Below are 56,572 nucleotides of genomic sequence, written 5' to 3' on the forward strand. Positions count from 1 at the left end.
CGTCGCCGCCGAAGTCTCCGAAGCGGGCGAAGCCGAGGAGCGCGTTGAGGTTCGCGCCGTCCACGTACACCTGTCCGCCGGCCTCGTGGACGAGGCGGCAGATCTCGGCGACCTCGTGCTCGTAGACGCCGTGGGTCGACGGGTAGGTGATCATCAGCGCGGCGAGGGAGCCCGCGTGCTCGGCGATCTTCGCCCGGAGGTCGTCCAGGTCGACGTTGCCGAGCTCGTCGCAGGCCACGACGACGACGCGCATGCCGGCGAGGACCGCGCTCGCGGCGTTGGTGCCGTGGGCGCTCGAGGGGATCAGGCAGACCGTGCGGTCCTCGTCGCCGTTCGACCGGTGCCAGCCGCGGATCGCCAGCAGGCCCGCGAGCTCGCCCTGCGAGCCGGCGTTGGGCTGGAGCGACACGGAGTCGTAGCCGGTGAGGTGGGCGAGCCACCCCTCCAGCTGGTCGATCAGCGCCAGGGAGCCCTGCACGTCCGCCTCGGGGGCGAACGGGTGCAGGTCCGCGAACTCGGGCCAGCTGACCGCCTCCATCTCGGTGGCGGCGTTGAGCTTCATGGTGCAGGAGCCGAGCGGGATCATGCCGCGGTCCAGCGCGTAGTCCGAGTCGGCGAGGCGCTTGAGGTAGCGCATCATCGAGGTCTCGCTGTGGTGGCTGCTGAAGACCGGGTGCACGAGGAAGGGCGTGCGGCGGTCGAGCTCGGCGGGGATGCTCCGCGCGGAGCCGCCGAGGAAGCCGAACGACGAGTCCAGCTGCCCGACGGCGGACGCGACGGCGATCACCTCGAGGTCGGTGACCGTCTCGTCGATCGACACCGAGACCGTGTCGGCGTCGACCAGGCGCACGTCGAAGCCGGCCTCGCGGGCGCGGGCGACCGCCGCCTCCGCACCGCCGGGCACGACGACCGAGACGGTGTCGAAGAAGTCGGCGTGCCGGAGGGAGTGGCCCCGGTCGAGGAGGAGGCGCGCGAGGAGCGCGGCCCGGCCGTGCACGCGCTCGGCGATCGCGGCGAGCCCGTCCGGCCCGTGGTAGACCGCGTACATCGCCGCCATGACGGCCAGGAGGACCTGCGCGGTGCAGATGTTCGAGGTCGCCTTCTCGCGGCGGATGTGCTGCTCGCGGGCCTGGAGGGACAGGCGGTAGGCGGGGTGGCCGTCCGCGTCCTGGCTGACGCCGACGAGGCGGCCGGGCAGCTGGCGCTCGAGTCCCTTGCGGACGGCGAGGTAGCCGGCGTGCGGTCCTCCGAAGCCCAGCGGGACGCCGAAGCGCTGCGTGGTGCCGACCGCGACGTCCGCGCCGAGCTCGCCCGGCGAGCGCACCAGGGTCAGCGCGAGCAGGTCGGCGGCGACGACGGCCAGGCCGCCGTGGGCCTTCACCGCGGCGAGCACCGCCGACGGGTCCCAGAGGTGCCCGGACGCGCCGGGGTACTGCACGAGGGCGCCGAAGCACTCCGGCACCTCCTCCGCGGCGGTGCGCGAGAGAGGGAGCTCGACGATGCGGATGCCGACGGCCTCCGCGCGGCCGCGCAGCAGCGCGAGGGTCTGCGGGAGAGCGTCGGAGTCGACGACGAAGACGTCGGTGCGCGCCTTCGAGGCGCGGCGCGCGAGCAGCATCGCCTCGACGACGGCGGTGCCCTCGTCGAGCATCGACGCGCCGGCCGTGTCGAGGCCGGTGAGGTCGGAGACCATCGTCTGGAAGTTGATCAGCGCCTCCAGGCGCCCCTGCGAGATCTCGGGCTGGTACGGCGTGTAGGCCGTGTACCAGCTGGGGTTCTCGAGCACGTTGCGCTTGATCACGGCGGGGGTGTGCGTGCCGTAGTAGCCGAGGCCGATCATCGGCCGACGCACCGTGTTCTTCGCGGCGAGGGCGCGCAGCTCGGCGAGCGCCTCCGTCTCGGTGGCCGGAGCGGGCAGCACCCGCGGGAGGTCGCGGACCTGGATCGACTCGGGGACGGCGGCGGTGACGAGCTCCTCCACGGAGTCGTAGCCGAGAGCCGCGAGCATGGTGCGCTGCGCGTCGGCGTCGGTCCCGATGTGGCGGGACTCGAAGGCGCCGGGGGTCCTGGTGGCCGCCATCTACTCGCCGACCAGCTCGGTGTAGGCGGCGGAGTCGAGGAGGCCGTCGGGCAGGGCGTCGAAGCGGACCCGGATCAGCCACCCCTCGCCGAACGGATCGGAGTTGACGAGCTCGGGGCTGTCGACGACGGCCGTGTTGGCCTCGAGGACCTCGCCGTCGACGGGGGCGAACAGCTCGCCCACCGACTTGGTCGACTCGATCTCGCCGACGACGCTGCCGCCCTCGACGCGGGCTCCCGCCTCGGGGAGCTCGACGAAGACGACGTCGCCCAGCTTGTCGGCGGCGTAGGCGGTGATGCCGACGGTCGCGACCTCTCCGTCGACCCGGATCCACTCGTGGTCGGAGGTGTACTGCAGCTCGGTGGGCACGGCCATGTCAGTTCTTCTTTCTCGAGTAGAAGGGGAGCTCGGTGACGGTCATCGGGAGGCGCGTGCCGCGGATGTCGACGGCGAGCGCCGTCCCGGGCTGCGCGGAGGCGGGGGCGACGTAGGCCATCGCGATCGGGACGCCCAGGGTCGGCGAGAGGACGCCGCTGGTGACCACTCCGACCTCGTCGTCGCCGGAGAGGACGGTGTAGTCGGCGCGGGCGGCGCGGCGGCCCTCGCCGACGAGCCCGACGAGCACAGGAGCTTCTCCGGAGGGACCCTCCTCGCTGGCCGCGCGGCCGACGAAGTCGATCGGCTTCCCGAAGGCGACGACGCGGCCGAGGCCGGCCTGTGCGGGGAAGACGTCGCGGGAGAGCTCGTGGCCGTAGAGCGGCATGCCCGCCTCGAGGCGGAGGGTGTCGCGGGCGGCGAGGCCGGCGGGGACGAGGCCCGCTCCGGCGCCGGTCTCGGCGAGAGCCTGCCAGAGCGCGGGAGCGGAGTCGGGCGAGACGTAGATCTCGAAGCCGTCCTCGCCTGTGTACCCGGTGCGCGCGATCAGGATCGGGTGCGCCTCGAAGGTCGCGGGCACGGCGCGGTAGTAGCGCAGCTCCGCGAGCAGGCGGGCGGCGTCGTCCGTGTCGAGCACCGACTCCGCTCCCCGCTCGGTCTCGACGGCGAGGCCCTGGACGTTCTGCAGGATCTCGAGCGAGCGCGGGCCCTGCAGCGCGATGAGGGCGACGTCGTCGCTCTCGTCGAACAGCTCGCACTCGAACATCGCGGTGCGGTCGCGGAGCGTCTCGACGACGATGTGCCGGTTGGCCGCGTTCGCGACGACCATGAAGCGGTCCTCGCCCGTGCGGTAGACGACGAGGTCGTCGATCACGCCGCCCGTGCGCTCCAGGAGGAGGGTGTACTTCGCGCGGCCGGCGGCGACGGCCGAGATGTCGCTCGCCAGCGCGTAGTCGAGGGCGTCGACCGCCTCGGGGCCGACGACGAGGATCTCGGCCATGTGCGAGAGGTCGAAGAGGCCGGCGGCGGTGCGCACGGCGTGGTGCTCGGCGAGATCGCCGGAGTAGCGGACCGGCATCTGCCACCCGGCGAAGTCGGTGAAGGACGCGCCGGCGGCGACGTGCACCTCGTGCAGGGGCGAGTAGCGGGCTTCGGGGCTGGTCGTCGGGGTCTCGGACATGAGTTCTCCATTTCGTCGCAGTGCTGGACTCGCGCCGCGTTCGCGGCAGAGCACAGCAGTGCCGTGGGAACTCCCCCTCTGTCGTGGAGCCTGAGAGATTCGCGCCGCCCCGAGGGGTCGAGCGCTTTCACCATGGGCGGATCCGAGCGGATCGCTTTCCAGAGTGGCCAGTTCGACGCGGTACAAGACCTGAGAGATTGGCGGGGAGGCTTGCTCCTTCGGTGCCGACCGGAGTCGGCTCTCCCGCGTCGCGTATTGCGGCCCGGTATTCGGTTGTGCGGTCAGCCTAGCGGGCGGGGCGGGCCCTTAGCGGCGTGTCGCTTCTCCCGCTAGGTGTTCAGGTGTTGGTGACACTAAGGTGATCCCAGCACTTACAGTCGGTGCGACTCTTAGTAGGGGGCATCGGATGCCGGACGTGCAGCTCGCCGTGTCGACGGTGATCTTCGCCCTGCGGCCGCACCCGGAGACCGGAGCGAGCACCGTCTGGATCCCCGTCGTCCGGCGCATCCGCGAGCCGTTCGAGGGACTCTGGGCACTGCCCGGCGGACCGCTGCATCCGGACGAGGATCTCGCCGAGTCGGCCCGCCGCACTCTCCGCGAGACCACGGGCCTGGCTCCGCGCTACCTCGAGCAGCTCTACGCCGTCGGCGGCACCGACCGCTCCCCCGGCGAGGACCGCGTCGTGTCGATCGTCTACTGGGCGCTCGTGCGCTCCGCCGAGGCCGACGAGGCCATCGTGGGAGAGAACGTCGCCTGGCTCTGCACCGATCTGCCGCTCGAGCTCGCCTTCGACCACGGACTGATCGTCGACTACGCCCTCTGGCGCCTGCGCAACAAGATGGAGTACTCCCGCATCGCGCAGGCCTTCCTCGGCGGCGCCTTCACCCTGTCCCAGCTGCGGGAGGTCCACGAGGCCGTCCTGCAGAAGCCCCTCGACCCGGCCAACTTCCGCCGGACGATCGAGAGCTCCGGCACCGTGGTGCCCACCGGGGAGCGCCTGACGGGCACCCGCCACCGTCCCCCGCGCCTCTACCGCTACGACGAGTCGGCGGCGCTCGCCGACAACGGCCCGCTGCCCGTCTGAGCGCGCCGCCCGACTCCCCCACCCGCCTCACGAGGAGAACACCGTGACATCCGTCGACAGCACCATCCGGCTCATCGAGGGCGGCTCCGCGCCCGGCGCCACCTGCGCGCCCGAGCTCGCGGAGGCCCCCTGGTCGTTCGACCTCGGCCTGCCCGCCTACGGGCCCGGCGCCTCCCAGGCCGACCCGATCCCGGCCGACGCCCCGGTCCAGGGACGTCTGCCGGAGGAGTACACGACGGCGAGCGCCGACGAGCTGCACCACCGCATCCTCGCGGCGAAGGAGACGCTCGGCGAGCGGGTCGTCGTGCTCGGGCACTTCTACCAGCGGGACGAGGTGGTGCAGTACGCCGACTACGTGGGCGACTCGTTCCAGCTGGCGAAGGCGGCGACGAGCCGGCCCGACGCCGAGGCCATCGTCTTCTGCGGCGTGCACTTCATGGCGGAGACGGCCGACATCCTCTCCGGACCGGAGCAGGCCGTGATCCTCCCGAACCTGGCGGCCGGCTGCTCGATGGCGGACATGGCCGACATCGACTCCGTCGAGGACGCCTGGGCCGAGCTCACCGAGCTCTACGGCACCGAGCCGGACGCCGACGGCCGCGTGCCGCTCGTCCCGGTCACGTACATGAACTCCTCGGCCGCGCTGAAGGCGTTCTGCGGCCGCAACGGAGGCGTGGTCTGCACCTCCTCGAACGCGGCGACCGTTCTCGAGGACGCGTTCGCGCGCGGGCAGCGGGTGCTGTTCTTCCCCGACCAGCACCTCGGCCGCAACACCGCCAAGGCGATGGGCGTGCCGCTGGAGCGGATGCCGATGTGGAACCCGCGCAAGCCGCAGGGCGGCTCCGACACTGCGACGCTCCTGGACGCGCAGGTGATCCTCTGGCACGGCTTCTGCTCGGTGCACAAGCGCTTCACGACGGCCCAGATCGCGAAGGCGCGCGCCGAGCACCCGGGCGTGCGCGTGATCGTGCACCCGGAGTGCCCGATGGCGGTCGTCGACGCGGCCGACGAGTACGGCTCGACCGACTACATCGTGAAGGCGATCCAGGCGGCACCCGCGGGATCGACCTTCGCGATCGGCACCGAGATCAACCTGGTGCAGCGCCTCGCCGTCCAGTACCCGCAGCACACGATCTTCTGCCTCGACGACGTGGTCTGCCCCTGCTCGACCATGTACCGCATCCACCCCGGCTACCTCGCCTGGGTGCTCGAGGGACTGGTCGCGGGGACGGTGCTCAACCGGATCGAGGTCGCGGAGTCGGTGCAGGCCGAGGCGCGCATCGCCCTCGAGCGGATGCTCGCGGCCGTTCCGCCCGCCGGGCCGGCGGCGGTCTGACATGGCGCGGGTCGTCGTCGTCGGCAGCGGCATCGCCGGGCTGGTCGCCGCGCTGACGGCGCAGCGCCGCCACGAGGTGCTGCTCGTCACCAAGGGCGCGCTGGCGGAGTCGTCGACGCGCGCCGCGCAGGGCGGGATCGCCGCGGTCACGGCGCCGGGCGACTCCGTGGCGCTGCACGTGGAGGACACGCTCACCGCCGGTGCGGGCCTCGCCGTGCGCTCGGCGGTCGAGGTGCTCTGCGCCGAGGGGCCGGAGGCGGTCGCGGTGCTGCAGGAGTGGGGCGTCGGCTTCGACCGCGAGGGCGGCGAGCTGGCGCGGGGACTCGAGGGCGCCCACTCGCGTCCGCGGATCCTGCACGCCGGCGGCGACGCGACGGGCGCCGCGATCGAGGCCGCGCTCGTGGCGGCGGTGCGGGGCTCGTCCGTCGAGGTGCGCGAGCACGCCGCCCTGGTCGACCTGGTGCGGGAGGGCGGCTCGGTCACGGGCGCCGACGTCCTGCACGACGGCGTGCTCGAGCGCCTGGCGGCCGACGCGGTCGTGCTGGCCACCGGAGGCGCCGGGCAGCTCTACCGGCACACCACCAATCCGTCCGTCGCGACCGGGGACGGGCTCGCCGCCGCCCTGCGGGCAGGAGCGGAGACGGCGGACCTGGAGTTCTACCAGTTCCACCCGACCACGCTCGCGCTGCCGGGCGGCTTCCTCGTCTCGGAGGCGGTGCGCGGCGAGGGCGCGGTGCTGCGCGACGCCGCGGGCGAGCGGTTCCTGGCCGGGGTGCACCCCGAGGCCGAGCTGGCGCCGCGTGACGTCGTGGCGCGCGCGATCGCGGAGCGGATGCGGCTGCAGGGCGGACTGCCCGTGCACCTGGACGCCCGGGCGATCGACTCCGAGGTGCTGGCGAAGAGGTTCCCGACGATCTCGGCGGCCTGCCGCGAGAACGGGCTCTCGCTCGCCGACGACCTGCTGCCCGTGACTCCGGCCGCGCACTACTGGATGGGCGGGATCGCGACCGACCTGGACGGGCGCACCAGCCTCCCCGGGCTGCTCGCGGTCGGCGAGGTCGCCCGCACCGGCGTCCACGGCGCGAACCGCCTCGCCTCCAACAGCCTGCTCGAGGGCGTCGTGTTCGCGCGCCGCGCGGCGCTCGCCCTCGACTCCCTCCCGTGGAGCGGGGGCCCGGTCGCCCCTCCCCGCGCCGTCGTCCCGATGACGCTCGACCGCACCGCTCTCCAGGACGCGATGTGGGCGGGAGCCGGCCTCTCCCGGGACGCGGCGGGGCTCACAGCGGCGCGCGACGCACTCGTCGCCTCCGCCACGCCCGCTCCGCTCGGACTGAAGACGCTCGAGGACGCGAACCTGCTGACCTGCGCCCTCGCTCTCATCGACGCCGCGCTCGCGCGCACGCACTCCGTCGGCGCCCACCACCGCACCGACTCCCCCGACCCCGCGACGGCGAGCGCCGCCGCCCCCACCAGAGAGGCGGCCCTTCCGTGCTGACCCGCCAGAGCATCGACCGCGTCGTCACCCTCGCCCTCGAGGAGGACGCGCCCTGGGGCGACCTGACCTCCGACACCCTCCTCCCCGCGGACGCCACCGCGAGCGCCGCCCTCGTGGCCCGCGAGCCCGGCGTCTTCAGCGGCGGCGCCGTCCTCGTCGGCACGATGCGGCAGGTCGACTCCCGGATCCGCTGCTCGGTGCTCGTGGAGGACGGCGCGGTCTTCGAGGCCGGGCAGACCCTCGCCCGGATCGAGGGCCCCGCGGGCGGCGTGCTCCGCGGCGAGCGCGTCGCGCTCAACCTCGTGCAGCGGATGAGCGGCATCGCCACCCTGACGGCGCAGTACGTCGCCGCGGTGGAGGGGACGCGCGCCCGCATCGTCGACACCCGCAAGACCACGCCGGGCCTGCGCGCGCTCGAGAGGCACGCCGTCCGCAGCGGCGGCGGCCGCAACCACCGCTTCTCGCTCTCGGACGCGGTGCTGGCGAAGGACAACCACCTCGCGGTGCTCGCCGCGCGCGGGATCGACCTGACCGCGGCCCTGCGGGCGGCGCGCGCCTCGATCCCGCACACGGCGCACCTCGAGGTCGAGGTCGACCGGCTCGACCAGATCGAGCCCGCGCTGGCGGGAGGCGCGGACACGATCATGCTCGACAACTTCACCCCCGAGCTGCTCCGCCAGGGCGTCGCCCTCATCGGCGGGCGGGCCGTGGTCGAGGCGAGCGGCGGCGTCGACCTCACGACCGTGCGCGCGATCGCGGAGGCGGGAGTCGACGTGATCTCCGTCGGCGCGCTCACCCACAGCGTCCGCTCGCTCGACCTCGGCCTGGACATCGCAGTCGAGTGATCTACCTCGACCACGCCGCGACCTCGCCCGTGCGCCGCGAGGTGCTGGAGGCCATGTGGCCGTTCCTCACCGCCGAGTACGGCAATCCGTCGAGCAGCCACTCGCTCGGCGACGCCGCGGCGCGCGCGCTGGAGGCGGCGCGCGCTCACGTGGCCCGCTTCCTCGGCGGCCGCGCCTCCGAGACGCTCTTCACCTCCGGCGGCACGGAGTCGATCAACACGGCGGTCAAGGGCCTCGCGCTGGGATCGCCGCGCGGACGGCACCTGGTGATCTCGGCGCTCGAGCACGAGGCGACCGTCGAGTCGGCCGACCACCTCCGGCGCCTGCACGGCTTCGAGGTGTCGACGGCCCCCGTCGACGCGACCGGCCTGCTCGACCTCGACGCGCTCGCCGCGCTGGTCCGGCCGGACACCGCGCTGGTCTCGGTGCTCGCGGCGAGCAACGAGATCGGGACGGTGCAGGACGTTCCGGCGATAGCGGCGCTCTGCCGATCGCGCGGCGTGCCGCTGCACGTGGACGCCGTCCAGGCCGCCGGCTGGCTGGACGTCGCGGGCTGGGGCGCCGACGCGGTCTCGGTCTCGGGGCACAAGCTCGGGGCGCCGAAGGGCGTGGGGGCGCTGCTGCTGCGCAGCCGGCTCCCGTTCGAGCCCCTGCTGCACGGCGGCGGCCAGGAGCGGGAGCGGCGCTCGGGCACCGAGAACGTGGCCTTCGCGGTCGCGCTCGGCACCGCGGTGCGCCTGCTCGATCCGGACCGCGCGGCGCGGGTCGGAGCGGTCCGGGACGCGTTCGCCGAGCGGGTCGCGGCCCTGGCGCCCCGGGCCGTGCCGCTGGGCTCCGCGGCGCACCGGCTCCCCTCGATCGCCGCGTACGCCGTCCCCGGGCGCAGCGGCGAGTCGACGCTCCTCGAGCTGGAGGAGCGCGGCGTCGTCGTCTCGAGCGGCTCGGCGTGCGCCGCCGGGCGCGACGAGCCCTCGCCCGCGCTGCTGGCCCTCGGCCTCGACCCCGACGTCGCCCGGACCGCCGTGCGGTTCAGCTTCGGCGAGGGCGCCACGCTCGAGGAGGCCGAGGCCGCGTCCTCCGCGCTCTCCGCGGTCCTCGCCTGAGACCTCTCACAGCGGATCCCCGTCGATCGGGAATGTCCGGGGCGTCCGCCGCTGTTCTCCCTCCCTACCCCGCATCCGCGCCCGCGAGTCGAGCCGTCGATGCGCCCCTCACACCGATCCCCCTCACGACCGGAGAACACCTGTGACCGAGCGCAGCACCCTTCCCGCCGCGCGGCCCGCCGCACCCGCCGCCGCCACGACCCTCGAGCCGCGCAGCCGCCTGGTCATCAGCCTCCTGCTGGTGTCGGCGTTCGTCGTGATCCTCAACGAGACGATCATGAGCGTGGCGCTGCCCGACCTCATGCGCGACTTCGACGTCGAGGCGCACGTGGGCCAGTGGCTCTCGACCGCCTTCATGCTCACGATGGCCGTCGTCATCCCGATCACGGGCTACCTGATCCAGCGGCTGCACACCCGCACGCTCTTCGCCGCCGCAATGATCCTCTTCAGCCTCGGCACCCTCACCGCCGCGCTCGCCCCGACCTTCGCGGTCCTCCTGGCGGCCCGCGTGGTGCAGGCCGGCGGCACGGCCATCATGATGCCGCTGCTGATGACGACCGTGATGACGCTGGTGCCCCCGGCGATCCGCGGCCGGATGATGGGCAACATCTCGATCGTCATCTCGGTGGCTCCGGCCGTCGGACCGACGATCTCGGGCGTCATCCTCAACTTCCTCGGCTGGCGCTGGATGTTCTGGATCGTGCTGACGATCGCGATCGGCGCGCTGCTCCTGGGCCTGCGCAAGGTCGAGAACGTCACCGAGCCCCGCTCCATCCCGATCGACTCGCTCTCGGTCGTCCTCTCGGTCTTCGGCTTCGGCGGCCTCGTCTACGGCCTGTCGAGCCTCGGCGAGGGCGGAGCCGCGGTCGTCGCGCCGTGGATCCCGTTCGTCGTCGCGGGCCTCGGCCTCGCGGGCTTCATCGCGCGCCAGCTCCTGCTGCAGCGCACCGACCGGGCCCTGCTGGACCTCCGGACCTTCTCCTCCGCGAACTTCACCATCGTCATCGCGATGATGGCGGTCAGCATGTCGGCGCTCTTCGGCACGCTGATCCTGCTGCCCCTCTACACGCAGAACGTGCTGGGCCTCACACCGCTGGAGACCGGGCTGCTCCTGCTCCCCGGCGGCCTGCTGATGGGCCTGCTCGCGCCGTTCGTCGGCCGCGGATACGACCGCTTCGGCCCGCGCGTGCTGCTCGTGCCCGGCTCGATCGTCGTCGCCGGCGCACTGTGGGGGTACACCCTGCTCGCGGCGGACTCGTCGCCCTGGTTCGTCCTCTCGCTGCACGTCACCCTCAGCCTGGGCCTCGCCTTCGTCTTCACGCCGCTGTTCACCGCCGGCCTCGGCTCGGTGCGCCCCTCGCTCTACTCGCACGGCAGCGCGATCATCGGCACCGTGCAGCAGCTGGGCGGCGCGGCGGGCACGGCGCTGTTCGTCACCGTCCTCTCGATCCGGTCGGCGGAGCTCGCCCAGGGCGGAGCCGACGAGGTCGCCTCCTACGCCGGCGGCATCCACTCCGCGTTCCTGTGGGGCGCGTCGATCGCGACGGTCGCGATCGTGGCCGCGTTCTTCGTCCGCCGCCCGGCGGAGTCGGACGCGCCGCTCCCGATGGCGCACTGAGCAGGGCGGGCCGACCCCGCCTGTTCACCTCCGCGTCACCCCGCCTCCCTACGGTGTCGCCCCGGCCGCCGCGCTCCCGATCGCGCGGCCGGGACGGAGACGAGACGTGACCGAGACGGCCGGCCCCCAGGACGTGCTCGACGCCGGAGCGGCCACCCCTCCTCCCCGCACGCTGGTCGACGTCCTCCGCGACACCGCGGAGCGCCACCCCGACGCCTCCGCGCTGGAGGACCCGGCCGGAGCGCTCAGCTACCGGGAGCTGCTGGCCCGCACGGTACAGCTCGCGGGCGAGCTCACCGCCGCCGGGGTCCGACGCGGCGACCGCGTCGGGATCCGCATGCCCAGCGGCTCCCGCGAGCTCTACCTCGCGATCCTGGCCGTCCTCGCCGCGGGAGCCGCGTACGTCCCGGTGGACGCGGACGACCCCGAGGAGCGGGCGCGCCTCGTCTTCGGCGAGGCCGCCGTCCGCGGCGTGATCACCGGCTCCGGCCGCTTCGAGCGCACCGGCGCCGACGAGCCGGCCGCGCGCCTGTTCACCGCGAGCGCGCCGCACCCGAGCACGGCGTCGATCCCGCTGCTGCAGCCGCCCTCGCTCGAGGACGACGCCTGGATCATCTTCACCTCCGGCTCCACCGGAACCCCCAAGGGAGTGGCGGTCAGCCACCGCTCCGCCGCCGCCTTCGTCGACGCCGAGGCGCGCCTGTTCCTCCAGGCGGAGCCGCTCGGCCCCGGGGACCGGGTGCTGGCCGGTCTCTCGGTCGCGTTCGACGCGTCCTGCGAGGAGATGTGGCTCGCCTGGCGGCACGGCGCCTGCCTCGTCCCCGCTCCCCGCTCGCTGGTCCGCAGCGGCATGGACCTCGGCCCCTGGCTGACCACGCACGGCATCACCGTGGTCTCGACCGTGCCGACCCTCGCGGCGCTCTGGCCCGCGGAGTCGCTCGAGAACGTCCGCCTGCTGATCTTCGGCGGCGAGGCGTGCCCGCCGGAGCTCGGCGAGCGCCTGGCCGTCGAGGGCCGCGAGGTCTGGAACACCTACGGGCCGACCGAGGCCACCGTCGTCGCCTGCGCCGCGCCCCTCGGCGGGCCTCCCCCGGTGCGCATCGGGCTGCCGCTGGACGGCTGGCGGCTCGCCGTCGTGGACGCGGACGGGCAGCGGGTCGGCGAGGGCGAGGTCGGCGAGCTGGTCATCGGCGGGGTCGGGCTCGCGCGCTACCTCGACCCGGTCAAGGACGCCGAGAAGTACGCGCCGGCACCGCTCCTGGGCTGGGAGCGGGCCTACCGCTCCGGCGACCTGGTGCGCTTCGAGAGCGCCGGCCTGATCTTCCAGGGGCGCGCGGACGACCAGGTGAAGCTCGGCGGTCGGCGGATCGAGCTCGGCGAGGTCGAGGCGGCGCTGCAGGCGCTCCCCGGAGTCTCGGGGGCGGCGGCCGCGGTCCGCACCACGGCGGCCGGCAACCAGGTCCTCGTCGGCTACCTGGCCCTCGCCGGCGGCCGGGAGCTCGACCGCGACGCGGCGCTCGCCCGCCTGCGTGAGGAGCTGCCCGCATCCCTCGTGCCGCTGCTGGCCGTGGTCGAGGAGCTGCCGACCCGCGTCTCCGGCAAGGTCGACCGCGCCGCACTCCCCTGGCCGCTCGCCGTGGGCACGACCGAGGACGCCTCCCTCGACCCCGAGGAGGCGTGGCTCGCCGCCCTCTGGCGCGACGTGCTCGGCGTGCCGGTCGACGAGCGGGCGAACTTCTTCGACCTCGGCGGCGGCTCCCTCGCCGCCGCCCAGCTGGTCGCGCGGATCCGCGAGCGCGACCCCGAGTTCACGGTCGCCGACGTCTACGCCCACCCGCGTCTCGCGGCGATGGCCGCCGAGATCCAGAGCCGCTCGACCGGCACTGCGGAGGTGTCCGCTCACCGCATCGCGCCGGTCCCCCTCAGGATGCGCGTGCTGCAGACCCTCCTCGGCGCACCGCTGCTCGTGGTCGGCAGCGCCCGCTGGGTCACTGCGATCCTCACCGTCACCGCGGTGCTCGACCTGGTGCCGGGGTTCGGCTGGCTGCCCACCGCTCCGCTCGCCGCGCTGATCCCCGCGTTCGCGCTCTTCCTCACGCCGTTCGGGCGGATGGGGCTCACCGTCCTCGCCGCGCGCACCCTGCTGCGCGGGATCCGAGCCGGAGACCACCCGCGCGGCGGGAGCGTGCACCTCCGGCTCTGGCTGGCCGAGCAGATCGCGTTCCAGCTCAAGGCCGTGAGCCTCGCGGGCGCGCCCTGGGTCGCCTATTACGCCCGCGCGCTCGGCGCCCGCATCGCCGACGACGTCGACCTGCACTCCCTCCCTCCGCTGACCGGGATGCTCACGCTCGGGCGCGGCGCCGCGATCGAGCCCGAGGTCGACCTCTCCGGCTACTGGATCGACGGCGACGTCCTGCGCGTCGGTGCCGTCCGGGTCGGCGCCGGCAGCACGGTGGGCGCGCGCAGCACGCTCCTCCCCGGCGCCCGGATCGGCAAGCACGCGCAGATCGAGCCGGGATCGGCCGTCTTCGGGCGGGTGCCGGCCGGGCAGCGCTGGGGAGGATCCCCCGCCCAGCGGCTCGGCAGGGCGAACGCCGGGTTCCCCTCGGAGCGCCCGGCGCGCCGCCCGGGCTGGGTCTGGGCGTACGGAGCGTCCGCGGTCGGCCTCGCGGCGGTCCCGGTCCTCGCCCTCGCGGCCGGGCTCGCCGTCGTGACCGCCGCCGTGCGCGGCTCGGCCGGCCTCGGCGCCGCGCTCGGGCCCGCTCTCGCCGCCCTCGTGCCCGCCGTCGCCGTCTCCGGAGTCGTCCTCGCCGCTCTCGTCGTCGTCCTGGTGCGCCTGCTCGGCCGGGGCGTCGAGCCCGGCACCCACCCCGTGCGCGGTCGGATCGGCTGGCAGGTCTGGTCGACGAAGCGGCTGCTCGACTCCGCGCGGGTCCTGCTCTTCCCGCTCTACTCGGGCCTGTTCACCCCGGTCTGGCTGCGGCTCCTCGGCGCGAAGGTCGGACGCGACGTCGAGGCCTCGACGGTGCTGCTCCTGCCCGCGATGACGACCATCCGCGACGGCGCGTTCCTCGCCGACGACACGCTCGTCGCCTCCTACGCGCTCGGCGGCGGCTGGATGCGGCTCGCCCGCGCCGAGATCGGCGAGCGCGCGTTCCTCGGCAACTCCGGCATGGCCGCGCCCGGCCACACCGTGCCCGCCGGCGGACTCGTCGCCGTCCTCTCCTCCGCGCCCCGCAAGTCGAAGGCGGGCTCGTCGTGGCTGGGCTCACCGCCCGTGCGGCTGCGGCGCACCGTCGTCGAGGCGGAGTCGGCGCGCACCTTCCGCCCGGCCCGCCGACTCCGCGCGGCCCGCATCGCGTGGGAACTCGGCCGCTTCGTCCCGGTGGTCGTCTCGGTCGCGATCGGCCTCGGCGTGGTAGCCGGACTGCTCGCGCTGATCCAGACGCTCGGGGCGGTGCTCGCCGCGCTCGTGGGAGGCGTCGTGCTGCTGGCCGCCGGGGCGGTCGCCGCGGCCGTCTCCACCGCCGCGAAGTGGATCCTGATCCAGCGGGTCGAGCCGAGCGAGCAGCCGCTGTGGTCCTCGTTCGTCTGGCGGAGCGAGCTGGCCGACGCCTTCACCGAGATGGTCGCCGCGCCCTGGTTCGCCCACGCCGCCGCGGGCACTCCGGCGCTGGTCTGGTGGCTGCGGAGCCTCGGCGCCCGGATCGGACGCGGCGTCTGGTGCGAGAGCTACTGGCTCCCCGAGGCCGATCTGATCTCGCTCGGCGACGGAGCGACCGTGAACCGGGGCTGCGTCGTGCAGACGCACCTGTTCCATGATCGAATCATGAGCATGGATCTCGTGAGCCTCGACGCCGGCGCCACCCTGGGCCCGCACAGCGTGATCCTCCCCGCCGCGCGGATCGCCGAGCACGGCACGGTCGGCCCGGCCTCGCTCGTCATGCGGGGGGAGCTCGTGCCCGCGGGCAGCCGCTGGAGCGGCAACCCGATCGGCCCGTGGCGCGAGGTGCGCGTCGCCGACTACCACGCGCCCGTCGCGTGAGCCCCGCGCTGACCGGGCTCGAGACCGCCGGCGACCCCTACGTCCCCGGTATCGGGAACACCGGCTACCGCGTCGAGTCCTACGACCTCGACCTCGACTACCGCGTCGCCTCGAACCGCCTGGCCGGCCGGGCCGTGCTGCGGATCGTCGCGCTGCAGCCGCTCCGGCGGTTCTCCCTCGACCTCTCCCGGCTCCGCGTGGCCCGCGTCCGGATCGACGGACGCCGCGCCCGCCACGAGCAGGCGCCGCACAAGCTGCGGGTGTCCCCCGCCGAGCCGCTGGCCGCCGGCGAGAGCGTCGACGTCGAGATCGAGTACAGCGGCCACCCCGCCCCCCGCGCCAGCCACTGGGGCGAGCTCGGCTGGGAGGAGCTGGAGGACGGGGTGCTCGTCGCCTCGCAGCCCTCCGGATCCTCCACCTGGTTCCCCTGCAACGACGACGTCGCCGAGAAGGCTCCGTACCGCCTGCGCGTCACCGCCGAGGAGGGCTACGCCGTGCTCGCGAACGGGGTGCTCATCGACTCGAGCGCCCGCTCCGGCCGCCGCACCTGGCTCTACGAGCAGCGCGAGCCCAGCGCCGCGTACCTCGCCTCGGTGCAGATCGGCCGCTACGCGATCGAGGAGCGCGTGCTCGCCGGCGTCGCGGTGACCCTCGCCCGCCCCGCCGCCCTGGCCGCTCGGGTCGCGCACGACTTCGCTCCGCTCGAGCGCATGCTCGCCCTGTTCACGCGGCTGTTCGGGCCCTACCCCTTCGCCCGCTACTGCGTCGTCGTCACGGCGGACGAGCTGGAGATCCCGCTCGAGGCGCAGGCGATGGCGGTGTTCGGCGCCAACCACGCCGACGGCCGCGGCGGCTCGGAGCGCCTCATCGCGCACGAGCTCGCGCACCAGTGGTTCGGCAACAGCGTGGGCATCGCCCGGTGGCGCCACATCTGGCTCAACGAGGGGTTCGCCTGCTACGCGGAGTGGCTGTGGTCGGAGGAGTCGGGCCGCGCCACCGCCGACGCCTGCGCCCGCCGCCACCACGCGGTGCTGCGGGCTGCGGCGCAGGATCTCGTGCTCGCCGATCCGGGGCCGGTCGCGCTCTTCGACGACCGCGTCTACAAGCGCGGCGCGCTCACCCTGCATGCGCTGCGGCTCACCGTCGGCGACGAGCCCTTCCTCCGGCTGCTGCGGGAGTGGACGTCCCGCTACGCCTCCGCCGCCGTCACCGACGAGGAGTTCCGCGAGCTCTGCACCGAGGTCCTCGGCGAGGGCGTGGACGACCTGCTCGACGCCTGGCTCCTCGACGAGGAGCTGCCGCCGCTACCGTCCCGGCGCTGACACCAGCGAGTCCGCGAGCGCGTCGCCGTGCTCGCGCCGCCAGCCGATGATGGGCCCGGCGCCCGCGTCCCCCATCGGCCCGAGGGCGACGCTGACCCGCAGCGCGGGGTCCAGCTGCGGCTCGGCCAGCCGGAAGCGGACGCCGTCGATCCGCGCCTCCGCCGCGTGGTGCGACTCGTGCACGTGCACCCGGCGCGGGTCGAGCTCGAGCCCGCGACCGTCCGCCTTCAGTGCGGCCTCGATCCGGGTCCAGTGCAGGACGGGGTCGGCGGGGCGCATCCCGCCCGTGGCGAAGGGCGCCCCGGCGATGCGCGTGATCCGCTCCCCGCGCTCGGGCGTGCCCAGCGTCGGCTCCACATCGACGCCGACCGCACCGGCGCTGCTCGCCGCGACCACGACGGCGCCCGCGCAGTGCGCGATGCTCACCGACAGCAGCTCGAGCGCGATCCCGCGTCCCTCCAGCCGCGGCCGGCCGTGCGCGCCCCCGCAGCGCGGGCAGCACGCGACGACCCGGACCTCCGACGCGCGCGTCCCCGTGAGCTCGGCCGCGAGCATCCGCAGGAGCACCCGCCCGAAGACGAAGCGCTCGGCCGCCGACGCGGCGACCGTGCCGGCGTAGCGCTCGCGCTCCTCGTCGCTCAGCAGCGGCAGCAGCCGCTCGGCGTCCAGCGTCTGCTCGTCGAGCGCCAGCCAGCGCAGGTGCACCCCCGGCAGCTCCGCGCCGATCCCCGACTCCCCCATGTCCGTCCCCCCGGTCAGCTCGTCGCGGCGTGCTCGCCGCGCTCGTACACGTCCGCGGCCGATCCGACGATCAGCGGGTCCGGACCCAGCGGGCCCACGACCTCCTCGTCGCGTCCGTCGTAGTCGTAGAGGCTCAGGACGTAGCGCATGGCCTCGAGCCGGGCGCGCTTCTTGTCGTTGCTCTTCACGATGGTCCAGGGAGCGTCGGCGGTGTCGGTCGCCGCCATCATCGCCTCCTTGGCCGCGGTGTAGTCGCCCCACTTGTCGAGCGAGGCGAGGTCCATCGGCGAGAGCTTCCACTGGCGCACGGGGTCGATCATGCGGATCGTGAACCGGGTGCGCTGCTCCTCCGCCGAGACCGAGAACCACAGCTTCACCAGGTCGATGCCGTCGCCGACGAGCATCCGCTCGAACAGCGGCGTCTGGCGGATGAACTCGTCGTACTGCGCCGGCGTGCAGAAGCCCATCACGCGCTCCACGCCGGCCCGGTTGTACCAGGAGCGGTCGAAGAGGACGATCTCGCCGGCGGCCGGCAGGTGCGAGACGTAGCGCTGGAAGTACCACTGACCGGCCTCGCGCTCGGTCGGCTTCTCGAGCGCGACCACGCGGGCTCCGCGCGGGTTGAGGTGCTCGGTGAAGCGCTTGATGGTGCCGCCCTTGCCCGCGGCGTCGCGCCCCTCGAACACGACCACGAGTCGGCGCCCGTGCTTCTTGATCCAGTTCTGCAGCTTCAGCAGCTCGATCTGGAGGAGGCGCTTGCCCGCCTCGTACTCCTCGCGCGACATCCGCTCGTCGTAGGGGTAGCCCTCGCGCCAGGTGTCGACCTGCGTGCCGTCGCGGCGCAGGAGCACCGGATCGTCGTCGTCCTCGTCCAGCACGACGAGGTCCCGCGCGTCGGCGGGCGTGAGCGTGCGGAGCAGCTCGGGAGTGGGACGGAGGGCGTCATCGGCGGTGTCGGGCACGGAGGGACGCTAGTGCGCCCGTGCGACGCTCCGGTGAACGGCGGGTATCCCCGCGTCTGCGGGGAGGACGGTCGGACAGGCTGCCGCGCCGATCGCGGACCCGGCCGCCGGACGCGCAGGCTGACCACGACGGCTGTACGCGACCGAGGCTGCAGTGCTCGATCCGGTGCGTTCCCGCGAGGATCGACCGGCTCCGCCTCGTCTCGGGACGGCGTCAGCCGGTGAACGCCGCAGGAGGCAGGTCGGTCTCGCCGCCCTCGACCGCGTCGAGCAGCCGGTCGACCACGTCCTGCGGCGCCAGACCCGCGCCGAAGCGGGGCGCGTCTCCCGCGAGAGGGTGCCGGGACAGCTCGGTCTCGGTGTGGCCGGGGCGCGCGTCGAGCAGGAGGACGCCCGCCCGCTTGTACTCGCGGGCCGAGGCCTTCACGAAGGAGTGCAGTGCCGCCTTCGAGGCGGAGTACGCGGCGAGGCCCGCGGTCGGAGCCTCCGCCACCACGCCGCTGATGGTCAGCGCGAACGGCTCGCGCCCCTCGCCCGCCGACGCGACGAGCGACGGCAGCGCGGCGGTCAGCACCCGGATCGGCGCCAGCGCGTTCACCTCGACGAGCTCCTCCAGAACGGCCGGATCGAGCTCGGCGGACGGCCCGAAGGCCACGACGCCCGCGGCCACGACGACGCCGTCGAGGCGCCCGTGCCGCTCGAGCACCTCGGCGACCACGCGCCGGGGCTCGTCCTCCCCGCGCAGGTCGGCGACCAGGGGTGCCTCGCCGAGCGCCGCGGAGTCGCGTCCCGAGCGCACCGCGACGGCACCGCGCGCCTCCAGCGAATCGGCCAGGAGGCGGCCGAGGCCGCCCGAGGCTCCGAGGACGAGGACGACGGCACCGTCGAGACGAGTCATGTGGCGAGCCTAGACGGGTGCGCTGTCGCGGATCGGCACTACCGTCCGAGCGACCGGGCCCCTACCGTGAGGCCCATGACACGACTGCAGAGCCGTGCCGTGCTGCACCGCCTGCTCGAGGTTCTCGAGGATCCCGCCCCCGTCACCATCGGCCACGCGCGTCACGTCCGGATGCTCGTCCGCGAGGCTCTGGAGTGGATCGCCGGCCCTCGAGCGCACGAGTCCGGTGCGTGGAGCGGCCCCGCTTCGGGAGAGCCCGCGGCCGCGCTCGCCCCCGAGGATCCCGCCGCCACGGACCCGGGTCTCTGACGCTCCCGCCCTCCTCGTAGACTCGTTCGCCGGAGGAACGGGGGGTCGATGGACGAGGGTGCGCCGGCGGGCTGGTACCGCGACGAGGCCGATGCGGCCGAGATGCGCTGGTGGGACTGCAGGCGGTTCACCGGGGCGCGCCGCTCCGCGCAGGACAGTGCCGCGGTGGTGCGGGACGCACCCGTCACCCCCGTCACGGAGCGCGTCGACTACCGGCTCCCGAACGCCGACGGCGCCCCGAGCGTCGACGCCCTCGCCGAGGCCGAGCGGATCGAGGAGATCGCCGATCTGATCGGCCGCACGCTCGAGCAGGGCGAGATCGACGAGCGGACCCTCGAGGTCGACCTGATCCCCGAGCCCGACCACCCCACCGGCCTCGACGCCGTCTCGGTCCGGGCCGGCGGCCGCGTCCTCGGCTACCTGCCGAACGCCCCCGCCCACCGGGCCGCTCTCGACCGGGTCGTGGCGAGCGGAGCCGTCCCGGTCACGACCGCGCGCCTCCGGGTCGAGCGCGGCGAGGAGGGCCTGCGGGCCGTCCTCCGCGTCGCCCTGGTCGCCCCCGAGCTGCTCGTGCCGCTCAACGAGCCGCCCGTCGAGCGCCACTCGATCCTCCCCTGGTCGCGGGGCCTGCCGGTCCTGCGCGAGGACGAGCACTTCGCCCGCCTCTCGACGGTCGTTCCGTTGAGCGGCCGCGGCCTGCTGCTGGTGACCCTGCACCCGGCCGGCGACCTCGTCGAGCTCCGTCTCGACGGCGAGCGGGTGGGCGAGCTCTCCCCGACCCTCTCGGCGGATTTCACCCCGACCCTCCGCCACCTCGCGAGCCTCGGCCTCACCGCCGCCGCCTACGCCTCCCTCCGCGGATCCCCACTCAAGGTCGAGCTCACGCTGCAGGCCGCGAAGGCCGCGGAGCTGCCCGCCGAGTGGGTCGACGGCCGTCCGGTCACTCTCCCCCGACTCCTCCCGCCGGCCCGGACCTACACCGTCCCGCCCTCGTACACGGCGCCGCTGCGTCCCACTCCCCGCAGCTCGGAGGCGGTCTCCCGCTCGGTCCGCCGGACCGTCGCCTGGGTGGTCGTCGGCGTCTGCACCCTCGTCGGGCTGTCGAGCTGGCTGATCGGGGACGTGCTGAACTGACGGGCGGAGCGGACGTCCGCGGACGTGACCGGCCTCGTGTCGGACTCCCGGGGTCGGCGATCCCGCACCTCCGTGCAGAAGCGCCCGGCTCGCGGATCCGGGGTTCCGAGCGAACCGGGCGCCTCGAGCCGAGCGCGGCCGTCCTACACGTTGAAGCGGAACTCCACGACGTCGCCGTCCTGCATCACGTAGTCCTTGCCCTCGATGCGGGCCTTGCCCTTCGCGCGGGCCTCGGCGATCGAGCCGGTCTCGACGAGGTCGTCGAACGAGATGATCTCGGCCTTGATGAAGCCCTTCTGGAAGTCGGTGTGGATGACACCGGCGGCCTGGGGCGCGGTCCAGCCCTTCCCGATGGTCCAGGCGCGCGTCTCCTTCGGGCCGGCCGTGAGGTACGTCTGGAGGCCCAGGGTGTCGAAGCCGATGGTCGCGAGCTGGTTGAGGCCCGACTCCGTCTGGCCGGTCGACTCGAGCATCTCGGCGGCGTCGGCCTCGTCGAGGTCGATCAGCTCGGACTCGATCTTCGCGTCGAGGAAGATCGCCTTCGCCGGCGCGACGAGGGCCGCGAGCTCGGCCTTCCGGGCGTCGTCGGTCAGCACGGCCTCGTCGACGTTGAAGACGTAGATGAACGGCTTGGCGGTCAGCAGGCCCAGCTCGCGGATCGGCTCCAGATCGATCGAGGAGGCCGACAGCGGCTTGCCCTGGTCGAGGAACTCGCGCGCCTTCTTCGCGGTCTCGACCACGATCGGCTCGATCTTCCTGCCCTTGAGCTCCTTCTCGTAGCGGGCCTCGGCCTTCTCGAGGGTCTGGAGATCGGCGAGGACCAGCTCGGTGTTGATCGTCTCCATGTCGCTGGCGGCGTCGACCTTGCCGTCGACGTGGACGACGTCGGAGTCCTCGAAGCCGCGGATGACCTGCGCGATGGCGTCGGCCTCGCGGATGTTCGCGAGGAACTTGTTGCCCAGGCCGCCGCCCTCGGACGCGCCGCGCACGATGCCGGCGATGTCGACGAAGGAGACGGGCGCCGGGAGGATGCGCTCGGAGCCGAAGATCCCGGCGAGCACCTCGAGGCGGGAGTCGGGCAGGTTCACCACACCCACGTTCGGCTCGATCGTCGCGAACGGGTAGTTCGCCGCGAGCACCGTGTTCTTGGTCAGTGCGTTGAAGAGCGTCGACTTGCCGACGTTGGGGAGACCGACGATTGCGATAGTGAGAGCCACGGGCATCCATCCTACGGCGTGGCGGCGGAAGGGCCGGGCGGGCGGGGCGCGGAGGAACGGGAGGCGCCCGCCCGCGACCGGCGGGTGCTCCCGCCCGCTCGTGGCGACGCGCGCGCGACGCTCCCTGCGGCGTCGGAGGTGCGTGAGAGGCTGGAGTGTGCCCATCGACTTCACCGCCATCGACTTCGAGACCGCCAACTCGCACGGGGCCTCCGCCTGCTCCGTCGGGCTCGTGAAGGTCCGCGACGGCCGCGTCGTCGACCGCGCCGGCTGGCTCATCCGCCCGCCGCTGGGGTACGACGACTTCCTCGAGTGGAACACGCGGATCCACGGCATCCGCAAGCACGACGTGCACGCCGCCGCCTCCTGGGTCGACCAGTTCGCCGACCTGGCGGCCTTCGCCGGCGAGGACGTGTTCGTCGCGCACAACGCCGGCTTCGACATGGGCGTCATCCGCGCAGCCTGCGCGGCGACCTCCCTCGAGCACCCCGAGTACGACTACCTCTGCTCGCTGCAGCTCGCCCGCAAGACGTACGAGCTCGACTCCTACCGCCTCCCCGTCGTCGCCATGGCCGCGGGCTTCGAGGACTTCCGCCACCACGACGCGTCGGCCGACGCCGAGGCGTGCGCCGCGATCGTCGTGCACGCGGCCCGGCGGCACGGCGCCGCGAGCATGGCCGAGCTCGGCGAGCTGGCCGGCGTCTCCGTGAAGCGCCTGCGCCCGAAGGCCCCCGTCGCCGCCTGACGTCCGTCATGCCGAGCCGGCTCGAGACGATCGGCTCAGCCGCGGGGGTCGCCGAACCAGGTGCTGAAGATGCGCCAGAAGTTCCGGTTCCCGTAGGCCGAGCAGTCGTCGCCCTCGCCGTAGAGGTTCGCGAGCGCCGCCGCATTCGGCTGGTACGGCGTGTAGTAGTAGAGACCCGCCGTGGCCGCGTTGGCGATCGTCACCGGGGCGGTGCCGCAGGACTCGTCCGGGGAGTAGCGGACGTCGCTGGCCGCGCCGACCGGGTACCAGTCGAAGCTCGAGTCCGGATTCCGGTAGCGCTGGAACTGCCACGCCGCTCCGTACACCTGCGCCGCGAAGCCGTAGGAGTCCGTGTCGCAGTCGGCGGTGTCCGGGCAGCCGTAGCCCGTGGCGCTGCGGAACTGCCGCTCGCTCGGCTCCGGATCGGTCACGAGCGACTGCTCCTTCTGCAGCAGCACCAGGAGGACGGCCGGATTCACGCCGCACGCGCCGGCGACCGAGGTGATGATCTCCGCTGCCGGGACGTCGCGTCCGGCGGGCAGCGCATCGCACTGCTCGTCGGCCGTGATCGCCGCGGTGTCCTCGGCGTAGTCGCGCAGGCACGGCACCGGCCCGCCCGCGCAGTCGGGGACGCGGGCGTCGAGGAACGCCTGCACCGTGAGCGGTCCGAGCGCGTCGCCGGCGAAGAAGACCTCGTCGGAGATCAGGTCGCCCGGGTCGAAGTCGGCCGCGACGGGGCCCGGCTGGAGGAAGGTCCACAGCCGGACGGTCTGCGGCTCGGACGGCACCGCTGCGAGGCGCGTGCCGTCGACGGAGCCTCCCAGCAGGAGTGCCACCAGCGCCGCGACGACGACGACCGCACCGCCCCGCCGGCGTCGGAGGCCGGTCGGGGACGGTGCGGTCGGGGTCATCCCTCCACGCTAGTGGCGGGGTCGCGGGCGATCAGCCGCAGGGGGTGAGCCGCGCGACGTCCTCCGAGAGGGTGGTGGGACCGCCGAGGAGGACGACCCGCTGAGCTCCCGACTTCGCGATGTCGGTCAGGACGGCGCGGGGCACGCAGTTCGTCGGCACGGCGAACAGCGGGCTGTTCGAGTAGCCCGCCGCCGTGGCTCCGGCGAGGGCGTCGGGGAAATTCTCGCCCGTCGCCAGGAACACGGTCTTGGCCCTCGAGAAGGCTGCCCGGTTCAGCTGCTCCGAGGTGTCGTAGCGGTCGACTCCGCCGATGCGGGTGATCGTCGGCACCGGAAGCGAGTTCTTGATCCCCTCGCTCACCGACAGGGGGCTGCCCGCGATGGTGAGGTTCTGCACCTTGAGCTTCGAGAGGATGCCCTTCGTCACGGCGTCGGCCGTGCTGCCGGTGCCGTTCACGAGGACGACGGGCGCGTCGACGGAGCCGGCCGCGGCGCTCGCGCCGAGCGCGTCGGGGAACTTCTCGCCCGTGGCGAGCCAGGCCCGCGTCGAGCCGCCCGAGAACGCGCTCTGGATGATGAGCCTGGACGTGTCGTAGCGGTCCTTCCCTCCGATGCGGTCCACCGTCGGCGAGTAGGACCTCAGCTGGTTCAGCAGGCCGTCGCCGACGCTCAGTGCGGAGCCGACCACGACGATCCTCGCCGGCTTGAGCCGGCTGAGCTCGTCGCGAACGGGCTGCGACATCGAGTCCCGGTCGACCAGGAGCAGCGGACCGCCCTGCTTGGCCGCGGCAGGGGCGGCGCTCAGGGCGTCGGGGAAGTTGGCGCCGGTCGCGATGTAGACGACCGGGACGTTCGTGCGGAAGACGGCCTTCGAGATCGCGACGGCGGTGCCCTGGCGGTCCGTGCCGGCCAGGCGCGAGACGTCGATCCCGGCCGACGTGCTCACGGACGAGCAGCCGAGATCCTTCCGGCCGGGGCCCCGGGAGTCGCCCGTGCCGACCCAGCGGTTCCAGTCGACGGAGTCGGCGGAGACGCAGACCTGGTAGGTGCCGGGTGCCGAGACGGGCGTGGTGGCGCCGAAGCCGTGGGCGCGGCCGGCGACGGAGTACTCGCCCGGGATGTCACCGCGGTCGCCGTTCGCGGTCTGCGTGCGGACCGTGCGGGTGCCGTCGGGGCCGGTCACCGTGACCGTCGTGGTCAGCGCGGCCTGCTGCGTCGTCGGATCGACGGCCCAGCCGGACACGCTCAGGGTGCTGCCCGAGATGCGCGGGGCGTCGACGCGTCCCGCGGGGGCGATCCCGGCGTTGGCCAGGGTGCCGTTCGGGTTCCAGTCGCTGAAGAGGTACCAGAAGTTGATGTTGCCGTAGGTCGCGCAGGCCGCGTTGCCGGAGCCGGTGAGCGCGTAGTCGTTGGGCTGGTACGGCGTGTAGTAGTAGAGGTCGGCCGTGGCCTGGTTGCGGATGGTGACCGGCGAGGAGCCGCACGCGGTGCTCGGGTAGTAGGCGACGTTCGGCGTCGTGCCCGGAGCGTAGGTGGTGAAGTTCGAGCCGGAGCCGGGCGGGTTGGCGTAGCGCTTGAACTGGCGGGCCGCGCTGTAGACCTGCGTGAAGAAGCCCGCCGAGCCGGGGTCGCACGCCGCGGTGTCCGGGCAGTTGTAGCCGGTCGCCTTGGCGTAGTCCTCGGGGCTGGGCGTCGCGTCGGTGACGAGGCTCCGCTCCTTCTGCACGAGCACGACCAGGGCGAGCGGGTTGATGCCGCAGGCCAGGCCGACGCGCGTGAAGATCGAGGCCGACGACTCGCTGCCGGAGCCCTGGTAGGCGCTGCACATCGCGTCCGCCGCCTTGGACGGCGTCGCCTGCGAGAAGTTCTTGAGGCAGGGGGCGGTGCCGGCGGTGGAGCACGGGCTGCCCTTCTCGTTCAGGAGCGACTGCACCTGACCGGTGCTCAGCGCGTCCCCGTCGAAGAACTGGGCGTCGCTGACGATGAAGCCGGCGCGGAAGCTCTTCGTCTCCTCGGCGCTGTACTGCGTCGACTGGTCCGGGACGCCGAGGTCGGCGCGGTCGAGGGACGCGTCGAGAGCGCCGGTCTCGACCGAGACGGTCGACGGCGCGTCCTCGGCGGCGGAGGCGGAGGTGATCGGGACGAGGGCGGTGCCGAGCCCGACGGCGAGAGCGAGCGCGGCCGTGAGCAGGCGCGATGAGCGGTGGTGATTCCCCATGATCGCGAAGTCTACGAGGCGGTCGCAGGGCGTCCTGGCCCTCGTTCGGTGGGCGTGGCGCGTCGATCGCTCGATGTCGGAGGTGCGTGGTGTCATCGGCGGCATGGATCTCTCCTTCGTCCTCGGCCTGGTGGTCGGCGCGCTCCTCGCGGGAGTCGTCGCCGTCCTCCTCGCCCGCTCCCGCACGCCCGACGCCGCCCTCGCCCTCGACCTCGCGACGGCCCGCGCACGCGCGGAGGGCCTGGAGGAGCGCCACGAGGCCGTCGTCGAGCAGCACCGCGAGCACCTCGGCTCCGCCCGCGACCAGATCCGCGAGCTCCAGGAGCAGCTGCGCGTCGTCGCCGAGCGCGAGCGGCACGACGCGCGCATCCTGCAGACCCTCTCCCCCGTCGCCGAGAGCCTGCGCGGCATGCAGGAGGCGGTCGGCCGGCTCGAGCGCGAGCGCGCCGCCCAGTTCGGGGCGATCACCGAGCAGCTCGAGGGACAGCGGGCGGCAGGCGAGCAGCTGCGCTCGACGACCGAGACCCTCGCGTCCGCGCTCCGCTCCACCACGAGCCGCGGCGCCTGGGGCGAGACGCAGCTGCGGAACGTCGTCGAGGCCGCCGGGCTCACCCAGCGGGTCGACTTCGACGTGCAGTTCGGGCTCGAGGGCGAGGCGGGCCGCGGCCGCGCCGACATGGTGGTCCGCCTGCCCGGCGGCAAGGCGATCGCGGTGGACGCCAAGGTGCCGTTCGACGCGTACCTGGAGGCGAGCGCGATCCCCGCGGGCGCCGGCGGAGAGGAGGAGGCGCGGCGCGCGGGGCTCCTGCGCGCGCACGTCCGCGCCCTCCGCGGCCATGTGGACGCGCTGGCCGCCCGCTCCTACTGGACCGGTCTCCCGGCGAGCCCCGAGTTCGTCATCGCGTTCGTGCCGAGCGAGCCGCTGCTCGCGAGCGCGCTCGACGCCGACCCGAGCCTGCTCGAGTACGCGTTCCGCAAGCGCGTCGCCCTCGCCTCGCCCGTGACCCTGTGGTCGGTGCTGAAGACCGTCGCATACACCTGGCAGCAGGACGTGCTCACCGACGACGCCAAGCGCCTGCTCGACCTCGGCAAGACGCTCTACGCCCGTCTCGGCACCCTCGCCGACCACGCCGAGGGCCTGCGCCGCTCGCTCGAGAAGACGGTCGACTCCTACAACGCCTTCGCCGGCTCGCTCGAGAGCCGCGTGCTGGTCACCGCGCGCCAGTTCGACTCCCTCGACGAGTCGCGCGTCATCGCCCCGGTCGGAGGAGTCGCCTCCTCGCCGCGCCGCCTCACCGCCGTCGAGCTGCTCGCCGCGGACGACGAGTCCGAGCGGAGCGCGTAGGGTCCCGGGTTCTCGCTGAGCGAGCACCGGGCGTGCAGGCCGGGCGCGAGCGGCACCGTCCATCCGGCTCGACACCCGGACGACCGCAGCTCACGACGGCACTCCGCCTCCGCGGCTCGCCGGAGGAGCGCCCGCGACGCGCATCGAGACCCGCCGCGGCTCCGCCCGCTCACCTGGTGATGATCGAGGCCGACGTTCTATCGCGCATCACACGCCGAGACGCCACCGCTCTCGCCGAGGCGCCGTCAGCGGGGCGGCGCCTCAGCGGCGGGGCGGCGTCTCGGACAGACGGTGACGGCCTAGACCCACTTCTCCGCGAGGTGCTGGGCGGTCACGCGGCGGATGGTGCCCGAGCGGGAGCGCAGCACGATGGACTCCGTCGTGATGACGTGGCCCTCCTTGCGCACGCCCTTCACGAGCCCGCCGTTCGTCACTCCGGTCGCGACGAAGTAGGTGTTGTCGCTGCGGACGAGGTCGTTGGCGTGGAGGACGCGATCGAGGTCGTGCCCGGCGTCGATGGCGCGCTGGCGCTCGTCGTCGTCCTTCGGGCGGAGGATGCCCTGGATCACTCCCCCGAGCGCGCGGATGGCGCAGGCGGTGATGATGCCCTCGGGCGTGCCTCCGGTGCCGACGCACATGTCGAGTCGGGAGTCGTGGCGAGCGGCGTTGATGCCGCCCGCGACGTCGCCGTCGAGCAGGAGGCGCGTGCCGGCTCCGGCCGCACGGATGTCCTCGATCAGCTGAGCGTGGCGCGGGCGGTCGAGCACCGCGATGCGCATCTCCTCGACGGGCTTGCGCTTGGCGCGGGCCAGGGCGCGGATGTTCTCGCCAATCGGGCGCTGGATGTCGATGATCCCGACGCCCTCGGGCCCGGTGACGATCTTCTCCATGTAGAACACGGCGGAGGGGTCGAACATCGCGCCGCGGTCGGCGACGGCGATCATCGAGAGCGCGTTCTGGCGCCCGGCCGCGGTCAGCGAGGTGCCGTCGATCGGGTCGACGGCGATGTCGGCGGCGGGCCCCGAGCCGTTGCCGACGTGCTCGCCGTTGAAGAGCATGGGCGCGTTGTCCTTCTCGCCCTCGCCGATCACGACGACTCCGTCGAAGTTCACGGTCCCGAGGAAGGTGCGCATGGCGTCGACCGCTGCGCCGTCGGCGGCGTTCTTGTCGCCCTTGCCGATGAAGGGCACGGCGCGGATCGCGGCGGCCTCGGTGGCGCGGACGAGCTCCATGCCGAGGTTGCGGTCGGGGTGGAGGTAGAGCGAGTCGCTGTCGATCACAGAGCGGAGTCCTTCGTCGTCGAGTTCGTGCACGTCGTCGCAGGACCCGCGGAGCGGATCCCCATCCCTGCCCGAAGCCTAGTCCAGGGCCCTCCACGGGCGGAGGGACCGCGGAGGGGCGCCTCGCTAGACTCGTCCGCGACGCGGGCCTCGCCCGACCCCCCTTCGTTCATCCGTCAAAGGAGATGCCATGCCCGTCGCTACCCCGGACCAGTACGCAGAGATGCTCGACAAGGCGAAGGCGGGCGGCTTCGCCTACCCGGCGTTCAACGTCTCGTCGTCGCAGACGATCAACGCGGTCCTCCAGGGCCTCACCGAGGCGGGCTCGGACGGCATCATCCAGGTCACCACCGGAGGCGCGGACTACTTCGCCGGCCACACCGTGAAGAACCGCGCGGCAGGCGCGATCGCCTTCGCGAGGTTCGCGACCGAGGTCGCCAAGAACTACCCGGTCACGGTCGCGCTCCACACCGACCACTGCCCGCAGAACGCGCTCGAGGGCTTCGTCTACCCGCTGATCGCCGCCTCCGAGGAGGAGGTCAAGGCCGGTCGCGAGCCGCTGTTCCAGTCGCACATGTGGGACGGCTCCGCGATCCCGCTCGACGAGAACCTCGCCATCGCGAAGGAGATCCTCCCGCGCGTCAAGAACATCAACGCCATCCTCGAGGTCGAGATCGGCGTCGTCGGCGGCGAGGAGGACGGCGTCTCGCACGACATCAACGAGCACCTCTACACCACGCTCGACGACGCGATCGCGACCGTCGAGGCCCTCGGCTTCGGCGAGCAGGGCCGCTACATGGCCGCCCTGACCTTCGGCAACGTCCACGGCGTCTACAAGCCGGGCAACGTCCGACTGCGCCCGGAGCTGCTCCGCGAGATCCAGGACGGCCTGCAGGCGAAGTACGGCACCGGCGCGCTCCCCCTCGATCTCGTCTTCCACGGCGGCTCGGGCTCGACCGACGAGGAGATCGCCGAGGCGGTCCGCAACGGCGTCGTCAAGATGAACATCGACACCGACACGCAGTACGCGTTCAGCCGCTCCGTCGCGGACACCGTGCTGAAGAACTACGACGGCTTCCTCAAGGTCGACGGCGAGGTCGGCAACAAGAAGGTCTACGACCCGCGCTCGTGGGGCAAGATCGCCGAGACCGCGATGGCCGCGCGCGTCGCCGAGGCGACCCGTCAGCTCGGCTCGGCCGGGAACTCCGGGAAGTAGGGCACCGCTCCGTGACGAACGCACACGATCAGCCGGGCGACAGGCGTCCGGAGCCGCAGTACGGCGAGTACGCGCCGCCCGGCTGGTCGTGGCAGCCGCCGGAGGACGCCGTGGTCGTCCCCGACCCGAGGGGGTCGGAGACCGATCCGAGGCCCGCGACCGCTCCGGCCGCGAAGCCCGTCGCGCATCCCGTCGACCGCCTGCTCACGATCGTGCTGCTCGCGCTCGGCGTGTTCTTCGCCGTGCCGACGCTGCTCGATCCCTCGAGCTTCGCGACGACCCTCCAGGAGCTCTACCGCTCCCAGGGCATCGGCACCTACGCGTCGCCGGAGCTCGCACGGATCCTCGGCGTCGTGGTGGCGCTCGCGCAGTCGCTGATCGTCGCCTTCGCGGTGTGGATCTCGATCCGGCGGCTCCGCGCCGGCAAGCGCGCCGTGCTCGTCCCGATCCTCGGGATCGCGGCGACCGTGCTGCTCTCCCTGATCGTCGCGGCGATCGCCATCCTGGGCGACCCGACGTTCGCGGAGTACGTCACGCGCATGTCGGGCTCGCAGGGCGGCGCCGGCACCGACGTCTAGCGTCGATCCCCGTTCCACCGCACACGGAAGAGGCCGCCGCTCCCGAGGGAGGGCGGCCTCTTCCGTGTCCGGGCCGGAACGCTCTAGGCGCCCGCTCCCGCGCTGATGCGTCCACCGACGCCGCGGGCGTCGCGCTTGCCGGCGACGTCCTTGCGCAGCTCCTTGGGGAGCGAGAACATCAGGTCCTCCTCCGCCGTCTTGACCTCCTCGACATCGCCGTACCCGGCGGCGGCGAGGTCGTCGAGGACCTCCTGGACGAGCACCTCGGGCACCGAGGCGCCGCTGGTGACGCCGACGGTGCGGATGCCCTCGAGCCACTCCTGCTTGATCTCGCTCGCGTAGTCGACCCGGTAGGCGGCCTTCGCGCCGTACTCGAGGGCGACCTCGACGAGGCGTACGGAGTTGGAGGAGTTCGCGGAGCCGACGACGATGACCAGCTCGGCGCCCGCGGCGACCTTCTTGATCGCGACCTGGCGGTTCTGCGTGGCGTAGCAGATGTCGTCACTCGGCGGGTCCTGCAGGTTGGGGAAGCGCTCGCGGAGACGGCGCACCGTCTCCATCGTCTCGTCGACCGAGAGCGTCGTCTGCGAGAGCCAGACGACCTTGTCCGGGTCCTTCACGACGATGTTCGGCACGTCGTCGGGGCTGCCGACGAGGGTGACGTGATCGGGAGCCTCGCCCGCGGTGCCCTCGACCTCTTCGTGGCCCTCGTGGCCGATGAGGAGGATCTCGAAGTCGTCGCGCGCGAAGCGGACGGCCTCGCGGTGCACCTTCGTCACCAGGGGGCAGGTCGCGTCGATCGCCTGGAGACCGCGGTCGGCCGCGCCCTGGACGACGGCCGGTGAGACGCCGTGCGCGCTGAAGACGATGTGCGATCCCTCGGGCACCTCGTCGACCTCTTCGACGAAGATGGCGCCCTGGCTCTCGAGCGTGGAGACGACGTGCACGTTGTGCACGATCTGCTTGCGCACGTAGACCGGGGCACCGTAGTGCTCGATGGCCTTCTCGACGGCGACGACCGCGCGGTCGACTCCGGCGCAGTAGCCGCGGGGCGCGGCGAGGAGGACGCGCTTGCGGCCCTCGACGGGGACGTCGCGCAGACGCCCTGTGGCGCGGGGCATGCGCGGCATGGGCAGGCTGATCGGGACTTGGCTCACCCCCTGATTCTACGTGGTGCATCCTGTGCCCGGGCCGTCCCGGTGTCGGACCCGTCCCGTACCGTTGTCGTCGCGGGAGGGCACTCCCGCTCCCCCCGTCCCTCCGAGCAGAGGCAGCGATGACCGACGCCCCACCCACCGCCGACGCACCCTGGCCGGTCGGCCTGCTCGCCAGCAAGATCAAGGGCTGGATCGAGCGCCTCGGGACCGCGTGGGTCGAGGGCGAGATCACCCAGTGGGGCGCGTCCGGCGGCAACGTCTACGGGAAGCTGAAGGACCTGTCCGGAGACGCGACGGTCGGCTTCACCGTCTGGTCGTCGGTGCGGAGCCGCCTCCCGGCCGACCTCAAGCAGGGCGATCGGGTCATCGCGCTGGTGAAGCCCAACTACTGGGTCAAGGGCGGCACGCTCTCGATGCAGGTCTTCGAGATGCGCCACGTCGGCCTGGGCGATCTGCTCGAGAAGCTCGAGCGGCTCCGCCGGCAGCTGGCGTCGGAGGGGCTGTTCGACGCCTCCCGCAAGAAGCCGCTGCCGTTCCTCCCGCACGGCGTGGGCCTCATCACCGGCAAGGACTCGGACGCCGAGAAGGACGTGCTGCGGAACGCGCAGCTGCGCTGGCCGGCGGTGCGCTTCCGGGTGGTCCACTCGGCCGTGCAGGGCGACCGGACGGTCCCGGAGGTGCTCTCGGCCCTGCGGACCCTCGAGGCCGACGACAGCATCGACGTGATCGTGATCGCCCGCGGAGGCGGCGACTTCCAGAACCTGCTCGGCTTCAGCGACGAGGCGCTCGTGCGCGCCGTCGCCGCCTGCTCCACTCCGGTCGTCAGCGCGATCGGCCACGAGGCCGACCGCCCGCTGCTCGACGACGTCGCCGACCTGCGCGCCTCCACTCCCACCGACGCCGCGAAGAGGGTCGTGCCCGACGTCTCCGACGAGCTGCTGCGCGTGCAGCAGGCCCGGCTGCGGATGACCGGCCGCGTGAGCGGGCTCGTCTCGCACGAGATCGACCGGCTCTCGCAGCTGCGCTCGCGGCCGGTGCTCGCCCAGCCGCACGTGCTGGTCGACCGGCACTCCGAGGAGCTGACCCGCTGGGTCGCGCGCGGCGCCGAGCTGGTGGACCGCCGCCTCGAGCGCGCGCACCTCGAGGTCGAGCGCCTGCACGGCCACCTGCGCGCCCTCTCCCCCCAGCACACCCTCGACCGCGGCTACGCGATCGTCCAGAACGCGGCCGGGCACGTCGTCCGGGCGCCCGGTGACGCGCCGGCCGGCGGCGCACTCGTCCTCACGCTCGCGGAGGGGGCCGTCGGCGCCCGCTCCGAGGGGCCTACCGGCGATCCCGCCGGCCGGTCCTGAGCCCGCCGCGCCACCCGTCCCCCTCAGCCCCGATCGATAGGATCAGACCCATGCCCGACTCCCCCGACGCCCCGGCGACCGACTCCGACGTCTCGGGATTCTCCTACGAGCAGGCGCGCGACGAGCTCGTCCGCGTCGTGTCCGAGCTCGAGCAGGGCAGCTCCACCCTCGAGCGCTCGCTCGCCCTGTGGGAGCGCGGCGAGGCCCTCGCCGCCCGCTGCGAGGAGTGGCTGATCGGAGCACGCGCCCGGCTGGACGCGGCCCGCTCCGGAGGGGCGGCCGCCGGATGAGCCGCGCGAAGCCCGCGCGGGTCGTCGCCGAGCTCGGGCGCCCGGAGACGGCGGCCGAGACGGCCGCCCGCAAGGCCGAGAACTCCCGGCTCTACCGTCAGCGCAAGACGGTCAACAACCTCGTCTTCTCGCTGCTCGCGACCGTCGGCGCCGTGGCGCTCATCGTCCTGCTCGTCCCCCGCGGCGACACCGTGGAGCTCTCCTCGGTCGACGTCCCCCGCGTCGCCGCGCAGGTCCAGCTGGGCGAGGAGCAGACGCTCGCCGTGCCCTCCCTGCCCGAGGGCTGGAAGGCCAACGCGGCCGAGCTCCGCCGCGAGAACGGCACCGACTACTGGTACGTCGGCCTGATCACCCCGAAGGCGGGCTACATCGGCCTGAGCCAGGGGCTCGACGCGGACGCGGCCTGGGTCGCGACGCAGCTCGACCGCCGGGCGGCGACCGGCGTCGAGACGATCGACGGCCGCGACTGGACCGTCTACGACCACCGCGACTCCGGCGACGACACCGGCAACACGCCCTACGCACTCGAGACGACGGAGGGCTCCAGCACCTACCTCGTCTACGGCACGGCCCCGACGGACGAGATCCGCCTGGTCGTGGACGCCATCACCCCGCAGATCGGCCAGGAGGAGTCCCGATGAGCCTCGGAACCAGCAGCACCGTCCCCCGCGAGTCCCGCCCGCCGGCGTGGGTCTGGAAGGAGATGCTCCGCGGCAACCAGCGCTTCGTCGCCGGCGAGCCCCGCCACCCACGCCAGGACGTCGAGCGCCGCGCCGAGCTCGCCGCCGCTCAGGCCCCGCTCGCCGCGCTCTTCGGCTGCAGCGACTCCCGCCTCGCGGCCGAGATCATCTTCGACCTGGGGCTCGGCGACCTCTTCGTCGTCCGCAACGCCGGCCAGGTGATCGCCGACTCCATCATCGGCTCGCTGGAGTACGGCGTCGCCGTTCTCGGCGTGAAGGTGCTGCTCGTGCTCGGCCACGACGAGTGCGGAGCGGTCCGGGCAGCGATCCAGTCGCAGGCGCCCGGCGCCGAGCGGCTCCCCCCGCACATCGAGCACCTGATCGAGCCGATCATCCCCGCGGTGCGCCGCCTCGTGGGTGCTCAGCCGGACGGCCGCGTGCTCGTCGACCCGTCGGCGACCGACGCGCTGGCCGTCGGCCGCGAGCACCTGCGCGACACGGTCGCCGAGCTGCTCCAGCGCTCCCCGCTGATCGCCGACGCTGTCGCGACCGGGCGGCTCGCCCTCGTCGGCGCCAACTACCGGCTCTCGGACGGCACCGTGATGTCCGATGTCGTGCTCGGCATCGATCCGCCCGAGCTCAGCCCCTACGTCTCCGAGCTGGAGCGCGACTCCGGCTCGGCCTCCTCCGCCGCCGCTCCGAGCGCGGTGGGATCGGATCCCGCGTGAGCGGCTCCGGACAGCACAGCACCAACCGATCAGACAAGGACGAACACAGCGTGGTGGATCACTCCCCGACCGACGACTCAGGCGACTTCCGCATCGAGCACGACACGATGGGCGAGGTGCGGGTCCCCCGCGACGCCCTCTACGCCGCGCAGACCCAGCGGGCGGTCGAGAACTTCCCGATCTCCGGTGCGGGCCTCGAGCCTGCCCAGATCGCGGCCCTCGCCCGCATCAAGAAGGCGGCGGCGCTGGCCAACGCCGAGCTGGGCGTGCTCGACGCCGACATCGCCAGGGCGATCGCCGACGCGGCCGACCTCGTCGTCGAGGGCGGCTACGACGCGCACTTCCCAATCGACGTCTACCAGACCGGCTCGGGCACGTCCTCGAACATGAACATGAACGAGGTGCTGGGCTCGCTGGCGACCACGGCCCTCGGCCGCACCGTGCACCCGAACGACCACGTCAACGCCTCGCAGTCCTCCAACGACGTGTTCCCCACCTCGGTCCACGTCGCCGTCACCGGCGCGCTCATCGAGTCGCTGATCCCCTCGCTCGAGCAGCTCGCCGAGTCGCTCGAGGTCAAGGCGGAGCAGTGGGCCGAGGTCGTCAAGGCCGGCCGCACCCACCTGATGGACGCCACCCCGGTCACGCTCGGCCAGGAGTTCGGCGGCTACGCCGCGCAGATCCGCCTCGGCATCGAGCGCGTGCAGTCGGCGCTCCCCCGCGTCGCCGAGGTCCCGCTCGGCGGCACCGCGGTCGGCACCGGGATCAACACCCCCGCCGGATTCCCGCAGAAGGTCATCGCGCGCCTCGCGGAGGAGACGGGCCTGCCCGTCACCGAGGCCCGCAACCACTTCGAGGCACAGGGCGCGCGGGACTCGCTGGTCGAGGCCTCCGGAGCGCTGCGCGTGCTCGCGGTGAGCCTGACCAAGATCAACAACGACCTCCGCTGGATGGGCTCCGGCCCCAACACCGGCCTCGGAGAGCTGCGGATCCCCGACCTCCAGCCCGGATCCTCGATCATGCCCGGCAAGGTGAACCCGGTGATCCCGGAGGCCGTCCTCATGGTCTGCGCGCGCGTGATCGGCAACGACGCCACCATCGCCTGGGCGGGCGCCTCGGGCGCCTTCGAGCTCAACGTCGCGATCCCCGTCATGGGGACGGCGCTGCTGGAGTCGATCCGCCTGCTCGCGAACTCCGCCGTGCTGCTCGCCGACAAGACCGTCGACGGCCTCGAGGCCGACGTCGAGCACGCCCGCGCCCTCGCCGAGTCCTCCCCCTCGATCGTCACGCCGCTCAACAAGGTGATCGGCTACGAGGCCGCCGCCAAGGTCGCGAAGAACTCGGTCGCCAAGGGGATCACCGTCCGAGAGTCGGTCGTCGACCTCGGCTTCGTCGAGCGCGGCGAGGTGACGGAGGAGCAGCTCGACAGCGCCCTCGACGTCATGTCGATGACCCACCCCGGCTGAGCCCGGCCCTCCGACGGCCCGTCCCTGCGCTCGGCGCGGAGGCGGGCCATCAGAGCACCAGCCAGAACCCCGCGAGCAGGAACGGTCCGAACGCGACCCGTCCGCGGACGCGCAGCACGAGCACCCACAGCCCCGCCACCGCGAAGCCGACAGCGGGCGCGGCGACGACCTGCTCGGGTCCGAGAGCCGCGAGCGGCGGTGAGAGGGCCGCCTGGAGCTTCACGTCGCCGAGGCCCAGCCCGCCCGCCGCATGCAGCACGCCCAGGCACAGCACCGTCGCGAGGACGGCGAGAAGCGTCCCCGCCGTGGGCGCGAGGACGGCTCCGACCACCAGCAGCGGGAGCGTGACCGCGTTCGGGAGCCGGTGCCCGCGCACGTCCGCCAGCACCAACGGCACGCTCGCGAGCGCCACCGGGACGAGGCCGGGCGCCCGACCCAGGTGCGGGGCCCCGATCAGGAGGAGCACCAGGGCGCCGAGGAGCAGGGCGGCCCGGTCGAGTAGAGATCCGCGGAGCATCCGCCGAGACTAGGGGGCACCGCCCTCGGGGCGTCGGAGTTCTCCACAGGGCGGCCCGCAGGTGTGCTCGGGCGGCGGCGGGTCCCATCCCGGCCTCAGTCGTGCGGCGGCAGCGGTCCCAGCAGGAGCGACGCCCAGGCGCCGTGCGCCGACGCGTCGTCGGAGGGGTGGAACTGCCCGGCGAGCACGTCGCGGTAGAGGCGACCGAGCTCCGACCTGCGCTGGTACGCCGACCCGCCCGCGATCCGGACGGCGCTCTCGACCACGCGGAGCGCTCCCTCCGTGGTGCGGATCTTCACCCCGACCAGCGAGGGGAACCAGCGCGCACCGCGGTCGACGAGCGCGTCCACGTCGGCCGCCGCCGTGCGCAGGGGCGCCTCGAGCCCGTCGAGCAGCATCCCGGCCTCAGCCACCCGGTGCCGCACCTCGGGGTCCTCCGCCAGTGGCCGCCCTCCCGCCCGGAGGGAGGTCCGTCGGCGGACGGAGGCGACGGCGAGCTCGAGCGCGCGCTGCGCGACACCGAGGTAGACCGAGGAGATCAGCAGCTCGAAGGCCGCGAAGACGGCGAAGACGAAGGGGTCGGCGGTCGGTCCGACGGGCAGCGAGCGGATCATCCACTCGGCCGGGACGACGACGCCGTCGAGCACCGTCGTGCGGCTCTGGGTCGCCCGCATGCCGAGCGTGTCCCAGTCGTCGCGGACCTCGAGCCCGGCGACCGGCGAGTCCGGGCGCTCACGGTGCACGAAGCCGTGCACGAGCCGCGGCTCCGACCCGCTGTCGTCGCGGCCGAACACGCCGAGCCGCGTCCAAGCGGGCGCGAGGGAGGTGAAGACCTTCGTGCCGGTGAAGCGGTAGCCGCCGTCCCCGAGCGGCTCCGCCCGCGTCAGCGAGTCCGAGAGCACCAGGTCGTTGCCCGCCTCGCTGTTGCCGAAGGCGAAGACGTGACCCGCCGCGGCGTCGACGAGGACCGAGCGGAGGGAGTCGTCGCCCCGCTCGAGCAGGAGTCGCGCGATCCCGGTCCAGACCAGGTGCATGTTGACGGCGAGCGCGGTCGCGGGCGCGGCGGTCGCGAGGCGCGTCTGCTCGGCGGCCGCCTGCTCCAGGCCGAGGCCGGCACCGCCGAGCTCCTCGGGGACGAGCAGCGCCAGGTACCCGATCGAGCGCAGCTCCTCCAGGTCGTCCGCGCAGAACGCGTTGCGCTCGTCGTAGTCGGCCGCGCGGGTGCGGAAGCGCTCGAGGAGCGCATCGTCGAGGATGCTCACCCGTCCACGCTACGCCCCGGTGCCCTGCAGGGACGCGCCCGGCCAGGGGATCCTCGGATCCCACGGGCCGGACGCACGGCGAGCCCGTCAGGCGAGCTCGTTCGACTCCAGCATCTCGGTGACCAGAGCGGCGATCGCCGAGCGCTCGGAGCGGGTCAGCGTGACGTGCGCGAACAGCGGGTGGCCTTTCAGCGTCTCGATCACGGAGGCGACCCCGTCGTGCCGGCCGACCCGGAGGTTGTCGCGCTGCGCCACGTCGTGGGTCAGCACCACCCGGGAGTTCTGCCCGACCCGCGAGAGCACCGTGAGCAGGACGTTCCGCTCCAGCGACTGCGCCTCGTCGACGATCACGAACGCGTCGTGCAGCGAGCGCCCGCGGATGTGCGTGAGCGGCAGCACCTCGAGCATCCCGCGCTCGATCACCTCGTCGAGCACGTTCTGCGACACCAGCGCCCCGAGCGTGTCGAAGACCGCCTGCGCCCAGGGGTTCATCTTCTCGGCCGCGTCGCCGGGCAGGAAGCCGAGGTCCTGGCCGCCCACCGCGTAGAGCGGCCGGAAGACCATGATCTTCTTGTGCTGGCGCTTCTCCAGCACCGCCTCCAGGCCCGCGCAGAGCGCCAGCGCCGACTTGCCGGTTCCGGCCCGGCCGCCGAGCGAGACGATGCCGACCTCCGGGTCGAGCAGCAGGTCGATCGCGAGCCGCTGCTCCGCCGACCGCCCGTGCAGGCCGAACACGTCCTTGTCGCCGCGGACCAGCGTGATCTGCCGCTTGCCGGTGACCCTCGCGAGAGCGGAGCCGCGGTCGGAGTGGACGACGAGCCCGGTGTTGACCGGGATGTCGGCCACGACGTCCGTGAAGAGCCGCTCGCGGTCGTAGAGCTCGCTCATCGCGTCGCCGCCGAGCGTCACGTCGTCCATGCCGGTCCAACCGGACTCGGGGGCCTGCTCGGCCAGGTACTCCTCCGCGGCGAGGCCGATGGAGGCGGCCTTCACGCGCATCGGCATGTCCTTGGACACGACGGTGACCACGGCGCCCTCGCTCTGCAGGTTGAGCGCGACGGCGAGGATTCTCGCGTCGTTGTCGCCCATCTGGAGCCCGCTCGGCAGCACCGACATGTTCGAGTGGTTGAGCTCGACGCGGAGCGTGCCGCCGCGGCCGACGGCGATGGGGAAGTCGAGGCGCTCGTGCTGCACGCGCAGCTCGTCGAGGCGGCGCAGGGCCTGCCGGGCGAAGTAGCCGATCTCGGGATCGTTGCGCTTGCCCTCGAGCTCGCTGACGACGACGATCGGCAGCACGACGGCGTGCTCAGCGAACCGGAACATCGAGGACGGATCCGACAGCAGCACCGAGGTGTCCAGGACGTAGGTGCGGAGGAGCTGATCGGCCGGATCCGAGGAGCCGTGCTGGACACGGCGGTGGACGCCGCCCTGCGTCCCGGTCTGCGGATCCATGCCCTGGGGAACTGTCACGACGACTCTCCACACTCCGGGGGCCGGAGCCCCCGGCTCATGTCCTCGAGCCGGCCTCATCGGTGCGTGTCGTGCACCGCGCAGTGTCCCTTCGGTGTCTGCGCGATGTCGAGCCGTACTTCTGTGGCCGTCTCGACCAGGCGCTGTACCTGATGACTCGAACCTAACCCGGCGAATGACATCCGTGTGCTTCTCACCGCTACGAATGTGTAACCAGTGTGTGAACGCGCGGAATCCGCGCCTAGTAGTCGATGCTCGTGGCCGACGAGATCAGGGCGGCGCGGAGCAGCGCGAGGGTCGCGTCGGTGGTGCCGGCGTGCGCGCTGAAGCGGACGGTGCTCGGACGCAGGCGCGCGGTCACGCCGTGCGCGGCGAGGGAGGCTGCCAGCGGGGCCAGTTCCTCCGGCTCCGGCTCGACGACCACGATGCCGGCGCGCTCGTGCTCGCCGCGGGAGCCCACGACCGCCAGTCCGAACTCGTCCGCGAGGTCGACGATCGCGCTGACCCGCTCCGCCACGAGCGCGGCGATCGTCGACTGCCCGACCGCGGCGACCTCCTCCAGCGCCGACGCGAGCCGGGCCTGGGCGATCGGGTCCGGGTTGCTGATGCTGAAGGCGCGGGCGTCGCCGCGCGGCGGAGCCACCTCGTCCCACGGCTCCGCCTGCTCCGATCCCGTCCAGCCGGAGAGCACCGGGGTCAGCCGCGACAGCGCCCGCTCGCTGAGCGCGAGGAAGCCCGTCCCCCAGCCGGCGCGGAGCCACTTCTGGCCGCCGGTGACGACCACGTCCGCCAGCTCGTAGGGCGCGTCGACGACGCCGAAGCCCTGGATCGCGTCGAGGACGAGCATCCGGTCGCCGATCACGTCGCGGATCGCCGCGACGTCCGCGAGGTAGCCGGTGCGGGAGTCGACCAGGCTCACCGCGACGGTCGTCACGTCGTCCGTGAGCTGCTCGCGGACGGCCTCCGGCGTCACCCGTCCCTGCTCGGTCCGCAGCCAGCGGGGCTCCACCGAGCCGAGAGCCTGCGCCGAGCGCACCGCCGCGAACGGCAGGCTCGGGAACTCCGCGGCCGACAGCAGCACCGCGCCCGAGGCGCCGAACAGCGCGTGCAGGAGGCCGGTCGAGGTGTTGGGCTGGAAGACGACGCGGTCGCTGGGGACGCGCACGAGCGCCGCCGCCGCCTCCCGGACGCGCTCGTCCTGCCGGAACAGCTCGTCGAGGGTGCCGCTGCGCGCGCGCACCAGCAGCTCGACGGCCGCCTCCTGCTCGGCGGCGACGGTCGCCGAGAGCGGGCCCACCCGGCCGAAGTCGAGGTACCCGGTCTCCTCGCCGAAGCCGGCGAGGTAGTCCGCGGTCGTGGTGGAGGTGGCCTCGTTCGAGCTCATGCCGGCCCTTCCGGTCGGTGGTGCGGCAGGAGCCGCGAGGTCAGCTGCCGAAGCGGCGGTGCCGTCCGGCGTAGTCGCGGAGCGCGCGGAGGAAGTCGACCTCGCGGATGTCGGGGCCGAGCGCCTCCATGAAGTAGAACTCGCTGTGCGCGCTCTGCCAGAGCATGAAGTCGGAGAGGCGCTGCTCCCCCGAGGTGCGGATGACCAGATCGGGGTCGGGCTGCCCGCTGGTGTACAGGTGCTCGCCGATGAGCTCCGGGGTCAGCAGGCCCGCGACGTCCTCGATGGAGGAGCCGCGCTTGCCGTGCTCCTCCAGGATGCTCCGCACGGCCTGGGCGATCTCGTGCCGCCCGCCGTAGCCGACCGCAAGATTGACGTGCAGGCCCGTGTGGGAGGCGGTGCGCGCCTCCGCCGTGTCGAGCGCGGCCACGAGCGAGGGCGGGAGGCCCTCGTCGGAGCCGACGTGCTGCACGCGCCAGTCGGGCTGCTGGGAGACCTCCTCGGCGAGGTCGGCGATGATCGCGATCAGCTCGGTCAGCTCGCTGCTGTCGCGGCCGACGAGGTTGTCCTGCGAGAGCAGGTAGAGGGTGACGTGGCGCACGCCGAGCTCGTCGCACCACTGCAGGAACTCGTGCACCTTGGCGGCGCCGGCCCGGTGGCCGTGCGCGGCGGTCTCGAGGGCCCGCTGCCGCGCCCAGCGCCGGTTGCCGTCGATGATCATCGCGACGTGGTTCGGCAGGGAGTCGGGGGGAAGGCTCGAGCGGAGGCGCTTCTTGTAGACGCCGTAGAGGAGGTCCCTTCCCACAGGCAGTCTCGGCTTCGGCACAGTGACACGGTAGTCGACCCGGGGCGCTCCTCGAAGCCCGGCGGCGCTCGGCGTCGGCCCGCGACGGCGTCGTAGTCTGTCCGGCATGAGCCAGCGGCCGACGCCTCCCCCGTCCGATCCCCGCGTCCGCACTGTCCGCGGCGGAGACGCCGTCGGAGCGGACGGCCCGGACCTGCCCGCCCTCCCCCTCGTCGAGGACGCGATCGAGCACGACTCCTCGGCGGAGGTCCGGCCCACCTGGCGCGGCTGGATCCACGCCGGCCTCTTCCCGCTCGCGATCGTCGCCGGAGTGGTGCTGATCGTGGTCGCGGAGGGGACCGCGGCGAAGTGGGCGGCCGCGGTGTTCGCGACCACGTCGCTCCTGCTCTTCGGCAACTCCGCTCTGTACCACCGCTTCGACTGGAAGCCGCGGACGAAGATGATCCTCAAGCGGATCGACCACGCCAACATCTTCCTGCTGATCGCCGGCACCTACACGCCGCTGGCGGTGCTCGCCCTGCCGCCCGCGCAGGGCACGCTCCTGCTGGTCCTGGTCTGGGCGGGGGCGCTGCTCGGGATCGGCTTCCGCGTCTTCTGGATCGGCGCACCGCGCTGGCTCTACGTGCCGCTCTACCTGCTGCTGGGCTGGGCGGCCGTGATGTACCTCGGACCGCTCTTCGAGGCCAGCGCGACGATGATGGTGCTCGTCCTCGTCGGCGGGCTCTGCTACTCCGCGGGCGCCGTGATCTACGGGATCAAGAAGCCCAACCCGGTCCCGGGCGTCTTCGGCTTCCACGAGATCTTCCACGCGCTCACGGCCGTGGCGTTCCTCTGCCACTGGACGGCGGCGCTGATCGTCTCGCTCCACCCCGCGTACAACGCCTAGAGAGGCCCGGGCCCACCGCTGCGGGCCGGGCTCAGCCCTCGCTGCGCTCCGCCTCCTCGGCGTCGAGCCGCTCCTTCACCTGGGCGGTGTAGGTGGTCCGCCGCACGCGCCGGACCATGTCGAGCGCGAGGAGGACGGCGGCCAGAGCGATCACGAGCATCGTGATGAAGCCGAAGAGGCCCGGCGTGACCGTGTCCTCGTTGAACTCGGGGCCGGGGGTCGGCACCGTCGTGGAGGCGAGGACGACGGCGCGCTGGGCGCCCTCGAGCAGCCCGGCGATCACGCGCGCACCTCGTCGGCGACGACGACGCCGGAGCCGTCGGGCTCCGGGGACACCGGGGCGTCCCCCGAGGGCTCGGGGTCGGGAGCGATCGGCGGGACGACCGCGGTCGGGCCCGGGGCGAGCTCGGTCAGGTCGAGACCGGCGAAGAGATCCGTCTCGGGCGTCGGCGCGTCGACCCGGCTCTCGACGAGCTGGAAGTCGTCGGTCGGCCAGGCGGCGTCGATCGCCTCGTGCGGGAGGAAGAAGAAGGCGTTGTCCGGAGCGACCTGGCTGGCGTGGGCGAGCAGGGCCGCATCGCGCCGATCGTGGAAGCCGGAGATCACGACCCGCGTGGTCGCGAGGTACGGGGTGTCCTCGTTCCAGCGCTTCATCTCCTCGAAGACCGACAGGCGCGGGTCCTCCGGGTCGATCGAGCGCAGGTGCTCGGCGATCGCCCGCAGCTTCTGGCCGCTGAAGACGCGGTCGTAGTACAGCTTCGAGATCGACCACGGAGCGCCCGTGCCCCGGTACTCCTCGGCGAGGCCCGCCGCGCGGTACGCCTCGACGGCGACCTGGTGGGCGCGGATGTGGTCGGGGTGCGGGTAGCCGCCGTTCTCGTCGTAGCTGATGATCACGTGCGGCCGGAACCGGCGGACCAGGCGCACGAGCGGAGCGGCGGCCGTGGCGAGAGGCAGGCCCGCGAACGAGGCGGCGTCGACCTTCCCGTCCTCGGGCATGCCGGAGTCGACGAAGCCGAGCCAGGCGTGCTCGACGCCGAGCGCCTCGCGAGCGGCCGCCATCTCGTACCGGCGGAGGCCGCCGATGTCGCGCTCGGCGTGCGCGCGGGCCTCGAGGCCCTCGTTCAGCACGGAGCCGGCCTCGCCTCCGGTGCAGGAGACCACCATGACCTCGGCGCCCCGCGAGGCGTAGGCGGCCAGCGTCGCCGCGCCCTTGCTCGACTCGTCGTCAGGATGGGCGTGCACGGCGAGGAGGCGCGGAGTGTCCCGCACCTCCGAATCGACGGAGACCTCGACGGCCTGGGACACGATCGCTCGATTCCTCGGGGTTTAATGGGATCGGCGCTCCCGTCCGCAAAGGACGCGCGCCACCCGTCCAGAGTAGACGCATCACCCAGGGAGTTCCGTGGCCGCCCGCACGTCCGAGAGCGTCGAGGGAGCCGCCGCGCCCGCGCTCGATCCAAACGCCGTCCGCGCCGCCGGACCCCTCGCCACCCGCTACGGCCGCACGACGCGCACCCGCCGCGGCAACCGCTGGCTCTTCGGCGGCGTCGCGCTCGCCTTCGTCGCCGTCTTCGCCGCCTGGGTCGTCTGGGCCGGACTCGACGGAGCACGCGGCGGGGTGGACGTCCAGGACACCGCGCACCAGGTCGTCGACGACCGCACCGTCACCGTCTCCTTCGACCTCACCGCGCCCGTCGGCCGCGAGGTCGCCTGCGCGGTCCAGGCCCTCAACGAGCAGTCCGCCGTGGTCGGCTGGCTGGTCGTGGAGTACCCCGCCACGACGGAGCGCTTCCGCTCCTACACGGAGACCGTCCGCACCACCGAGCTCGCGAACACAGGTTTGATCTCCTCCTGCTGGCTCCCGTAGGCTTGCCCGAAGCCCTGACGGACTCATCGGGGCCTCGCCATTCCCACCGCCGCCTGACGCCGGCCGTCCCCACCGCCGGACGCGGACACCTCCGCACGGTGCTGCCGGGCGCCGCGAGCGCGGCCCGCAGAGCAGGAGCCCACCATGGCCGACCAGTCACAGGTGACCTGGATGACCCAGGAGTCGTACGACCGCCTCGAGGCGGAGCTCACCGAGCTGTCCACCAACGGACGCGAGGAGATCGCCAAGCGCATCGAGGTCGCCCGCGAGGAGGGCGACCTGAAGGAGAACGGCGGCTACCACGCCGCGAAGGACGAGCAGGGCAAGATCGAGGCCCGCATCCGCCAGCTGACCTCCCTCCTCCGCGAAGCCGAGATCGGCACGCCCCCCGAGAGCCACGGAGTCGTCGAGGCCGGCACCATCATCACCGCCGAGATCGCCGGCGACGAGTCCCGCTTCCTCCTCGGCAACCGCGAGATGGCGGGCGAGAGCGACCTCGACGTCTACAGCCCCCAGAGCCCCCTCGGATCGGCGATCATGGGCCTGAACGTCGGCGACACCGCCCGCTTCACGGCACCCAACGGGCGGGAGATCGAGGTCCGCGTCGCCAACGTCGAGACCTGGTCCGGCCACTGATCGCACGTCGCGGCGCTCTCCGCGGCGTTGTCGTCGGGCGCGATACCGCCGGTATCGCTTCCTCCTCCGCCTTGCGGAGAACGCCGCAACGCACGATCAGCCCTCTCCAGACGGGAGCGGGGCGCCGGCTTCGCGGCGACAGCGTCGGGCGCGACACCGCCGGTACCGCTTCCTCCTCCGCCTTGCGGAGAACGCCGCAACGCGCGATCAGCCCTCTCTGAACGGGAGCGGGGCGCCGGCTTCGCGGCGACAGCGTCGGGCGCGACACCGCCGGTACCGCTTCCTCCTCCGCCTTGCGGAGAACGCCGCGACGCACGATCAGCCCACTCCAGACGGGGGGCGCCGGCTTCGCGGCGACAGCGTCGGGCGCGACGCCGCCGGTACCGCTTCCTCCTCCGCCTTGCGGAGAGCGCCGTGACGCACGATCAGCCCTCTCCGAACGGGAGCGCCGCGCAGGCTTCGCGGCGACGGCGAGGGCGCGAGATCGCCGGTACCGGCTTTGTCCTCCGCTCTGCGGAGAACACCGCGGCGCCCTCGAGCGGTCAGTTGCGGGAGATGCGGGGGGCGTAGCCGGCGTCGGTGAGGACCTGGATGACGCGGTCGGCGTGCTCGGGGCCGCGGGTCTCGACGCTGATCTCGATCTCGACCTCGCTGATCTGCAGGCCCCGGCCGTGCCGGGTGTGCAGCACCTCGACCACGTTCGCGTTCGCCTCCGAGATGAGCTCCGCGATGCGCGACAGCTGCCCCGGACGATCCGGCAGCCCGATGCTCATCTTGAGGTAGCGCTCCGACGCGGCCAGGCCCCGGCTGATCACCCGCTCCATCATCAGCGGATCGATGTTGCCGCCCGACAGGATGACCGCGGTCGCTCCGGCGTCGCGGATCTTCCCCGTCAGGATCGCCGCGATGCCCACCGCGCCCGCGGGCTCCACCACGAGCTTCGCCCGCTCCAGCAGCACCAGCAGAGCCCGGGCGATGTCGTCGTCCTCGACGGTGACGACCTCGTCCACCATCTCGCGGACGATCGCGAAGTTCAGCTGCCCCGGCTTCGCCACGGCGATGCCGTCGGCGATCGTCGGAGAGATCGTGATCGCGGTCGGCTCGCCGCTCGCGAGCGAGAGCGGGTACGGCGCCGCGTTGGCCGCCTGCACGCCGATGACGCGGAGCGTGCGCCCCTCCTCGGCCGCCTTCTGCTTGGCCGCCGACGCGACCCCGGCGATGAGGCCGCCTCCGCCGATGGGCACCACGATGGTCTCGACGGCGGGGGCCTGCTCGAGGATCTCGAGGCCGACCGTGCCCTGGCCGGTGATCACGTCGGGGTGGTCGTAGGGAGGAACGAAGACCGCGCCCGTGCGCTCGGCGAACTCCGCCGCCGCCGCGAGCGCCTCGTTGAAGATGTGGCCGCTCAGCACCACGTCCGCGCCGTAGTCGCGGGTGGCTGCGAGCTTGGGCAGCGCGACGCCGATCGGCATGAAGATCGTGGCCTTGATCCCCAGCTCCCGCGCCGCGTAGGCGACGCCCTGCGCGTGGTTGCCGGCCGAGGCCGCCACGACTCCGCGGGCCCGCTCCTCCGGGGTGAGCCGCGACATCCGGAACACCGCTCCGCGGATCTTGTAGGAGCCGGTGCGCTGGAGGTTCTCGCACTTGAGGAACACGGGCGAGCCGAGGACCTGCGCGAGGAAGGTGCTCGTCTCCATGGGGGTGGCGGCGATGACGGGGGCGAGGACGGCGCGGGCCGCCTCGAACTCGTGGAGGGCGGGTCCGACGACGCGACTAGTCTGCATGCTCTGCGGCAACTCTCTCGGGGGTTAGGGTCGGCGAGCGCCAGGCTCCGCTCGCGACGTACTTGACCATGACGTTGAGCGTGGCCACGACGGGCACCGCGAAGAAGGCGCCGGCGATGCCGCCGATGATCGAGCCTCCGGCCACCGCGAGCACGACGGCCAGCGGGTGGACCTTGACCGCCGACCCCATGATCAGCGGCTGGAGGATGTGGCCCTCGAGCTGCTGCACCGCGAGGACGACGATCAGCAGGAAGAGCGCGATCAGCGGTCCGTTGTAGACCAGCGCGATGAAGACGGCCAGCGCCCCCGTCACCACGGCACCGATGACCGGCACGAAGGAGCCGAGGAAGACGAGCACGCCGATCGGGATGGCCAGCGGGACGCCGAGGAGGAAGGAGCCGAGGCCGATGCCGACCGCGTCGACGAAGGCGACCAGGATCTGCACCTTCACGAAGTTGGTCAGCGTCACCCACCCTGCGCGACCGGCGCCGTCGACGGCTCCGCGGGCGCGGCGCGGGAAGAGGCGGACGACCCAGCTCCAGATGTTCGGCCCGTCGATGAGGATGAACAGCGTCGAGAAGAGGGTGAGCAGCACGCCCGTCAGCAGGTGGCCGACGGTCGAGCCGACGCTGAGCGCGCCGCTGACCAGCATCCCCGAGTCCTGCTGCAGGGCCGTGAGCGCCTGCTGCGCGTACTGGTTGATGTCGGTCTCGGTGAGGTGGAGCGGCGACTCGAGGAGGAAGGCCTTGAAGTCGTCGTAGGACTGCACCGTCTGCCGGCTGAGGTCGTCGAAGCCGGAGTAGACCTGGGTGACGACGAGGAAGAGGAGCCCGCCGATCACCACGACGATCCCCAGCTCCGCCAGGACGACGGCGGCCCACTTGGGCCAGCGGTGGCGCTGGAGGAAGCTCGAGAACGGCACGAGCAGGGCGGCGATCACGATCGCGAGCAGGAGCGGGATGACGATCAGCCGCAGCTCGATGACGAGCAGCACCAGCACCGCGAGCGCCGCGACCACGACGAGGACGCGCCAGGCCCAGGCGCCGGCGATGCGCATCCCGTCGCTCACGAAGGCCGAATCGGCGACGGGAGCGGGCCGGGAGGGGGCGGCCGGGGCGACGGGCGCGGCGGGCTGGACGGCGCGCGGGCCGGAGGTGCGGCGGGACCTGCCGAGTCTCATCTGCCCAGACTAGGCCCCGGCGCATACCCCGCGCGGTATCCCCGGGGAGTGCTCATGCGGCGGCGCCGACCGCCGCCTGCTCCGGTGCCGGACCGACCGCGACCGGGCGCCGCGCGGGCAGCACGCCGACCCGCTCCCCCGGCTCGAGGCGGTGACCCGACGCGTGCTGGACGGTGACCTCCTCGCCCGTCGACAGCCGGACGGTCGAGCGCCGCACCGGCCCCAGGAAGCTCGAGGCGAGGACGACTCCGGGCAGGGAGTCGGGAGCGCCGTCGGCCACGACGGCGAGGTCCTCGGGGCGGAGGAACACCGACACGGGACCGTCGGCCGCCGCCGCGTCGACGAGCGGCAGGCGCACGCCGAGCGCGAGGACCGATCCCGACGAGACCGTCCCCGCGACCACCGTCGAGAGGCCGACGAAGCGGGCCGTGAAGGCGGTCGCCGGGCGCGCGTAGAGGTCCTCCGGTGCACCCAGCTGCTCGATGCGCCCGGCGTTCATCACCGCGACGCGGTCGGCGACGGCGAGCGCCTCCTCCTGGTCGTGCGTGACGAAGAACGTGGTGATGCCGATCTCGGACTGCAGGCGCTTGATCTCGTCGCGCAGCTGGACGCGGACCTTCGCGTCCAGGGCCGACAGCGGCTCGTCCAGCAGCAGCACCCGCGGCCGCGTGACGAGGGCGCGCGCGAGCGCCACCCGCTGCTGCTGGCCGCCGGAGAGCTCGTGCGCGTAGCGGTCGCCGAGGGCGCCGAGGCCCACGACCTCCAGCGCCTCCCCCGCGGCCGCCCGGCGCTCGCGCGCCCCGACTCCCCGGGTGCGCAGCCCGAACTCGACGTTCTCGCGCGCCCGCAGGTGCGGGAAGAGCGAGTACGACTGGAAGACCATGCCCATGTCGCGCTTCGCGACGGGGACGTGGGCGACGTCCTCCTCGTCGACGAGGATCCGCCCCGCGTCGATCCGCTCGAGACCACTGAGGGCGCGCAGGGCTGTGGTCTTGCCGCAGCCGGAGGGGCCGAGCAGCGCGATGAACTCACCCGGGGCCACGTCGAACGAGACGCCGTCGAGCGCTCGCGCGGAGCCGTAGTGCCGCTCCACGTCGACGAAGCGCACGCGGGCGCCGGGGAGGGTGGGAGCGGTCACGAGGAGCCTTTCGAGGAGCGCGCCCGGCCCGTCGGCAGGCCGATCCGCGCGAGGCGGCCGATCCCGATCAGGAGGGCGAAGGCGAAGAGGAGGGAGAGCAGCGAGAAGATCACGGCGACGTAGGCGTCGGACTTCGACACCTGCACCAGGCCGGTCTGGAGGGTGGTGCGGCTGAGGAGCGAGGCGATCGTGTACTCGCCGAGAACGACTGCGACGGTGATCAGCGCGGCCGCGACCAGGCCCCGGCGCAGGTTCGGCAGGAGGACCCTCCCGAGCACCGCGAGCGGGCCCGCGCCGAGCGAGCGGGCCGCCTCCGAGAGCGTCACGGCGTCGAGACCGGCGAGGTCCGCCGCCACGGCGCGGTAGGCGTAGGGCAGGACCAGCACCCCGTAGGCGAGAGCGAGCGTCCACGGCGCGGAGCCGGCGAGCTCGGTGACCACGGAGTAGACCGGCGCGAGGCCGACGACGAGGACGATGGCGGGCACGGTCAGCGGGAGCAGGCAGACCAGCTCCAGAGCCCGGCGCAGGCGCGGGAGCCGGATCTCGACGAGCAGCATCGTCGGCACCAGCAGGACCAGGACGATGAGGGCGGTGACGACGGCGAGGACCAGCGAGTTTCCGATCCCCTGGAACAGCGAGCGGTAGGCGCGCTCGTTCTCCGGGTCGAGGATCGCCGTCCAGTGCGAGAGGTCGTGGCCGCCGGCGCCGCGGAGCGTGAACTCCGCCATCGCGACGATCGGAACGGCGAACACCAGCCCGGTGATCACGAGCACCGCCCCGGACAGGAGCCGCGCGGGCCTCATCGCTGCCACCGCCTGGCCCGGCGCTGCAGCAGCGCGTACCCGGACATCAGGACCACCATCACCGCGAGCATCCCGAGCGCGAGGGCGCCCGCGAGGTTCTCACGGCCCAGCACCGTCTCGCTGACCAGCGCGGCGCGGATCTGCAGCGGGACGATCTGCGCGCCCTGGCTGATCAGCGCCGCCGCGGTGGCGAAGGAGGAGAACGCGTTCGCGAACAGCAGCAGCACGCAGCCGAGGAACGACGGCGCCAGCACCGGGAGGGCCACGTGCAGCCAGTAGCCGAGCCGGCCCCCGCCGAGCACCGCGTTCGCCTCGGCCCACTCCGGACGCAGGCCCTCGAGCGCGGGCAGGAACGTGAGCACCATCAGGGGCACCTGGAAGTAGAGGTAGGGGAGGACGAGCCCGGGCAGCTGGTAGAGCCACACGCCGTCGGCGTAGAGGTCGACGCCCGCTCCCGCGAGGAGGGTGGTCACCAGCCCCTGCACGCCGATCGTCGCGATGAACGCGAACGCGAGCATCACGCCGCCGAACTGCGCGAGGACGCTCGCCGCTGCATCGACGACGGTCCGGAGCGCCCCGCGCGGATCGGAGCCGAGCAGGGCCAGGCACACGACCGCGCCCAGCACCGCGCCGACGACGGCGGTGACGGCCGAGAGCCCGAGCGACGCGCCGAAGGCGGACAGCACGACGGGATCCCCGAGCGCCAGCACGTTCGCCGTGGTGAAGCGGCCGTCTCCGTCCGTGAATCCGGTCGCCACCGCGAGGACCGTGGGGACGGCCAGGAACAGCAGGACATAGAGCGCGAAGGGGGCGACGCCCAGCACGGCCGGGGTGCCGCGCCGTCCCCGGAGCGCGGACGCCCCGGAGACGGCCTCGGCGGGAGCGGTGGTCACTGGATCGCCGCGGCCCACTTCTCGGCGAGGAGCGACGAGGCCGCCTCGGTCTGCTCCTCCGTGAACTGGACGAGGTCGGAGGGAGCGGCGCCGACGGCGTCGAGCGCGTCCTGATCGACCGTGCCGGCCTCGGTCATCGCGGCCAGGCGCACCGGGTAGGCGCCGGCGGCGAGGTAGAGGTTCTGCGCGGCGTCGGAGTAGAGGTACTCCTGCCAGAGCCGCGCGGCCGCGGGGTGCGGAGCGTCGGCGTTGACCGCCTGGTTGTAGTAGCTGCCGACGGCGGAGCCCGGGAGGACGGTCGTCGTCCACTCGCGGGTGCCCTCGTTCGCCTTCCCGGCGGCGAGGTTGTTGTAGCTCCAGTCGAAGACGACCGGGGTCTCGCCCGAGGCGATGGTGGCGTCGGTCGGGTCCAGCGGCAGGAAGTTGCCGGCGTCGTTCAGCTTCTCGAAGAAGTCGATCCCCGCCTGGACGTCGTCGGCGGAGCCGCCGGACTGGAGAGCCGCGAGCTGCACTGCGGCCGCGGCGGCTCCCGCCTGGGTCGGGTCGCCGTTGATCGCGACCGAGCCGCGGTAGTCGGCGCCGAGGAGGTCCTCGAGCGACGTGGGCGCAGGCACCGCGTCCGCGTCGAACCCGATCGACATCAGGCCGGTGTAGTCGTTGACCCAGAGGCCCGACTCCTCCTTGTTCCCCTCGGGGATGTCGTCCCAGGACTCGACCTTGTACGGCGCGAACATGTCCGTGTTCGCCAGAGCGACGGCCGGCCCCAGGTCGAACACGTCGGGAGCGGTGACCTGCCCGGCGAGGTTCTCCGCCGTGCTGATCTCCTCCGCGGAGGAGACGTCGGGGTCGGCGGAGTTCACGGTGATGCCGTACTCGTCCTCGAAGCCGCTTATCAGCTCGCCGTAGTTCGCCCAGGTGTCGGGCAGGGCGATGACGTTGAGCTCGCCCTCGGCCTTCGCGGCCTCGACCAGGGCGTCCAGCCCGCCGAGGTCCGCGGCGGACGTGGCGGACGCCGCGTCCGCGCCGCCGCCGTCGGACGAGGCGGTGGCGCCGCCGGAGCAGGCCGAGAGTGTGAAGACGAGGGCGGTGCCGGCGGCGGCGACCGCGGCGGTGCGCGACAGGCGCTGAATGGTCAAGGGTCCTCCAGGAGTCGGGTGGGCCGCCCCGGTGGGACGGCCTCGGGCACGGTAGGAGCGCCGCGAGTCGGCGAGGGAGCGCGGCGGTGAATGCCGGGCGAACGCCGGGGGCCGAATCGGGGACGGCGATGTCGGGGGCGTTCGCTAGCGTGGGCGGACCATGACCGAGCAGCTCTCCCCCGCGCTCGCGCGCCGCATCGCCCTGGCGGCGCAGGGGTTCGGCGTCCCCCGTCCCTCCCGGGTCGACGCGCGCCGGGTGCGCGCCGCCGTGGACCGGATCCGCCCGCTCCAGCTCGACTCGGTGAACGTCTTCGAGCGGAGCCACTACCTGCCGCTGCTCGCGCGGCTCGGCCCGTACGATCGCTCCCTCCTCGACGCCGCGGCCTTCTCCCCCGACGGCCCCTACGTCGAGTACTGGGCCCACGAGGCCGCCCTCGTCCGCCGCGAGGACCTCCCGCTCTACCACTGGCGGATGGAGCACTACCGCCGGGTCCGCCTGCCCGAGCACGAGGGCTGGGCCCACGAGAACCGCGCCACCCTCGACTGGCTCCGCGCCGCACTCGCCGACGGTCCCCTCCGCGCCTCCGAGATCGAGCACGAGGCCAACGTCCGCACGGGACCCTGGTGGGGCTGGTCCGACATCAAGCGCGGCCTCGAGGTCCTGTTCCGCTGGGGCGAGGTAGTGACGGCGGGGCGCACGCGCTTCGAGCGCTCCTACGGTCTCGCCGAGCGGCTCCTCCCGAGCGCGGTGCTCGACGCCGACATGCCCCTCCCCGACGCCGTCCGCGAGCTCGTGCGCCGGGCGGCCCGGGCCCACGGGATCGGCACCCTCGGCGACCTGGCCGACTACCACCGGCTGCTCCAGTCCCCCACGCGCGTCGCGATCGACGAGCTGGTCGAGGCGGGCGAGCTCGAGCGCGTCGAGGTGCGCGGCTGGGAGCGGGGCGGGCGACCCGTGCCGCTCTGGCGGCACGTCGACGCCCGACGCCCCCGCACGCTCCGGGCGGACGCGCTCCTCTCGCCGTTCGACCCCGTGGTCTGGCACCGGCCGAGGGCCGAGCTGTTCTTCGGCTTCCACTACCGGATCGAGATCTACACCCCGGCCGAGCAGCGGGTCCACGGCTACTACGTCCTCCCCGTGCTCCTCGACGACGTGATCGCTGCACGGGTCGACCTCAAGAGCGAGCGCAAGCGCCGGGTCCTCCTCGTGCAGGCCGCCTGGCTCGAGCCGGGGGCCCCGGCCGACACGCCGGAGCGGCTCGCCGCGCTGCTGGTCGAGGCGGCGGCCTGGCAGCGCCTCGACGCCGTCGAGGTCGTCGGTCGCGGCGACCTCGCGGCCGCCCTCGCCGCAGCACTGCGGAGGATCGCGTGAGCGCGCCCGGCGGCGTCCTGGCGCTGGCGCTCTCGGAGCGCTGCGTCGCCCGTCTGCTCGAGCGCGGGAGCGTCGTCGGGGTCGGCACGGGCGAGCTCGCCCACGCGGCCGGCGTCTCCCTCCGGACCTTCCACCGGTACCTCGGCGGGAAGGAGGACTGCGTGCGCCCGGTGCTCGCCGCCGCGATCGCCGCGATGGGACGCGCCCTCCTCGAGCGCCCGGCCGCCGAGCCGCTGAACGCGGCGCTCGGTCACGCCTTCGCCGCGGCGGCCTCCGGACCCCAGCTCGACCGCACCCTCCGGCTGATCCCCCTGCTGACCGAGACCTCGGCGATGCGCGCCGTCTGGGCGCAGTCGCTGCACGACGGCGAGGAGGCGCTGACGCCGTTCCTCGCGGAGCGGATGGGGCTCGGCCGCACGTCCCCGCACCGGGCGGCCGTCCTGGCCACCGTCGTCCTCGCCCTGGTCCGGCGGGCGCTGGTCGACGCGGCCGCGAGCGGCATCGACCCGGCGCCGGTCTTCGCCGAGTACCTGACGACCGTCGACGGCGGTCCGCTCGCGGCTCCGACCGGATGACGTTCCGTCCGGCGCGGTGACGCGTGCCCCGCTGCCCGGGGTGAGATCCGGGCGGGCGGCGATCGGCGACGGGGCGGCCGCCGGATCGTCCTGCTAGAAGCGCGAGCCCATCTCGGAGAGGCGGGCGACGCGATCCGCGATCGGCGGGTGGGTCGCGAAGAGGCGCGCGACCACTCCCGGCTTCGACGGGTCGGCGATCCAGAGGTGCGCCATCGAGCTGTTCTGCCGCTGCATCGGCCGGCCCGCGGACTCGAGCTTGAGCAGGGCGCGGGCGAGGGCGTCGGGGTGGCGGGTCGTCAGCGCGCTGGTCGCGTCGGCGAGGTACTCGCGCTGACGGGAGATCGAGAGCTGCACGACCGAGGCGACGATCGGCGCGAGGACCATCGACACCAGCCCGACGATCAGGAGCGCCGGGTTGCCCCCGCCGTTGCCGTTGCCGCCCCGCCCGAAGAAGGCCAGGCGGAGGAAGGCGTCCGAGAGGAAGCCCACCGCGACGACGAGACCGAAGACGATCATCGAGACGCGGATGTCGTAGTTGCGGACATGGCCCAGCTCGTGGGCCATCACGCCCTCCAGCTCGGCGTCGTCCATGATCGCGAGCAGGCCGGTCGTCGCGGCGACGACGGCGTGCTCGGGATCACGGCCGGTCGCGAACGCGTTCGGCGCCGGGTCGTCGATCAGGTACACCTTCGGCATCGGCGTGCCCGTCGCGATCGAGAGGTTCTCGACGATGCGGTAGAGCCTCGGCTCGTCCGCCTTCTCCACCGCCACGCCGCCGCTGAGCGCGACCGCCTGGCGAGCGGCGAAGAAGTACTGGACGAACGCGTACGCGGCGGCGATCACGAGCACCACCACGACGATCGTCGTGCTGCGGTAGACCGCTGCCGCCAGGGCGCCCAGGCCGCCGATGATCGCCAGGAACAGGACGAGGATCAGGACCGTGTTGCGCTTGTTGCGGGCGATCGCGCTGTACACGGCGGCTGCCTAGAACTGGACGCGCGGGGGCTCCGAGATCGCGGCGAGATCGCCGACCTCGAAGAACTCGCGCTCCGAGAAGCCGAGCCGGCGCGAGAAGAGCGTGTTCGGGAAGACCTTCACCTTGGTGTTCATCTCGCGCACGCCGCCGTTGTAGAAGCGCCGGGCCGACTGAATCTTATCCTCGGTGTCGACCAGCTCGCCCTGCAGCTGGAGGAAGTTCTGGCTCGCCTGCAGTTGGGGGTACGCCTCCGCGACCGCGAAGATCGACTTCAGAGCGCTCTGCATGTGGTCCTCGGCGACCGACGCCTCCGCCGGGCCCTGGGCCTGCAGCGTCTCGGCGCGAGCCTGCGTCACCGACTCGAAGACCTGGCGCTCGTGCGAGGCGTAGCCCTTCACGGAGTCGATCACGTTGGGGATCAGATCCGCGCGGCGCTTCAGCTGGACGGTGATGTCGCTCCACGCCTCGTCGACGCGGACGTTGAGGGTGACCAGCGAGTTGTACGTCGCCCAGAGGTAGACCCCGAGGATGACGACGAGCGCGACGACGACGATGAGCGGGACGAGCCATTCCATGCCGTCCAGTGTAGGGACGGCGCGCTCCCCGGCACCTGTCGATGAGGCGCATTCGCAGGGGCGGGTCGGCCCTACTTGAGGGTCTTCTGCAGCAGGACGGTGCTGAGCCAGCGCTCGAACTTGAAGCCGACGCGGCCCATCCGGCCGACCTCGACGAATCCGAACTGCGCGTGCATCGCCAGCGACGCCTCCGCGCCCTTGTCGGCGATGACGGCCATGATCTGACGGATCCCCACGGCCTTCGCGCGCTCGAGGAGCTCGGCCATCAGCGCCCGGCCGAGGCCCTTGCCCGTGGAGGCCGCCCGCAGGTAGATCGAGTTCTCCACGGTGAAGCGGTACGCCCGCTTGGAGGACCACGGCGACACCATCGCGTAGCCGAGGATCTGGCCCGACGGCGAGACGGCCACGATGAAGGGCAGCCCGAGCTTCTGGTTGCGGGAGAACTTCGTGCGCCACTCCTTCAGCGTCGAGTCGTCCTCGTCGAAGGTCACCACCGTGTTGCGCACGTAGTGGTTGTAGATCTCGCGGATGTCCGGAAGGTCGGCGTCGCGGGCGTCGCGGATCTGGAACGAGAAGCCGGGCTCGGGAGGCGGTGCCTTCCGCAGGTGCGGCGGCAGGACGCGCCGGCTCTCATACTCTTCCTCAAGCATCCGGCTCCCCTTCGGCTCCGCCCATCGATCCGGGCCAGCGTAGCCGCCCCGCGGGCGAGCGCCCGGTCACGCGAGAGCGCTCCAGTCGACCGGCTCCGCGCCGCGCTCCTCCAGAAGGGCGTTGGCGCGGCTGAACGGCCGGGAGCCGAAGAAGCCGCGCGAGGCCGACAGCGGGCTGGGGTGCGCGCTCTCGATCACTCCGGCCTCCCCCAGCATCGGGCGGAGCGACGCGGCGTCGCGGCCCCAGAGGATCGCGACGAGAGGCGCGTCCCGGGCGGCCAGCGTGCGGATCGCGTGCTCGGTGACCGCCTCCCAGCCCTTCCCGCGGTGCGAGGCGGGAGAGCCGGGGGCGACGGTGAGGACCCGGTTGAGCAGCATCACGCCGCTCGAGGTCCAGCCGCTGAGGTCGCCGTGCTCGGGCGGCTCGACGCCGAGGTCGTCCCGGAGCTCGCGGTGGATGTTCTGCAGGCTCCTCGGCAGCGGGCGCACGTGGCGCTCGACCGCGAAGGACAGCCCGATCGGGTGCCCGGGCGTCGGGTACGGGTCCTGTCCGACGATGAGGACGCGCACGTCCGCGAGCGGGGCGGCGAAGGCGCGGAGCACGTCGCGGCCCGCGGGGAGGTAGGGCCGACCGGCCGCGACCTCGCCGCGGAGGAAGTCGCCCATCGCGGCGATGTCCCCGGCGACGGGGGCGAGGGCCTCCGCCCAGCCCCTGTCGATCAGTCCCGAGGCCGCGAGCTCAGCGAGGTCCACCGGGTCAGCCCGCCGCGAGCGTCGCGACGACGACTCCGGCGTCGCTGCCGCTCACGCGCCACACCGAGCCGGCGCCGCCGACGCGGAGCGCGCCGGTGCCGACGATCAGCACGGTGGACTCGTCGAGCGCGACGCCGCCGTCGACCAGGCCCGCCTCGACGGCCGCGACCAGGCGGCCGAGGGTCCCCCACTGCGCC

At 73.2% G+C, this 56,572-nt stretch carries 53 protein-coding genes and 1 riboswitch (1 of these 54 cut by a window edge); of the genes, 24 read left to right on the forward strand and 29 right to left on the reverse strand.

The features are described from left to right. The 3 genes from gcvP to gcvT form a co-directional block, all read right to left on the reverse strand. Positions 1-2,080, reverse strand: a 2,080-nt coding sequence (gcvP, locus tag C5D04_RS03930) for an aminomethyl-transferring glycine dehydrogenase (protein ID WP_104347267.1), incomplete at its 3' end; no start/stop codon positions are given. After that, positions 2,081-2,455 carry a glycine cleavage system protein GcvH gene (gene gcvH, locus C5D04_RS03935; protein WP_104237541.1) on the reverse strand — a complete coding sequence of 125 codons (375 nt, stop codon included), beginning with the start codon at positions 2,453-2,455 and terminating at the stop codon, positions 2,081-2,083. 1 nt (position 2,456) lies between these two features. Next, entirely contained in the window at positions 2,457-3,635 is a 1,179-nt protein-coding gene (gene gcvT / locus C5D04_RS03940; RefSeq protein WP_104294979.1) for a glycine cleavage system aminomethyltransferase GcvT, read from the reverse strand. Between the two features lie 168 nt (positions 3,636-3,803). After that, positions 3,804-3,891, reverse strand: a riboswitch (glycine riboswitch). A gap of 150 nt (positions 3,892-4,041) precedes the next feature. Here gcvT and C5D04_RS03945 point away from each other — a divergent pair. The 8 genes from C5D04_RS03945 to C5D04_RS03980 all read left to right on the forward strand — a co-directional run bounded on the left by C5D04_RS03945 (position 4,042) and on the right by C5D04_RS03980 (position 16,483). After that, positions 4,042-4,719: an NUDIX domain-containing protein gene (locus C5D04_RS03945; protein WP_104291543.1), complete on the forward strand. Its 678-nt coding sequence runs from the start codon at positions 4,042-4,044 to the stop codon at positions 4,717-4,719. A gap of 43 nt (positions 4,720-4,762) precedes the next feature. After that, the gene (gene nadA, locus C5D04_RS03950) at positions 4,763-6,055 is read left to right on the forward strand and encodes a quinolinate synthase NadA (RefSeq protein ID WP_104222968.1); all 1,293 of its coding nucleotides are present in this window, start codon (positions 4,763-4,765) and stop codon (positions 6,053-6,055) included. 1 nt (position 6,056) lies between these two features. After that, positions 6,057-7,550 carry an L-aspartate oxidase gene (nadB, locus tag C5D04_RS03955; RefSeq protein ID WP_104347268.1) on the forward strand — a complete coding sequence of 498 codons (1,494 nt, stop codon included), beginning with the start codon at positions 6,057-6,059 and terminating at the stop codon, positions 7,548-7,550. Continuing rightward, positions 7,544-8,395, forward strand: a complete 852-nt coding sequence (nadC, locus tag C5D04_RS03960; RefSeq protein WP_104237538.1) for a carboxylating nicotinate-nucleotide diphosphorylase — start codon at positions 7,544-7,546, stop codon at positions 8,393-8,395. Before nadB ends, nadC begins: the two co-directional genes overlap by 7 nt. Further along, the gene (locus tag C5D04_RS03965; protein ID WP_104347269.1) at positions 8,392-9,498 is read left to right on the forward strand and encodes a cysteine desulfurase family protein; all 1,107 of its coding nucleotides are present in this window, start codon (positions 8,392-8,394) and stop codon (positions 9,496-9,498) included. The genes nadC and C5D04_RS03965 overlap by 4 nt, the downstream gene beginning before the upstream one ends. A 142-nt stretch (positions 9,499-9,640) precedes the next feature. After that, positions 9,641-11,116 (forward strand): DHA2 family efflux MFS transporter permease subunit, encoded by a 1,476-nt coding sequence (locus C5D04_RS03970; protein ID WP_104347270.1) that lies wholly within the window; start codon positions 9,641-9,643, stop codon positions 11,114-11,116. Positions 11,117-11,222: 106 nt separating this feature from the next. Further along, positions 11,223-15,161: a Pls/PosA family non-ribosomal peptide synthetase gene (locus C5D04_RS03975; RefSeq protein ID WP_258068824.1), complete on the forward strand. Its 3,939-nt coding sequence runs from the start codon at positions 11,223-11,225 to the stop codon at positions 15,159-15,161. Continuing rightward, entirely contained in the window at positions 15,158-16,483 is a 1,326-nt protein-coding gene (locus C5D04_RS03980; protein ID WP_258068095.1) for a M1 family metallopeptidase, read from the forward strand. The genes C5D04_RS03975 and C5D04_RS03980 overlap by 4 nt, the downstream gene beginning before the upstream one ends. Here C5D04_RS03980 and C5D04_RS03985 read toward each other — a convergent pair. From C5D04_RS03985 to C5D04_RS03995, 3 genes are all read right to left on the reverse strand, one after another. Next, positions 16,466-17,224, reverse strand: a complete 759-nt coding sequence (locus C5D04_RS03985; protein ID WP_104222962.1) for a 4'-phosphopantetheinyl transferase superfamily protein — start codon at positions 17,222-17,224, stop codon at positions 16,466-16,468. The two genes, C5D04_RS03980 and C5D04_RS03985, sit on opposite strands and share 18 nt — an antisense overlap. 14 nt (positions 17,225-17,238) lie before the next feature. Further along, on the reverse strand, positions 17,239-18,099 hold the full coding sequence (gene ppk2, locus C5D04_RS03990; protein WP_244230712.1) for a polyphosphate kinase 2: 861 nt from the start codon (positions 18,097-18,099) through the stop codon (positions 17,239-17,241). 301 nt (positions 18,100-18,400) lie between these two features. Beyond that, a complete protein-coding gene (locus C5D04_RS03995; RefSeq protein WP_104222961.1) occupies positions 18,401-19,084 on the reverse strand; it encodes an SDR family oxidoreductase in 684 nt (227 codons plus the stop codon). A gap of 75 nt (positions 19,085-19,159) precedes the next feature. On the opposite strand from C5D04_RS03995, the gene C5D04_RS04000 reads away from it, so the two are divergent. Then, positions 19,160-19,393 carry a hypothetical protein gene (locus C5D04_RS04000; RefSeq protein ID WP_104222960.1) on the forward strand — a complete coding sequence of 78 codons (234 nt, stop codon included), beginning with the start codon at positions 19,160-19,162 and terminating at the stop codon, positions 19,391-19,393. 48 nt (positions 19,394-19,441) lie between these two features. Then, entirely contained in the window at positions 19,442-20,527 is a 1,086-nt protein-coding gene (locus tag C5D04_RS04005) for a hypothetical protein (protein ID WP_104347272.1), read from the forward strand. Between the two features lie 143 nt (positions 20,528-20,670). Here C5D04_RS04005 and ychF read toward each other — a convergent pair whose 3' ends face one another. Then, positions 20,671-21,744: a redox-regulated ATPase YchF gene (gene ychF / locus C5D04_RS04010; protein WP_104347286.1), complete on the reverse strand. Its 1,074-nt coding sequence runs from the start codon at positions 21,742-21,744 to the stop codon at positions 20,671-20,673. 157 nt (positions 21,745-21,901) lie between these two features. Between ychF and C5D04_RS04015 the strand changes: the two genes are divergently transcribed. Continuing rightward, complete coding sequence (locus C5D04_RS04015; RefSeq protein ID WP_104224410.1) at positions 21,902-22,489, forward strand: exonuclease domain-containing protein; 588 nt, start codon at positions 21,902-21,904, stop codon at positions 22,487-22,489. 35 nt (positions 22,490-22,524) lie between these two features. Here the strand turns inward: C5D04_RS04015 and C5D04_RS04020 are convergent, their stop codons facing one another. Further along, positions 22,525-23,400 carry a hemagglutinin gene (locus tag C5D04_RS04020; protein ID WP_104262474.1) on the reverse strand — a complete coding sequence of 292 codons (876 nt, stop codon included), beginning with the start codon at positions 23,398-23,400 and terminating at the stop codon, positions 22,525-22,527. 31 nt (positions 23,401-23,431) lie between these two features. Then, on the reverse strand, positions 23,432-25,618 hold the full coding sequence (locus C5D04_RS04025) for a cell wall-binding repeat-containing protein (protein WP_104291550.1): 2,187 nt from the start codon (positions 25,616-25,618) through the stop codon (positions 23,432-23,434). Between the two features lie 103 nt (positions 25,619-25,721). Here C5D04_RS04025 and C5D04_RS04030 point away from each other — a divergent pair, with 103 nt between their 5' ends. After that, complete coding sequence (locus C5D04_RS04030; protein ID WP_219812324.1) at positions 25,722-26,963, forward strand: DNA recombination protein RmuC; 1,242 nt, start codon at positions 25,722-25,724, stop codon at positions 26,961-26,963. Between the two features lie 299 nt (positions 26,964-27,262). Here the strand turns inward: C5D04_RS04030 and glpX are convergent, their stop codons facing one another. Then, on the reverse strand, positions 27,263-28,195 hold the full coding sequence (gene glpX / locus C5D04_RS04035) for a class II fructose-bisphosphatase (protein WP_097165697.1): 933 nt from the start codon (positions 28,193-28,195) through the stop codon (positions 27,263-27,265). Between the two features lie 238 nt (positions 28,196-28,433). Here glpX and fbaA point away from each other — a divergent pair, with 238 nt between their 5' ends. Both fbaA and C5D04_RS04045 read left to right on the forward strand, forming a co-directional pair. Next, the gene (gene fbaA / locus C5D04_RS04040) at positions 28,434-29,459 is read left to right on the forward strand and encodes a class II fructose-bisphosphate aldolase (protein ID WP_104224414.1); all 1,026 of its coding nucleotides are present in this window, start codon (positions 28,434-28,436) and stop codon (positions 29,457-29,459) included. Positions 29,460-29,470: 11 nt separating this feature from the next. Continuing rightward, positions 29,471-30,037 carry a DUF6264 family protein gene (locus C5D04_RS04045; RefSeq protein WP_104224415.1) on the forward strand — a complete coding sequence of 189 codons (567 nt, stop codon included), beginning with the start codon at positions 29,471-29,473 and terminating at the stop codon, positions 30,035-30,037. 83 nt (positions 30,038-30,120) lie between these two features. Here the strand turns inward: C5D04_RS04045 and C5D04_RS04050 are convergent, their stop codons facing one another. Then, on the reverse strand, positions 30,121-31,167 hold the full coding sequence (locus C5D04_RS04050; protein ID WP_104347273.1) for a 4-hydroxy-3-methylbut-2-enyl diphosphate reductase: 1,047 nt from the start codon (positions 31,165-31,167) through the stop codon (positions 30,121-30,123). A gap of 146 nt (positions 31,168-31,313) precedes the next feature. Between C5D04_RS04050 and xseA the strand changes: the two genes are divergently transcribed. The 5 genes from xseA to C5D04_RS04075 are packed head-to-tail and all read left to right on the forward strand — an operon-like array spanning position 31,314 to position 35,710. Next, on the forward strand, positions 31,314-32,546 hold the full coding sequence (gene xseA / locus C5D04_RS04055; RefSeq protein ID WP_104224417.1) for an exodeoxyribonuclease VII large subunit: 1,233 nt from the start codon (positions 31,314-31,316) through the stop codon (positions 32,544-32,546). 50 nt (positions 32,547-32,596) lie between these two features. Next, positions 32,597-32,836, forward strand: coding sequence for an exodeoxyribonuclease VII small subunit (locus tag C5D04_RS04060; protein ID WP_104224418.1), 240 nt, complete (start codon positions 32,597-32,599; stop codon positions 32,834-32,836). Then, positions 32,833-33,477 carry a DUF4245 domain-containing protein gene (locus C5D04_RS04065; RefSeq protein WP_104225525.1) on the forward strand — a complete coding sequence of 215 codons (645 nt, stop codon included), beginning with the start codon at positions 32,833-32,835 and terminating at the stop codon, positions 33,475-33,477. The genes C5D04_RS04060 and C5D04_RS04065 overlap by 4 nt, the downstream gene beginning before the upstream one ends. After that, entirely contained in the window at positions 33,474-34,244 is a 771-nt protein-coding gene (locus tag C5D04_RS04070; RefSeq protein ID WP_208543312.1) for a carbonic anhydrase, read from the forward strand. Before C5D04_RS04065 ends, C5D04_RS04070 begins: the two co-directional genes overlap by 4 nt. A gap of 50 nt (positions 34,245-34,294) precedes the next feature. Further along, positions 34,295-35,710 (forward strand): aspartate ammonia-lyase, encoded by a 1,416-nt coding sequence (locus tag C5D04_RS04075; protein WP_104232762.1) that lies wholly within the window; start codon positions 34,295-34,297, stop codon positions 35,708-35,710. Positions 35,711-35,759: 49 nt separating this feature from the next. Here the strand turns inward: C5D04_RS04075 and C5D04_RS04080 are convergent, their stop codons facing one another. The 5 genes from C5D04_RS04080 to C5D04_RS04100 form a co-directional block, all read right to left on the reverse strand. Then, the gene (locus C5D04_RS04080) at positions 35,760-36,227 is read right to left on the reverse strand and encodes a prepilin peptidase (RefSeq protein WP_104232763.1); all 468 of its coding nucleotides are present in this window, start codon (positions 36,225-36,227) and stop codon (positions 35,760-35,762) included. Between the two features lie 95 nt (positions 36,228-36,322). Further along, complete coding sequence (locus C5D04_RS04085; RefSeq protein WP_104347274.1) at positions 36,323-37,489, reverse strand: acyl-CoA dehydrogenase family protein; 1,167 nt, start codon at positions 37,487-37,489, stop codon at positions 36,323-36,325. Positions 37,490-37,576: 87 nt separating this feature from the next. Then, entirely contained in the window at positions 37,577-38,941 is a 1,365-nt protein-coding gene (locus C5D04_RS04090) for a PhoH family protein (RefSeq protein WP_104225522.1), read from the reverse strand. Between the two features lie 259 nt (positions 38,942-39,200). Then, positions 39,201-40,343: an aminotransferase class V-fold PLP-dependent enzyme gene (locus C5D04_RS04095; protein WP_104347275.1), complete on the reverse strand. Its 1,143-nt coding sequence runs from the start codon at positions 40,341-40,343 to the stop codon at positions 39,201-39,203. A gap of 40 nt (positions 40,344-40,383) precedes the next feature. After that, complete coding sequence (locus C5D04_RS04100; protein ID WP_279630826.1) at positions 40,384-41,148, reverse strand: isoprenyl transferase; 765 nt, start codon at positions 41,146-41,148, stop codon at positions 40,384-40,386. A gap of 106 nt (positions 41,149-41,254) precedes the next feature. Here C5D04_RS04100 and C5D04_RS04105 point away from each other — a divergent pair, with 106 nt between their 5' ends. After that, the gene (locus tag C5D04_RS04105) at positions 41,255-42,034 is read left to right on the forward strand and encodes a hemolysin III family protein (RefSeq protein WP_104225520.1); all 780 of its coding nucleotides are present in this window, start codon (positions 41,255-41,257) and stop codon (positions 42,032-42,034) included. A gap of 31 nt (positions 42,035-42,065) precedes the next feature. Here C5D04_RS04105 and C5D04_RS04110 read toward each other — a convergent pair whose 3' ends face one another. Continuing rightward, positions 42,066-42,317, reverse strand: a complete 252-nt coding sequence (locus tag C5D04_RS04110) for a hypothetical protein (RefSeq protein ID WP_244230611.1) — start codon at positions 42,315-42,317, stop codon at positions 42,066-42,068. Next, positions 42,314-43,342 (reverse strand): mycothiol conjugate amidase Mca, encoded by a 1,029-nt coding sequence (gene mca, locus C5D04_RS04115; protein ID WP_258068825.1) that lies wholly within the window; start codon positions 43,340-43,342, stop codon positions 42,314-42,316. Before mca ends, C5D04_RS04110 begins: the two co-directional genes overlap by 4 nt. Before the next feature lie 97 nt (positions 43,343-43,439). Between mca and C5D04_RS04120 the strand changes: the two genes are divergently transcribed. Together C5D04_RS04120 and greA are read left to right on the forward strand one after the other, a co-directional pair. Beyond that, positions 43,440-43,904 (forward strand): DUF4307 domain-containing protein, encoded by a 465-nt coding sequence (locus C5D04_RS04120; RefSeq protein ID WP_104347276.1) that lies wholly within the window; start codon positions 43,440-43,442, stop codon positions 43,902-43,904. A 144-nt stretch (positions 43,905-44,048) separates the two neighbouring features. Continuing rightward, a complete protein-coding gene (greA, locus tag C5D04_RS04125; RefSeq protein ID WP_104225519.1) occupies positions 44,049-44,540 on the forward strand; it encodes a transcription elongation factor GreA in 492 nt (163 codons plus the stop codon). A gap of 542 nt (positions 44,541-45,082) precedes the next feature. On the opposite strand, the gene ilvA is transcribed toward greA, so the two are convergent. Genes ilvA through C5D04_RS04155 form a run of 6 tightly spaced genes read right to left on the reverse strand, consistent with a single transcriptional unit; the run spans position 45,083 to position 51,474 of the window. Continuing rightward, positions 45,083-46,324: a threonine ammonia-lyase gene (ilvA, locus tag C5D04_RS04130; protein ID WP_104224429.1), complete on the reverse strand. Its 1,242-nt coding sequence runs from the start codon at positions 46,322-46,324 to the stop codon at positions 45,083-45,085. Then, positions 46,314-47,504, reverse strand: coding sequence for an AI-2E family transporter (locus C5D04_RS04135; protein WP_104347277.1), 1,191 nt, complete (start codon positions 47,502-47,504; stop codon positions 46,314-46,316). The genes ilvA and C5D04_RS04135 overlap by 11 nt, the downstream gene beginning before the upstream one ends. Positions 47,505-47,556: 52 nt before the next feature. Further along, positions 47,557-48,642 carry an ABC transporter ATP-binding protein gene (locus C5D04_RS04140; protein ID WP_104249531.1) on the reverse strand — a complete coding sequence of 362 codons (1,086 nt, stop codon included), beginning with the start codon at positions 48,640-48,642 and terminating at the stop codon, positions 47,557-47,559. Further along, the gene (locus tag C5D04_RS04145) at positions 48,639-49,445 is read right to left on the reverse strand and encodes an ABC transporter permease (RefSeq protein ID WP_104287618.1); all 807 of its coding nucleotides are present in this window, start codon (positions 49,443-49,445) and stop codon (positions 48,639-48,641) included. Before C5D04_RS04145 ends, C5D04_RS04140 begins: the two co-directional genes overlap by 4 nt. Further along, on the reverse strand, positions 49,442-50,338 hold the full coding sequence (locus C5D04_RS04150) for an ABC transporter permease subunit (protein WP_104224458.1): 897 nt from the start codon (positions 50,336-50,338) through the stop codon (positions 49,442-49,444). The genes C5D04_RS04145 and C5D04_RS04150 overlap by 4 nt, the downstream gene beginning before the upstream one ends. After that, on the reverse strand, positions 50,335-51,474 hold the full coding sequence (locus tag C5D04_RS04155) for an ABC transporter substrate-binding protein (protein WP_104347278.1): 1,140 nt from the start codon (positions 51,472-51,474) through the stop codon (positions 50,335-50,337). Before C5D04_RS04155 ends, C5D04_RS04150 begins: the two co-directional genes overlap by 4 nt. 160 nt (positions 51,475-51,634) lie before the next feature. Here C5D04_RS04155 and C5D04_RS04160 point away from each other — a divergent pair, with 160 nt between their 5' ends. Next, the gene (locus tag C5D04_RS04160; protein ID WP_104347279.1) at positions 51,635-52,846 is read left to right on the forward strand and encodes a winged helix-turn-helix domain-containing protein; all 1,212 of its coding nucleotides are present in this window, start codon (positions 51,635-51,637) and stop codon (positions 52,844-52,846) included. Beyond that, on the forward strand, positions 52,843-53,421 hold the full coding sequence (locus C5D04_RS04165) for a TetR/AcrR family transcriptional regulator (RefSeq protein WP_104224435.1): 579 nt from the start codon (positions 52,843-52,845) through the stop codon (positions 53,419-53,421). Before C5D04_RS04160 ends, C5D04_RS04165 begins: the two co-directional genes overlap by 4 nt. Positions 53,422-53,514: 93 nt before the next feature. Here the strand turns inward: C5D04_RS04165 and C5D04_RS04170 are convergent, their stop codons facing one another. The 5 genes from C5D04_RS04170 to C5D04_RS04190 form a co-directional block, all read right to left on the reverse strand. After that, entirely contained in the window at positions 53,515-54,396 is an 882-nt protein-coding gene (locus C5D04_RS04170) for a M48 family metallopeptidase (RefSeq protein ID WP_104291577.1), read from the reverse strand. A gap of 9 nt (positions 54,397-54,405) precedes the next feature. Then, a complete protein-coding gene (locus tag C5D04_RS04175) occupies positions 54,406-54,972 on the reverse strand; it encodes a LemA family protein (protein WP_104225511.1) in 567 nt (188 codons plus the stop codon). 71 nt (positions 54,973-55,043) lie between these two features. Next, entirely contained in the window at positions 55,044-55,622 is a 579-nt protein-coding gene (locus C5D04_RS04180; RefSeq protein ID WP_104291578.1) for a GNAT family N-acetyltransferase, read from the reverse strand. Between the two features lie 66 nt (positions 55,623-55,688). Then, the gene (locus C5D04_RS04185) at positions 55,689-56,375 is read right to left on the reverse strand and encodes a uracil-DNA glycosylase (RefSeq protein ID WP_104232774.1); all 687 of its coding nucleotides are present in this window, start codon (positions 56,373-56,375) and stop codon (positions 55,689-55,691) included. A gap of 4 nt (positions 56,376-56,379) precedes the next feature. After that, a protein-coding gene (locus C5D04_RS04190; protein WP_104224440.1) for a peptidase S51 crosses the window boundary here: on the reverse strand, positions 56,380-56,572 show its final stretch. Its footprint extends 533 nt past the window's final position; the window shows 193 of its 726 coding nt (coding positions 534-726); the start codon falls outside the window, past its right edge — the gene reads right to left on this strand; it ends in the stop codon at positions 56,380-56,382.

This window comes from Rathayibacter sp. AY1D2, assembly GCF_002932695.1.
Taxonomy (GTDB): Bacteria; Actinomycetota; Actinomycetes; order Actinomycetales; family Microbacteriaceae; genus Rathayibacter.

Excerpts from the sequence above, each read along its gene's own strand:
- fbaA (WP_104224414.1), top strand. The coding sequence starts at position 28,434 with ATGCCCGTCGCTACCCCGGACCAGTACGCAGAGATGCTCGACAAGGCG.
- C5D04_RS04145 (WP_104287618.1), bottom strand. The coding sequence starts at position 49,445 with ATGAGGCCCGCGCGGCTCCTGTCCGGGGCGGTGCTCGTGATCACCGGG.
- C5D04_RS03985 (WP_104222962.1), bottom strand. The coding sequence starts at position 17,224 with ATGGGGGAGTCGGGGATCGGCGCGGAGCTGCCGGGGGTGCACCTGCGC.
- C5D04_RS04060 (WP_104224418.1), top strand. The coding sequence starts at position 32,597 with ATGCCCGACTCCCCCGACGCCCCGGCGACCGACTCCGACGTCTCGGGA.
- gcvH (WP_104237541.1), bottom strand. The coding sequence starts at position 2,455 with ATGGCCGTGCCCACCGAGCTGCAGTACACCTCCGACCACGAGTGGATC.
- C5D04_RS03945 (WP_104291543.1), top strand. The coding sequence starts at position 4,042 with ATGCCGGACGTGCAGCTCGCCGTGTCGACGGTGATCTTCGCCCTGCGG.
- nadB (WP_104347268.1), top strand. The coding sequence starts at position 6,057 with ATGGCGCGGGTCGTCGTCGTCGGCAGCGGCATCGCCGGGCTGGTCGCC.
- C5D04_RS04180 (WP_104291578.1), bottom strand. The coding sequence starts at position 55,622 with ATGCTTGAGGAAGAGTATGAGAGCCGGCGCGTCCTGCCGCCGCACCTG.
- C5D04_RS04005 (WP_104347272.1), top strand. The coding sequence starts at position 19,442 with ATGGACGAGGGTGCGCCGGCGGGCTGGTACCGCGACGAGGCCGATGCG.
- C5D04_RS04090 (WP_104225522.1), bottom strand. The coding sequence starts at position 38,941 with ATGGATCCGCAGACCGGGACGCAGGGCGGCGTCCACCGCCGTGTCCAG.
- C5D04_RS04135 (WP_104347277.1), bottom strand. The coding sequence starts at position 47,504 with ATGAGACTCGGCAGGTCCCGCCGCACCTCCGGCCCGCGCGCCGTCCAG.
- C5D04_RS04160 (WP_104347279.1), top strand. The coding sequence starts at position 51,635 with ATGACCGAGCAGCTCTCCCCCGCGCTCGCGCGCCGCATCGCCCTGGCG.
- C5D04_RS04080 (WP_104232763.1), bottom strand. The coding sequence starts at position 36,227 with ATGCTCCGCGGATCTCTACTCGACCGGGCCGCCCTGCTCCTCGGCGCC.
- ilvA (WP_104224429.1), bottom strand. The coding sequence starts at position 46,324 with ATGCAGACTAGTCGCGTCGTCGGACCCGCCCTCCACGAGTTCGAGGCG.
- C5D04_RS04050 (WP_104347273.1), bottom strand. The coding sequence starts at position 31,167 with ATGCCGCGCATGCCCCGCGCCACAGGGCGTCTGCGCGACGTCCCCGTC.
- C5D04_RS04105 (WP_104225520.1), top strand. The coding sequence starts at position 41,255 with ATGAGCCAGCGGCCGACGCCTCCCCCGTCCGATCCCCGCGTCCGCACT.
- C5D04_RS04030 (WP_219812324.1), top strand. The coding sequence starts at position 25,722 with ATGGATCTCTCCTTCGTCCTCGGCCTGGTGGTCGGCGCGCTCCTCGCG.
- greA (WP_104225519.1), top strand. The coding sequence starts at position 44,049 with ATGGCCGACCAGTCACAGGTGACCTGGATGACCCAGGAGTCGTACGAC.
- glpX (WP_097165697.1), bottom strand. The coding sequence starts at position 28,195 with ATGGAGCTCGTCCGCGCCACCGAGGCCGCCGCGATCCGCGCCGTGCCC.
- gcvT (WP_104294979.1), bottom strand. The coding sequence starts at position 3,635 with ATGTCCGAGACCCCGACGACCAGCCCCGAAGCCCGCTACTCGCCCCTG.
- C5D04_RS04175 (WP_104225511.1), bottom strand. The coding sequence starts at position 54,972 with ATGGAATGGCTCGTCCCGCTCATCGTCGTCGTCGCGCTCGTCGTCATC.
- C5D04_RS04025 (WP_104291550.1), bottom strand. The coding sequence starts at position 25,618 with ATGGGGAATCACCACCGCTCATCGCGCCTGCTCACGGCCGCGCTCGCT.
- C5D04_RS04020 (WP_104262474.1), bottom strand. The coding sequence starts at position 23,400 with ATGACCCCGACCGCACCGTCCCCGACCGGCCTCCGACGCCGGCGGGGC.
- C5D04_RS04070 (WP_208543312.1), top strand. The coding sequence starts at position 33,474 with ATGAGCCTCGGAACCAGCAGCACCGTCCCCCGCGAGTCCCGCCCGCCG.
- C5D04_RS03995 (WP_104222961.1), bottom strand. The coding sequence starts at position 19,084 with ATGACTCGTCTCGACGGTGCCGTCGTCCTCGTCCTCGGAGCCTCGGGC.
- C5D04_RS04000 (WP_104222960.1), top strand. The coding sequence starts at position 19,160 with ATGACACGACTGCAGAGCCGTGCCGTGCTGCACCGCCTGCTCGAGGTT.
- xseA (WP_104224417.1), top strand. The coding sequence starts at position 31,314 with ATGACCGACGCCCCACCCACCGCCGACGCACCCTGGCCGGTCGGCCTG.
- C5D04_RS04065 (WP_104225525.1), top strand. The coding sequence starts at position 32,833 with ATGAGCCGCGCGAAGCCCGCGCGGGTCGTCGCCGAGCTCGGGCGCCCG.
- C5D04_RS04095 (WP_104347275.1), bottom strand. The coding sequence starts at position 40,343 with ATGAGCTCGAACGAGGCCACCTCCACCACGACCGCGGACTACCTCGCC.